The following is a 51,990-nucleotide window of genomic DNA, read 5'->3' as shown; positions in this document are numbered from 1 at the left end:
TTTGATAATCCACTTTATAGTCCAATGATAATTTTTCTAATTCATCCTTTGGAATATAATTTAAAACTTCTGAAACCTTCATAGTTTCTCCCTAAATTACATAATTTTAAGGTTTCGAACACTTATGGTTTGTAACTTGTGCCTTTGTCAAACATTATAAAAATACAAAAGCTATGATACTAATCATACCATAGCTTTGTTTTGTCTACTTTATCATATCTTAACTTGCCTGGCTTTGATGGCACCCGTCATAGACGAGCGCTAGCTGGGGAAGTCGGGAGACATTCACGCAGCGTTTCGTTTTTATTTAATCACTCTTCGGAGAGCAGGGGCAACTTGTGCTTGTGCCTCTGTCTCGTCCTAAAATAGCTTCCCATGTCTTGTCATTTATAATAATTCAATAACATTTTACTTATCATTAAATCGGGTGTTGAATTATTTACTTTTGTTAATTTAAATTTCTTATTATATACTGTATAGGTATAAAAATAGTGTTCTACTCCAGTAGCAAAAGTTGGTATATAAATTTCATTCTTCTTTATTTTTTTAGAGGTAAAAAGTTTTCTTTTTTTACTTTTTTTTATTGGTTCAATCCAATTATTTGTCTTATCCCCCCAAAAAACAATCATCCCGTCTTTATAAAAAGAGTAGCCAACAAAGTCATTGTTATAAGTATCTGTTAACGAGCTTAAGGGTAATATATTTATTTTAACCTCATTTTTATTCTGACAAACAACAGATATAATCATATTATTTAAACTATCACCTGAAATATGGTTTTTTACTTTAGCATCTTCTATAACGTCAAAAAGAATTTTTTCTTTAATAATATGGGTTGATTTCAATTGACTAATTCCTTTGGTAATAGAACAACTAAAGAGAGTTAAAGAAACCAACAAAAAAAACATATCAATTCTTCTTACTACTATGAAATACGCTATGAACTTTTTGATTATCATAAAGAATATATTTTTCATTTTCCACGTCATATACATGATATTTAGCATTAATACCATAAACAGTATTGAATGCATGTGCTTGTGCCCTATCACCTGGATTATTATTTGGATTAAAAGTCACGGGGTCAAATCCTGAAGGGTTTGCATTTTCAAAACCTAACCCTAAATCATGAGCTTTCCCCCAATTATTATCAGGGTGGCTATGATTACTTTCTCTCCAATCATTAAATTTATTAAAAGTGATATATGAATTGTTAACAATTTGTAAATTATGAAAAGTTCCTGAGTAATGATTTGAAGTTCCTATATAATGTGCTCCAGAATTAGTACTAATATGTGCCCATTCTACATAGGTATTATCGCTTACAAATTCAAAGAATGCCTTTGGATTATCCCAATTATCATATAGAAAATATCTAGTTCCAGTTTCTAAACCTTTTCGCTTACCAAATCTATCAAATTTAGGCCATAAAAATGACGAAGAATTATCTAAAATCCCTTTTCTCAGTTCAATACTAGATCCATTATGTTCTGAAATTAGTATATCATAATTGTCATCTGTTCTAAGCACTAGTTCAATACTTCCATCTTCACCTAAAGCGTAAATATCATCTGTACTACCTCCATCAGGATCAATAAGTCTTATTGGATTATTTCCCATTCCTAGATATGGAGAAGAGAACTCACCATAAGGATCAGTAGTCAACCACCGTCCAATCCTTGCATCCCACAATCTAAGTTCAAACGCTTCCTTTCCAGTTTCAGGATCTTTTTCTTGTCCCTGGTAGGCGTATCTGTACCCTTCGGCTCCGCTCAGGGTACGGTTGGGCATTGGCATCCCAAAAGGATAGTAATCGGTTGCACTATTCATTGCCATCGCTTGTCCTTGCGGATTTCTGCCTACTACTGCTCTTACATTACCCAAATGATCAGTTAATTGATACAGATGTGTGCCGTCTGGTTTTCTAACCCCTAATCGACTTGCTCCATAAATGGTATTTTCTATCACTTGTCCATCGCGGTAAATCGCCATGGCTGTACCTGCTGCATCTCTAACATAATGCTCGGTATAGCTTAGATTTCCATTGCTCGGATTATAGGATTCTTTACGTACCCTATGTCCCTTGTCATTGTAAAAGAACTTGACCAGTGGTTGGTTATCTTTTTGTACCTCGGTCACCAAACCACTCGCATTGTAAATATAGGTAATATTTTCAGAAGTATTCTGTACCAATTGGCCAATACTATTATACACATAGTTATCCCCATCCTGGTCTTTGATGTCATCTGCATTGGTGGCACTTGTTACTGCATCATCCACTCGTAATAACTGATTAGGCTTATCGGTTTTATAGGTATAGGACAATTGATCCATCACATTACTCCTGCCCTCTGTTTGCTTATTACGATTAAGGGACTGGATATTACCATTAGCATCATAAGTGATACCATCTACCTTATAATCACCATTGATATTTATTGCAATTTCACCTGCTTCGACAATTACTTCTGTACCATCAATTTTTGCAGAAAAGCTACTCCCAGCTTTTGCATGAAATCCTGGTTCTATTGTGATGGCTACATTAGCCAATAGGTTTTTTGTACTTCCAGCATTAACAATCTCTGTCGTGGTAATATTATCCTGGGCCGCAGTACCGCCACCCACATACTCCACACTACGCGTAGTATTATAATGACCATAATCAGCTCTTTTTAACCAATTGTTGCGATCATACTGATAACTATAGGTATGTTCTTTATCTGGGATAGGGTTATAATCAGAATTCCATCGGATTCCTTTGATATTTCCGTTGTATTGGTTCACCCCATAGTTTGGGCTCTTTATATGATCCAACGGGCGTTGATAATCCTGGTTATGATAATCGATGATCATCCCAAATAAATCATTACCATCTCCTCCCGGATCTTTTGTACCTGCTAAACTGGGGTGGTTGATACTTTTTAGCGCTCCTTGTAAATTATATACATAATCTATCCCTTGTAATCCCTGGGCAATATTTGTTCGTTTTAATCCTCCGGTTTCATAATATTCGTAAGATGCATGCTCGGTAAAACTTGTATCATTGGTAGACGTCTCTACTTTAGTTAAGCTATAATCGTCTGCATCGTAAGTATATTTATGGATAAATTGTTCTGCAGCTATTCCTTTTTGATAGTACACTTTGGTCACCTGGCTTGTAATGGGATCATATACATAGTCTATGGTTTTTACCCCGGATAGCCCATTAATTTGCTGTATGATCCATTGTACCCTTCCATAGATATCGTAGCTATACCAAGTGGTGGTCGTTTCAGGATTTAATGTATAAGTTTTAGCCACATTACCTGCTACAAAAGATTGTTGGGCATAATTACTTTGCCTCGTATCACTGCCAAAGGCTGCTGCTAATCCTGTATTATCATGGTGGTCATATTGTGTAACATGTTGTTCTTTAGTAGTTCCAGAAGGTAAATCACCATCTGGATCACTGGTTGCAAAATTAGTATTTACAAGCACTCCACTTTCTACAGGACGTCCTCGTTGGTCATAATTCGTATAGGAGAACTCTCCTGCTGCGAGCTGTTTGCTATTTTGCGAAAATCGAATTTGCCCATCCTGACGATATTTGAATTTGGCCTCTCCTTCATCTGGGCTGGTAGTGGTTTCTAATTGCCCTAAAGCGTTATATTGGTATTCGCTTTTTAGCTTATTTAAAGGTTGATAAGATGATAATAAACGTCCTGTCTTATCATATTCATTAAGGCTATAATCATAATAGTTTTCGTTATACGTCACAGAAACTGTATTAGGTGTATAACTAGTTATATCACGAATTGCGACACGATAAAAACCATTAGGTAAACTTGCTGATGCCGTACTTATAATTTGTTCTGTAATCAGGTTATAAACATCGATAGCAACTCCGGCGGTATTGTTTATTTGTATCCCTGTACTTCCTGTTGGGATATGTACATCTACAAATCCTTGTGTACTGATTTGCACAGTAGATGGTCTCAATGTTGTATTTCCGCTTTCATTATCACTACGCGCAGCGGCCAAAGTCCTTCCATCTGTATCGGTAAACACGACATTCTCTACCCCATGTACATCACGAGCAATCGTTTTGATCACTTTATACGTATCGTATTTAGAATCTCCAAAAGCTATGGCTTTTGACAATTCTTGGCCGGCGGGCATAGAAAAGACATATCCATTCTTCCACTCATTATCGATTTTATTACCGCCGATTGTTTTCAAAGCAGCTCCTGGATTAAGATCACTATAGATGGTACGAGAATATGGGCGATCTGTAATATCCTGATAGGGTTCTGTTGTATTATTAGTACTGTAATACCAACCTAAAGTATTGTCTTGAGTTCCTACGACAGTGGGATTCTCGGGATTGTTTTCAAAATCTGCTGTGGTTAGTGTATTACCATTCGATTTTTGGATAAAATTTTCTCTATAGAAAAAATCCAGCCCAATATTACTATTAGTTGGGGCACTTAGTGTTTGTAGTGCAGGTCTCCCTTGACTATCATACAGCGTTTGTGATGCCCAGGTTTTACCAGTTTTAACATCTTTACTTTGTGACTGTACTCCCTTGCCTAACGCATCAAAATATGATTTGCTCTTTGCTACTTCTTTTCCGTTGATATCATATGTTGTAACTTTTATGGTATTCCAGGGTTCATCGACATCGCTCTCTCCTGATGGACAACCATTTTCCATACCAAATACTCCAGGGCATGTGTCACCATTATTAGACACATAAGTATTACCATCAGTTGGAGGTTCACAATTAGGGCTCACTACAACACTACCTTCTCCATATCCATCGCCATCAGCATCTACATACCAATTCGAATTTTGCCAATTAGAAGCATCATTATCATTACAATCATCATTATTGAGCACATAATTCCCTGCAGGCTTATAGCAACTTTTCACTCCGTTGTTACCTCGTTTTCCTTTTCCATCATTATCCTCATCAATAAACCAGGTCCTTTCATTAAATATATTCACATTAGTATCATCACAATCTCCACTCCTTCTTATATATCCTGAAGGTTGGGTACAACTTGTTGTAGTAACCGTATAAGAACCATAGGTATCCCCGTCTTGATCACGGTACCAAGTGACAGGGGTTTGTATAGTTTCATCATTATCGTTACAATCTCCAGCTTGAGTTACAACACCGGGTCGTGCTACATAGGTACATATGATTTCGGTAAAAACTGTAGCAGGATCACCCTTACCATCCTTATCATTATCCAAATATAAGGTTACTTCGAAAGGATATTGACAATTTATCGGATCTTCTTGTCCATACATTTTGGAAAACAAAACGCTACCAAAAACAAAACAAAATATTATAAATTTTTTCATTATATCATTCATTTAAAATATAAATTAATAGCTTGATTAGTATTGGATTCCTGTATTACCATCTCCTCCTTCTCCACCACCCGTATTACAGTACCCTAAATAAAAAGTCTGTATCGATTTATTCTGATTGGTTACATTATCTCTCACTTCGGCAATAAAGTAGACTCGATTACATAGTTCATCAACTACATTTATTGTAGTGGAATTTCCCCAAGGACCAAACATCAAATTTGAATTTGATTCACCGGGATTACCCACTGCCCATCGATAGGAATAATTACCACTACCATTATAAGGCTGAGCAGTTATTGTAGCTGTTAATCCATTAATTTGTATTCCTAGACTTAAGTTAAGAGGCGGTTCTATTTCATTACCATCTGTTGTACAACCAATATTTTTATAATGATATTCTGTTTCCTGAGTTGGTTTTAGACCTCCTACTATTCCAGTAGCATCCACCGTTTCAGAAAGTGTTCTAATCAACCTTCCTGTATCATCATATTCATATTGTGTAGCTAGATTATTTGCTCCAAGGATATAACTTAGTTCATCCCATTCATTATATACATAACTAGTCATGTTAGACGAAACCGGATGCAATCTAAAATCATCCATATCAGTTGCACCAGAAGATTGTACGCTTACGATAGTCTGACTTGTAGGGATATCTATATATCCATTTAGTAAGGTCCAATTACCAGCAGTTACACTTTCATTAGTATTAAAAGGAGTATTTGTGCCTTGAACACGCATACTTACATTACTTTCTTGTCCTTTACGTACCCAAACTGACATTTTAAATTTTGATTTTTCACCTACTCGATCTGGATCTGCTGGTAAGGTTACTTCGAAACCTGCTCCTCCATTTACTCTTACTATATGTGTACCCGTATGAGCATCTGCAACTTCGATTGCGCTACCAGAAGTTTTTACTTCACCATCAAAATCAGTAGCACTTCCTGCAACAGTATATTCTGCTCCGCTATAGAACATCTCTGTATATTTTGCATTGGCTACTGCGATTACTTTGGTATCATCATCCCCCATTTTGGTAGCCACACTATTTCCATTAATATCTGATGATTCTAATGGCATCGAATAATGGTCATATAAATTTGTCGTTGATGTCTTCATCCATTTTGGATTAGTTTGCGTACCGTTCCATTGGAACCCATCAAATTCTCCAGTATACCCTACATAAGCACCATCGGCATCTATATCGCCTTTCCAAATATAACTCTCATGCTTACGCCAGATTTTTTCTGCATCACTTGTTGGTGTATGGGTGGTTCCATCCTGATTGTGGTAGGTCCAATCTTTATTCCAGGTCTCAATTCCTGCTCCTACAGTTTTCCATACAGACCCCACCTTAATTTGGGTAAGACTTCCAGTGGTCTGAGCAAGCATATTTTTGTTTGCAAGGTCATCAACTTTGCTTCCCATTTGGCTATACTGCTTATATGCAGGAATTACTACTGACTTTATTTCTGTTTGGTCACTTAATACTCTTGATGTCTCTATAACTTTCCCAGAAACAGGATCAAAATTATCATAACTTACTTCTTCTTTTATATTGTTAGTGACATTAACTTGTCTTTTTAGCGCTGGAGCATATGTGATTTTGGTACTTCCTCCTATTAACCAATTGAAATCATAATTAGTCCATATTCTATTATTACGTTCAAAATAATTATCAATATTAATAGTTTCTCTATACGATTGAAAAGATACTTGTTCTATACCTTGATTGTTAGGTCGATTATTTTTATCAAAATATTCACTTTGAGATATTGATATCAATTGATCAACTTCATTATAAATTTTCAATTCCTTTAATTGACCTATTGCACTCAAATTATCGTGTATCGTAGTCTCTCTCAAATTTGACAAGGCTAATATATTATATCCATACGCACCGTCTATAAATGCATTTTCCTGTTCTCTTTCCTCAACAACTATTTCATACAAATCACCAAAACGTATCGCATCTGCATCTTTCCCTTTCAGTACATTAAATGTATATTCTGATTTACCTATCTGCCTATTGTTATTGTCGGAATTTACCACACTAACCTTTTCATATGTTACTTTTGGGGCTGGTAATTCTGAAGCATAAGGAATAGGAACATTATTATCATTAGGAATAAAAGATACAATTCCTGAAGATCTATATGACGAATTCTCAGGGTCTTGATTATATCCTTCTTGATTATAAAAATATTGTGTTGCGTAATTAGTTAAACCATCTCCAACACTAAGCTTTTTAACTCTAATATCTCCTTCTTTTTGATCAAAAACATCTTTATTCCCAATTACCTTAAAAACTAAGGAATATGCATTACCATCTCCATCTGCTCTCCAAACCAACTCATATCTTGGTTTCTTTTCATTCTCGCCATAACCTCCATTTGCATTTATTGCTGAAACTGGATTTACTGCCGTTCGAAAATCTTCATTTCGATATGGACTAGAAGCTAGTACTTCTATAATCATATAATTACTTGCCGGATTCCATTCTACTATATCTGCATATTGTTCATTAATATCAATAGTGAATCTACTATATCCCTGCCCAGGATAATTTCTTACTCCAGAGAACCACATATCTACAAACATTTTTCTACTGGGGTCAAAATAATCAGATAACCTAAGCCCTTCTGCCATAGAATCGTTTGAATCTATTCCTACCTGTATTCGTATTTTTTCTTTAGGTGAATCTATAGGATTGTTTCCTGCTGATGGAACTGTTAAAAAACTAAAATTCAACTCTCTAGAAAATAATCTTCCTAATTGTAATGCAGGTTGATGAAAATCATCAGATTCGTATGTCACATCAATCGTCCCTCCTTCTGGAGTGGTAATACTTTTTAATGACCAATCCCAAGGAACAGTATCTACATATCCCCAATCATTTTTATTTTCTAAGTCAAATGTGGTTTGATTGTAATAATCAAATCTATATGGAGGAATACACCCTTTATTCCTTTTCCCTTTGAAGGATACATCATTTAATGTTAACCTTCCATTAAGCACTGTATTAGGTGTGCCCTGAACTAATGATGTCACTGAGTTTCTATAGTCTAAATCTATCACTTTAACCGCTTTGTCCAGTACCTCATTTGATATGTCGCTAGTGTTAAAAACATTACCCCATAAATTATAGCTATGGCTTTTCATAACACTATTAGGGCTAGGAAACATAGTAGAAACAACGGATCCTTCATTTTCATTACCTTTACTTAAGGTTATAGCATCTGCGTTTTTAAGCAATATTATACGATCTAATTTCAACAATTGTTGAGAAGGTATTTTAAACCGTTCTGTAAATGCACTTGCAGCATTATTCCAATCTACAGAATTGTATTTAAATTCATGCCCGACTGCATCATAGCGTAATGACTTACTAAAAACAGCTGTATGAGTTCTGGTTTTTATTTGATCCAGATAATAAACATCCTTATATCCTTCAATTCGTGTCTTTACACCTTCTTCATCATCAGACTCAATATAGTCTTTACCATAGGGCACTTTCCAGGCATAAGCCTCAGACCATTTACCATAATCAAATTCTACCCAATATCCATAATCTGAATTATCAACTTTGCCATTTGAATTCATATCAATATAATCTGGTCCCGTTACAGCAGTTAATAACCAATGCGTAGCATATGGCGTTTCCTGTAATTTTTCAAAATATGCATCTTTTTCCTCTTTATTTTTTACCGTTCCAGTTGTTCTAGTAGCTGTTACATAATTGTATACTGGTAATGAATAATGATATCTTTTACCGTCAGTACTTACAACAGTAAAAGCAGCAATAGCTTCATCTTGATGCTGAGAAATTTGATATTGATTTCTAGAGTACATATACCCCTTTTGAAGTGCTATATTTATGTTGTTTTTTAATTCCTCATTTGTATAATGAGTAACATAATTTCCTGTCATTCTTCTACCAAGTCCATTAGCTTCTGATGATTGGTGAAAAGATAGTAGATCAGTATTTGTAGTATTAAAATTAAAAGAAGCTTTAGGAGTTCCTAAATATGAAGCAAATTCATTTTTAAAATAAAAAGAAGGAGCGCTTTCAAATGTAAATCTAGTATCTCCACTTACCTGAGAAACACCATCTATAATATCATATCTCCTGTACAATGGATGGTCCTTTTCTAAACTAAACAAACTTCCATTTTCATAATAACGAAGATCTAAATTACCTGAAATTCCTTGTGCTTGTACATTATATCCATCGATATTAGGTAAAACAATATTATTTTTGTTCAAATCTGTATAATGATAATTATCTAATGGAAATTCATTAACATCCATAAAGTATTTTACTCCTTCCACAATTTCACATGAACATCTTTGATTTATCTCTGGATTATTCTTTCCTGCACAAAAATCTTGTTCAGCAAATAATAATAAATTCTGAGCTTCTTGTTGTGAAAATACAGGAGGATATTCTTTTATATCATAAGAAAGAGTACTATCAGAAAAACCACATCGCACTCTATAAACATTCTCTAAGGGCTTATGAAAATATAAAGGACCATTAACATAGTCTATTTCATTTTTATTAAGGTCCCATTTTATTTTTTGTTTACCAAAACCTACAGAAAAGACTCCAATAGGGCTTGCTATTCCAATATTAGCATTATTCCCAGATGTATAAACTGTGTAATCGTCTGAACTAATAGAGTTTTCAATCCCTACACTGGAGTTTGTTCCTGCATTTGTTGTCTTGCTATAACTACCGTTAGAGCCCACAATACCTACTCCACTATTACTAAGGTTAAAATTTAACCCTAAATTATTGTTTTTGGCGGATTCTGGAGAAAGTCCGACACCACTATTACTACCTATTGAAATACCTGTACTATTATCTGCTGCATAACTTGAATTAGTCCTAGCATTTCCCGAATTAGTTGCTGACAACCCAAAAGACATCCCTCCAGAAACATAACCCAAACCGACAGAAGTCCCTCTATTTCCTATGTTTAAGTTCCCTCCTAAACCTGCGACACCTAATCCCAAATTCACATTTCCTCCTAATGATTTATTCGTGCCCCATGAGAACCCCAACCCAACCGAAACGACTCCAATTGGCGAACTATAATTAATATTTAATGAAGATGTTGATTCAACACCTCCTCTATCATAAAAGAACTCTTCAATTCCCTCCATACGATAGTCATCGGGAAAACCATTAACTGTTCTATTTATAGCTCCTGGATTTAAATTCCACCCTAAACCAACCCAAGAAGCTTCCTGATCCATGGCAATACCAGCATGATATGATAATGCAATAGGATACCCTCCTTCTGGACTAGGTACATTAAGTAACGGCAATACATATGAAAAGTCACCCGTTAATAGATTTACCATATCGGTAGCATCTACAGGTTCGAAACTTGCCGCCTCTGGAGCATTAGGACCATTATTATTAGCCCATAACTGGTTGTACGGAATTAACGTCTGTAGAAAGGTTAATGTAAAGAATAGCGCAATTGCCCGGTGAGAGATTGAGGTCCGAGGTTGGGAGTCCGAGGTTTGATGTCCAGTATCGGATGATCGATGACCGATGACCGAAGTCTGAGGTCGGGAGTCTGAGGTTGGGAGTCCGGGGTCGGAAGACCGATGACCGAAGCCAGATACACTAAAACTAAAGCTGGAAGACCGAAGTCGGATGACCAAAGCTTTTAGTTTCTTTTGAAGGAATAGTATGCTTTTTTTCATTAGGTGAATGATTTTGATATTTCTAGTTTATTTTATGTCGGGTGACTGATGTCTGATGTCCGATGTTTTATTTTTATATCCGAAGCTGGTAGCAAGTCTAAAGACTATTGACCGAAGTCGGATGTATTTCTATATATGCACTTTCACAACACTTCGACAAGCTCAGTGTGACTACTTTTTGTCAGAAGTTGGAAGTTGGATGACCGAAGTCAGGTGTCCGAGGTTTTTGATGACGCTTCTCTTCCATCTTCAATCTTCAGACTTCGGTCTTCGGTCTTCAAGCATCCGTCTCAAAACTTCAGTTTTGGTTCATTATTCATAATTTTTGTTGGGATTTTAAATTTTACTTCTCCCGTATACAACCCTACATCTCCTACTGTAAATGTCATGAACTCTGCATTTGTTACTTTTTCTTCTCTAGGGTATACAAATAACATTGTGGTTGCTCCACTTGTTCCATACATTCTTGGATATATATAATCTGCCATTATGATCGTATCTTTTTTAGGAGTATACAGATGCACTTTTTCCTCCATCCCAAAAGCTAATTCATTAACCATGGCTCCAAATCGTTGCTTATCCTTTGCCACGTTGCTTAATAATTCCTGATTATTTTTGGACATTGATAAAGTGAAATACAAATACTTTTTATATTTATTTCGTAAACTATCAATTTCGCCCTCGCTAGGCTTTCCTGTAATTTCCTGATGTACTAGTATATCTGTCGGCTTATATAGCAATGAAAAATCAACTCCATTTACGGTTTTCGTATACACATATTCATTACCTGGTTCTTTGATATATACTAATAATGCCTCTGAAGAATCAAAGGTTTTGGTGGAGCAGGAGGTTAGAAGAACATATCCTGTTAAAATTATGATTAGTTTGTTCAAATTATCTGTTTTATTTTTTGTCCGAAGTCGGAAGTCCGAGGTCGGATGTTATTTATTTTGGAAGTTCTTTGGACTTATCTATCTTTTTGGCTTGCCTCTTCGGACTTCGGTCATCTGACTTACATCATTTAATTTTCTTTTTAAAAGCTATCATCATATTCATTAATTCGAAACTTTTACTATAATGTTTGTCAAATTCTTCATTAGAAATATATTCTCGTCTTTTGGCTTTGTGAAAACATGTTACTGCTTCTGCTAAAGAACGGATTGCATATCCCATAAATCTTTTAAACTCAGGATTTGTTTGTCCGATCGATCCTTCTGATATATTCAAAGCAATAGAATCAACTGCTCTTGAAGTTTGAGAAGTCAAATTATACATTTCTCTTTTTGGAAACTTTTTTGTTATCTTATATAATTCTTCTCCAAAATCCATTGCTTTTTGCCAAATGATCAACTTTTCGAATTTGAATTTCATATTGTTCTATTTTTGTCCGATGTTCGAAGTCGGGTGTCAGGGATCTTAACTTCCGACATCGGTCTTTAGGCTTCTGACTTTACTCTCCTTCAAATTCTGCATTGAGTTCCTTTAGAACTACCTCGGTTAAATCAGCAGATTCTTCTCCATACATGATAGTTCCGTTTCCTGTTGCTCCAAAGATTACTTTGTATCCATTTTTCTTGCCATATTCTTTTACAAAATCATTGATATCGTTAATCACAGTCTGTGTCACCTTCTTATCTTCTTCTACCAATTGTTTTTGTACGGCTTGCTGATAATTATTAATCTGCTGTTGTTTGTTTGCAAGCAACTCTTGTTTTAACTCCAGCTCTTTTTTACTCATATCGCTTCGCTCTTTCTCATAAGCTTTGAGTTCTGTTTGCCAACTCCCAATTAAGCTATCGACATTGGCTTTCATGGTTTTGGCTTTTTCATCAAATTCTGATTTTATAATTGCTGTTCTTTTATACCCTTCTAATAGTTTATTTACATCAACATATACTAATTCTGAAGAAGATTGTTGGTAAAAGAAAGACGCCACAGATGCTATAAGGGCAATTAAGGCAATAGGTAATGCTAGTTTATTCATTTTTTGTTTTTATGTCCGAAGTCAGATGATCGAAGTCCGAAGTTTTTATTAAGTTAAAAGCTAGATACGGGTGACCGAAGACAGATGCTGGAAGTCGGATGATCCATACCAGAAACTAATTCTTCTGTCATCCGACCTCGGACTTCTTTATTTATTATTCATTAATACGGTTTCTATTTTTGTCAATCGAGTTTCTAAATCTTTGTTTATTTTTTGCTGCTCCTGCAATTTTTTCTCTTGGTTAATGGTATACAGTGTAAGTTCCTCTATCTTTTCGAGTAGTTTCATATTCATTAGCCCTAGCTCAACACCATTAGTTTCCATTTCGGTAGCAGATGGTACGTTAGGTAAATGACCATTTTCTTTAATATGTTGCTGTACTTCTTCGATAGTTAATAATTTGTAGTCTTTGGTAAACACATAATCAGGAGCGGGAACACTCAAATCAACTTTTACTTCTTCTGCATGGATTTTACCTTTTACAGTAAGTTTGGAATCTGGAGTCTTGGTTCCTACACCTACATTACCATTAAATGATACTGTTTTAGGTCTAAAATTTAAAGGAACACTTTCATATACTCCATCTCCCCATGTACTTATTTCCATTGTATTTCGAGATTCATACCATCCCACAAGCATTCTCTTGGTTTCTGAAGCATTAGATAATTTCATTTGCCAAGTATCACCACCCGTTATATCCAATCCAAGATCGGGGGTAGTTGTTCCGATACCTACATTACCTTTCTGATCTATTATCATTGCAGTTTTAGAACCTAAAACATATGCATCTGTAGTAGCAAAGTACATTTTTGTCCCATAACTACCATCACTTCTAACATAAATACCGGCTTGAGCATTTTCTCCATTAGATGTATCAGAAGCTCCGAATGTTATTGCACTTCCAAAATGGTCACTTGAATTTTCTGGGTCTAAATGGATTGAACCTGTTGATAATCCTGGAATCGTTTGACCCCAATTATTTGACCCTCCAGAAACTTGTAATTTTGATGTTGGCGAGGTCGTTCCTATTCCCACATTACCACTGGCAGGAAATGTATTGGTTTGCGCTATACTTAGTACCGACATAAGTAATAGGATACTGAATAGAATGTTTTTCATTATCTTAATTATTTTTTGGTTATTAAGCCAGAAGACTGATGACCGGAGTCTGAAGTTTGGGATTTGTTTTACCCTCTGACTTCTGTCCTCATACTTCCGACTTTATTCATTTATCAATTCTGTTATTCTTAATAAAGATGGTTTAGTACGTCTTCTATTCTGGGGTCCTAAAAGAAGCCGCAAATGTATACATCTTATTATAAAACCATAGTGTATGTTTTAAATTATGGCTACAATCTTAATACTTCATAATTTCTGTTAACATCTGTCTTTTATAAAAGTTTGATTATCTTTATAACCGTTCTTTAAAAATCCTCCCAAACCCTAATTAAGGGAGGACTTAAGCATTGCAAAAAATCAGTCAGTCACTGAAATAATGAAGGGGATGGGTAACCCCCATCACTTATCCAATACTCATCCTAACCTATAGTCCTACCCTGATTAGGAATGAGTCATTGGGTAGTGTTTTTATATCTTCATTGTATTGTTTTATTTTGTTTCACATCGCAATATTAAAACATGCCAGTTTCATTTTTCGGGACTGGGAAAAAAATTTTTATTTTTTTTCGTTTTTAATTTTATCGATAGAAGTATATGCCTCAGCAACGTAAAATGTTACCAAATCATTGACATCTTTGTACTATATCATCAATGCAAAAAAGTATTAAAAGCAAATACCGATATTCAACGAAATAAGTTCGGCTTGCCTTTTTGAATGTTTTTTCCAATTTTCAAAATAGTGTCTCACTTAATTAGCATAGTTTTAACTTTTACCCTATTCTTTTAATATCTTGAATATGTATACCTTTACAGGGATCAATGAGTATTAATAACTTCATCTTTGATTTACACCATTTTCAACTTAAAATAGAAGAATGCAACATCAAAAACATCACTTTGATCTTTCTGAAGACATCACTTATCTTAATGGGGCATACATGGCTCCTCAATTAAAATCAGTAACAGAAGTTGGACTTTCTTCTGTTGTTAAGAAGTCAAAACCTAATGAAATTTTACCAGAAGATTTTTTCACTCAAAAAGAAATTCTAAAACAACGTTTTGCCACTTTGGTCGATGCGCCAGACTATAAAAACATGGCTATAATCCCTTCTGTTTCTTATGGTATTGCAAATGCAGCAAATAATGTTACTATTCAAAAAGGGAGTGAAATTATACTTGTAGATGAACAATTCCCCAGTAATGTATATATCTGGCGAGAGATTGCTCAAAAACACGATGCGTTTATCACGATTATCAAGCCTCCTTTAGATTTTAAAAATCGTGGTGCAATATGGAATCAAAATATCCTTAATGCGATTACAGAAAAGACAGCAGTTGTTGCCATGTGCAATGTGCATTGGGCAGATGGGACTTTATTTGATCTAAAAAACATAAGAGCAAAAACCAAAACCGTTGACGCTTCTTTAATTATTGATGGCACACAAAGTATTGGCGCTTTACCTTTTTCTGTTGCAGAAATCCAACCAGATGCATTAATATGTGGAGGTTATAAATGGATGTTAGGACCATACTCTATCGGAATGGCCTACTACAGTGATGCTTTTAATGACGGAACCCCTATCGAACATAATTGGATGAGTCGTTATAATAGCGAAGATTTCTCTAAATTGACTCAATATGAAGATCGTTATCAAGAAAAAGCTGCTCGATATTCGGTAGGCGAATCCAGCAATTTTGTATTAACCCCAATGTTGATTCGAGCTATCGAACAATTAATAGAATGGTCACCGGCTGCTATACAAGAATATTGCAAAACAATATCTGCATCTGCAATACAAAAGCTTAGAGATCTAGGATGCTTTATCGAAGATGATCTTCATAGGGCTCATCATCTCTTCGGAATTTATTTCCCTGAACATATGGATGTTGAAAAACTGAACGCAAAATTAAAGCAAGAAAATATTATTGTCTCATTCAGAGGTAATGCCATGCGTGTTTCTCCAAATGTATATAATGACACAGCAGATTTTGATCGGTTAATCCATCAATTCAATTAAGAAATTTATGATCTCTTTGTTAGACATTGATATAGCACTTATATTTGTTTCAAAATCTGCTACGTGAGTGCAACTTTAATCTCGCAAACTTTTTCACAGTCTCTGCAATTACAGAAACTAGGGAAAGCTATTGCCCAGTCTGAAACAAAAGTACATCTGCAAGGAAGTATTGGATCATCATTATCTTTTATCATTGAACATAGTTTTAAACAAGCCGAAAAGCCTTTTCTATGTATTTTTAACGATAAGGAAGAAGCTGCTTATTATCTAAATGATCTAGAGCAATTACTGGGCGATAAAAATGTGCTTTTCTACCCTGGTAGTTATCGTAGGCCCTATCAAATAGAAGAAACCGATAATGCAAATGTACTATTAAGAGCCGAAGTCCTTAATCGTATCAATTCTCGTAAGAAACCAGCATTAATCATTACATATCCAGATGCACTATTCGAAAAAGTAGTAACCCGAAAAGAACTAGAGAAAAACACCTTAAAGATTAGCATTAATGATACATTATCTCTGGATTTTGTAAATGAAGTACTGTTCGAATATCAATTTAAAAGAGTAGATTTTGTAACCGAACCTGGTGAGTTTTCTGTTCGTGGTGGGATTGTAGATGTATTTTCGTTTAGTAATGATGAACCTTACCGAATTGAGTTTTTTGGTGATGAAGTTGATAGTATCAGAACGTTTGATGTAGAAACACAATTGTCTACAGATCAGATTAACAAAATTACAATCATTCCTAATGTAGAGAATAAAGCGCTTCAGGAAACCCGTGAAAGTTTCTTAAAATATATTGCTTCTAAGACTGTGATTTTCACAAAAGACATTGATCTGTTTTCTGCCAGAATTGATAAAAACTTTGAAAAAGCAGAAGAAGCTTTCAAGACGCTTTCTAAGGAAATTAAACACGCTACTCCAGAGGAGCTTTTTACCAATTCTGAAACATTAAAAAAACAACTGCTTAATTTTACTTTGGTTGAGATCGGAAATCGACCATTAACCAAAGCCGATTATTCTATAAAGTTTGACATAAAACCTCAACCTTCATTCAATAAACAGTTTGATCTTCTTATCCAGAATTTAAATGAAAATCATGAAGCAGGGTTTAAGAATTATATTTTTTGTGTCAGCGAGCAACAGGCAAAACGTTTTCATGATATTTTTGACGATGCCGATCTTGATGTAAAGCAATATGAAACTATTGTTTTTTCGGCTTTTCAAGGGTTTATAGATCACAACAACAATATCGCATGTTATACCGATCATCAAATCTTTGAGCGATACCATAAATTCAACCTTAAAAATGGATATGCCAAAAAACAAGCGATTACCTTAAAAGAGCTTACTAATCTAGAAGTGGGCGATTATGTCACTCATATCGATCATGGGATTGGTAAATTTGGTGGATTACAAAAAATAGAAGTAGAAGGCAAAAAACAGGAAGCTATCAAATTGATTTATGGAGAAAGGGATGTATTATATTTAAGTATCCATTCTCTTCATAAGATTTCAAAATACAATGGTAAAGACGGAAAGCCTCCGCAGATTTACAAACTGGGCTCTAAAGCCTGGAAAACACTAAAACAAAAGACCAAAGCACGTGTAAAACATATTGCTTTTAATCTAATCCAGTTATACGCCAAACGAAAGTTACAAAAAGGATTTCAGTATAATCCAGATAGCTACTTACAACATGAGCTAGAAGCTTCTTTTATTTATGAAGACACTCCTGATCAAAGTACCGCTACAGCCGCAGTAAAAGAAGACATGGAAAGTGAGCGCCCAATGGATCGTTTGATCTGTGGTGATGTTGGTTTTGGTAAAACGGAAGTTGCTATACGTGCAGCTTTTAAAGCTGTTGATAACGGAAAACAAGTTGCTATCCTTGTACCTACTACTATTTTAGCTTTTCAACACGCTAAAACATTTCGTGAGCGATTAAAGGATTTTCCGGTAACGGTAGAATATATAAATCGTTTCCGTACAGCAAAACAAAAAAGAGAAACCCTTGAAGATCTCGCTGCCGGAAAAGTAGATATTATCATTGGAACACATCAGTTGGTTAATAAAGCGGTACAGTTTAAAGACCTGGGATTACTTGTCATCGATGAAGAACAAAAATTTGGAGTATCAGTAAAAGATAAACTCAAAACCATCAAAGAAAATGTAGATACATTAACATTAACCGCCACGCCAATTCCCAGAACATTACAATTTAGTTTGATGGCTGCTCGAGATCTATCTACCATCACTACTCCACCACCAAATCGATATCCAATTGAAACCAATGTCATACGATTTACCGAAGAAACTATTCGTGATGCGGTAAGCTATGAAATACAACGTGGAGGTCAGGTCTTCTTTATTCATAATAGAATCGAAAACATCAAAGAAGTAGTAGGAATGGTGCAACGATTAGTCCCCGATGCAAAAGTGGCTATCGGACATGGACAAATGGATGGTAAAAAGCTGGAGAACCTTATGCTTTCTTTTATGAATGGAGAATTTGATGTACTGGTCTCTACAACAATCATAGAAAGTGGATTGGATGTTCCTAATGCAAATACTATTTTTATCAATAATGCCAATAATTTTGGACTTTCTGATTTACACCAGATGCGAGGTCGTGTAGGCCGAAGTAATAAAAAAGCATTTTGTTATTTTATTACTCCGCCATATTCTGCGATGACAGAAGATGCCCGTAAACGAATAACTGCACTAGAGCAATTCTCTGAGCTAGGTAGTGGTTTTAATATTGCTATGAAAGATCTCGAAATCAGAGGAGCAGGAGATTTATTGGGTGGAGAACAAAGTGGCTTTATTAATGAAATTGGTTTTGAAACCTATCAAAAAATATTGAATGAAGCCATTGAAGAGTTAAAAGAAAATGAATTTAAAGAACTCTACCAGGATCAAGCCAAGGATAAGGTATTCTTAAAAGACACGCAAATCGATACCGATTTTGAATTACTATTTCCTGATGATTATATTAATAATATTACCGAACGATTAAATCTATATACCGAACTCAATTCGATTAAAAACGAAGAAGAATTACAGTTATATGAAAAACGATTAGTAGATCGTTTTGGTGAACTACCAGATCAAGCAGTGGATTTACTAAATTCTGTTCGAATTAAGTGGATTGCTACAGCCATCGGAATTGAAAAAATCATCATGAAACAAAATAAACTCATTGGTTATTTCATAAGCGATCAACAATCTGGATTTTATCAAAGTCCTGCATTTACCTTTGTATTACAATTTGTACAACAGAATCCCGGAGTGTGTAAGATGAAAGAAAAGAATACCAGAAACGGATTACGTTTATTATTAACTTTTGAAAATATTAATTCTGTTGATAAAGCATTAAAAGCACTACAACCCATCCAACCAGTAATCAGCGAAGTAAAACCTTAGGTAAAATCAGTATCCCATATATTAATCCAATGTTTTTTCGCAGAAAGACCTGTTTTCACTCCAGAATATTCAGGGTATAATTTTTGTTCTCATTTACAAAAAAAACCATTTATCGACAAAAAACAACACTTTAACGATAGTTTTAGCTTGTTTTGTCGACAAATACATTTTAACGAGGTATATATTTTTAATTTCACCCTAATTATAATAATAAACCAACATCGATTATGAGCGCAAGAGAAGAATTTAGTTTTTTAAAAGATCCCTGGAAACAGATACAAAAGATAAATAATCGAGTTGGTCAATTGATAGATGATTTTAACACGAATAAATTGTATGCAATAAATTATTCAAATCTAAAAAGGAGGTTTACCGAAGAAATAGAAAACTACAAAAACAATCCAGAATTAATAGATATAGAAGAGTTTTCTATGAATTATTCTTTTGGTTATCATTGCTATAACAACATTGATGATGTGTACAGTAAAGAAGCAATGTACATTGAAGTTAAAAGTTATTTAAGAACATTAGAAGTAAGAGTAGCTTAGTATTTCTTAAATATTCTATCTATATGCAAAATCAATTCATAATTTATACACCTCCAATAATCAATATACTTACCCAAAATATATAAGAATTACTACTTGCATAGCTACAACTATATTTAACCTTAAAAGAGTTAAACCCGATTCATGTATTAGAAAATCTATTACGGGTTAAAAAATACAAATACATGATCTACAAAAAGTAATTTCTAGAAAAAATCATAACACATTCAATAGAATAATTCATATATTTCGCATTCTAAAGATATTTTTAAAACCCTTGAAAAGGTTTGCTATATCTAGATTGGCGGGTGAATGTCGGGTGAAAGACAAGCCAAAATATTTGAGAACCTAATGTTATAATTTAATATTGCTGAAGAAAATGAAATCAAGTTCTAGTGATCACAAGAATGTAACTAAAAACTTAAAAATCATGAATCAACCAGCATTAGGTATAAAAATATCTGAACTAAGAAAATCAAAAGGACTCACACAAGAAGAACTCGTAGAACAATGTAATATTAGTGTTCGTACTATACAACGTATTGAGGCGGGAGAAGTAACACCAAGGAGCTATACTATAAAAACCATATTATCTGCTTTGGATTATGACTTAGAGAAAATCCAGACTGTAGATTCTAATGTTACCAAAGAATTTAAAAAATTATTTTTGCTTGAAGTTGACGATAGTAAAGAAGCTAGTTTTTTAACACGACAATTATCAATATCCTGGATAAGTGGTATTGTGTATTTTATTCTTGGTTTTGGAGAATTTGTAGTAGATTATCTAAGGTATTTTCAGGACAATATGATTCTCAACACTACGGCTTATAGCATTTTAAAACTTGTAGTCCTAACTTCAATCATTCTTTTTATGAGAGGTTTTGTCCTTTCTGGTAAAATTTTTAAAAATTATTTATTAAAAATTACCTCTTTCATATTCATCCTGATGGGGATTGTTTTTTACACCTACGATATTCTCTCCTTACATTTTGGTGAATTTGATTTTGTAATACTCTTGGGTGCACAAGGAGTTACATATGGTATTATTGGAGTCTTGTTAGGAATATCGGTAATTCGCCTTCAAAATGCCTTAGGAACATCGGCCAAGGTTACCGGGATTTTTGAGATTATTACATATGGATGTATGGCTACTGTTGTGCTAGGTTTTTTGGGATATATTATGTTGACCCCTACTATTATTCTAGAAGTCATTTTACTCTACAAAATTTCTCAAATGCTTAAAGCAAAGCAAATGGAAACCCAACTCGATTAAACACATAACCTTTTTTAATACCTCTCAAAATCATTGAATATTTTTTCAATGACAGTACATCTTATATCCAATTTTAAATTTAATAAAATGAAAAAGACACTTATAATTTCAGCTTTGGTTATACTACTTCCTCTAAGTTTTTACCTGTTTCAACCAATAGCAGTTTATACTACGGGATGGTCTCAACTGCCTAATACGAATACTCTAGAACCACTTAAAGTCCATCAGGATTCAATTTCAAAAAAAGCTGATAGTCTTTTCAGAGATATATTCAACAATCTTAAAACACCTGCTTTTTCTGTGGCAGTAGGTAAAAACAACAAACTTATTTGGTCCAATGTTATGGGGTACCAGGATATAGAAAATAATACAAAAGCAAGTTTGGATACAAAATTTAGAATTGGAAGCACCTCCAAAGCAGTCACTTCCATCGGATTAGGAGTTTTACTTCAAAATGGCAAGCTTGATTTTGACTCTAAAGTCAATCAATTTGTACCTTATGCTAACACTGATCTTTCTGAGGTAACAATGAAACAACTTGCTTCTCATACTTCGGGAATACGTAATTATGGAACTTGTTTTTGTTTCCCCATATGGGAATATTATAATAATGAAGAATATGCTACTGTAGAAGAAAGTGTGAGCATTTTTAATGATGATGAACTCTTATTTCCATCAGGGACAGATTTTAGCTATAGTACATACAACTATACCTTATTGAGTGCAATGATTGAAGGTGCAGCACAAAAGGAGTTTCGGGATTTTATGCAAGTATCTGTATTTGATCCATTGGGAGTAAATATTGAAGCAGAAAAGGAAATGAATCCATCAAAGCATCTATCAAAATTTTATGATATTGAAAACAAAAAATACAAAGAGGTTTATAAAGTAAACAATAGTAATAAATGGGCCGGCGGAGGATTCTTAGCATCCCCAACAGATTTGGTTACAGTAGGAAATGCATTTCTAAACCATACATTACTTAGAAAAGAGACCATGCATGCTCTTATACAACCTACTGCTCTAAAAAATGGGCAAATCAATAAACAAAATTATGCAATTGGATGGCGTAATGATATCATAGAAAGCAAGATAGAAGGATTATCAGGAACACAAATCATTCATCATGGAGGAACGGCGTTAGGATCTACATCTTTATTAATTTTATTCCCAGAATATAATATGAGTATTTCTTTACTTATGAACCGAAGTGGTTCTTCATCAGACTTATTTAAATATGCTTATGATATCGCAAAACCCTTTATATCTAAATCCTAATGTTATGAAAAGTATACTCTTATTATTAATTACACTAATCATCGCGCTTCTAAAAGTCATTGTATAGGCATAAAATTATATACAAAATGAAACAAAAAACAGGGAAATTTCATCCCTGTTTTTTTTAGAATATTAAATACTGACTGTTAGAAGTGGTCTAAACTTCTTATTTAAAATTGAATTAACCTCTACCCTTTTTAATCAAACTGCCCCTCCAATTGGTCTGCAATAACAACCTGCACACACCAAACCAAAATCACAATCATCCCCAGAATGACAAGGAGAATTTCTTCCTCCTTTTCCTTTAACTGATTTTTGTTGATGCTTACATAATACATGTACTCCTTTTTGATTTAAAATTAATTGTAACATAACACTATGGTTTTAAGATGAATAATTAATATTATAACAGATTGGTCTACCCATTACAATTCTTATAGTTAATCACAAATCTAAGTAGTGTTATTGATTAATTCGACCGAATGTATACAGGAAAACCCCTTGATATCAAATTAATAGAGTTTAATTTTTCTCACTCCACCGGTTCCTCCGAATTCTGAAATATAAATTGCTTTATTATAAGGATCAGAAGAAATACCGTTTGGCCCATTAAACGAAGCTTCTTCTAGTAACCCATCAGTTTGTGCAGGGTCTCCTGTACCCGCAAATTCTTCTGTCGTCCCATCCATAGAAACTTTGAATATTTTATTTACTCCAATCCCGGTAGCAAAAACAGAATTTCCAACTACAGTGATATATCCAATTCCAAAGCCATTAACCACTACATCAGGAATAGTAGTGATAAGAGAAACATTTCCTTCCTGATCTATTGATATAATATCGGCTGTAGCAAAATTTCCAACAATTAGATTTCCTTTACGGTCAAAATCCACACCTACTCCACCTGCTAATTTTGGATCAGATGCATATACAGTTACTTCGCCTTCTGGAGTAATTTTATGGACTGTTGGAGTTGCAAAATTTGATACATACAAATTATTATCATGATCCAAAGTGAGTCCTGATGGGAAACCCTCAATAATAGCTACCGTAGTTTGTGTACCATCCGGAGTAATTTTTAGAATATCCCCTGCTCCATCTCCACTCCCGTTAACGACATATAGATTACCTTGTGCATCAACTGCATTTCCTAATGGCCCCGTTAAGTCTGAAGCTAGCTCTGTAACATCTCCATTTTTGGATATTTTAAAAAGCCTGGTTCCATTACCGTTTGACCCGACAAATTGACCAAACTCAGAGACATAAATGTTACCATGCTTATCAACACTAACTGCATCGTTACCAGAAAAAGGAGAAACTACAGTTTCTACTTCGAGATCAGGATCAAATCCATCTCCGTGGCAAGAAATTAAGGATACTAATATTGTGGATACCATAAAAAGCATCAATGCTTTTACTCTAATGTTTTTAATACATGTTTTCATAATGAATGATTTTAAGTTTTGCTCTAAAGTATCTAGACCCTTTCTAAAAATCGACGGTTTGGATGTATTCGCACCTATTTTAAGCCACTTTTAATCCTTTAATATAATTTCTTGGTGTATCATTAACCTCGAATTTAAAGGCCTTATTAAAAGTAGATTTTGAATTGAAGCCTACCTCCATAGCAATGGCAAGTATGGTATGATGAAGGTGTTCATCATTATCAATTTTTGATAAAAATTCTTTTATTCTAAAATGATTGATGTAGTCATAAAAATTACTTTTTGATACATGATTAAGGTACCACGAAATATTATGAGTAGAAGTATTTAATTGTATGGAAAGATCGCGAAGCGTTAAATTCGGTTTTAAAAATATCTTTTCTTTTTGGATGAGGTAATTTAGCTCTTTTCCTATAGAAATAATCTGATCTTGTGGTAACCGTTGTTGTGATTTTGTCTTTTCTTTTTGAAAAGGTATTCTAAACAACTCCGGTTCTTTAAGGCTATAATATCCAATTACAAATATGAATACAGAAATCGTACCCCAAACTGAATTATAATTAATGAATTTTATAGAATAACTAAAAAATTGCATAGAAGTAAAGCTAATCATCCAAACCGTAATAACGATAAAGATTATGATTTGAAAAAACTTTAAAAATGACACCAGACTTTGAGTATAGGAAACATGGTTTTTCTCTTTATGAATATATGATTTTAAAATCTTCATATTAAGAATCCAATAGTATACATTAGAAACAATCCCTGCGCCTTCGATAAGTAAAAAAGATATGCTAAAATATCCAGACAATAACTTATCTGAAAAATCATCGACTTGAAAAGAAAAAATATACAGTGAGAATAAAAGATGAAGAGTAATGGGGCCATAATGAAGCCATGAAAGCTTAAATGTATCGTTTTTAGAAAATATCAATCGTCTAAAATACATATAACATAATGGTCCAAAAATAAAAATTACCGAATCAATAAGAATAGCCCATTGAAATAATCTAGCCGTCAAAAATTTAAAAAAAATCATTCTGCCTAATAGCATAAAAACTGCAAGCATCAACATTATCGACAGTATTCTGTTTGCAGCCTTGTTCTTATTCTTTATAATCTGAATAGTAGCTGCTAAAAAAACACCCTGGCTTATTCCAAAAAAAAGTATAAGGTCAATGAATTCAAAAGTTGGCATCAAAAAATGATTATGATTTACTACAAAGCTATCATATTATCTTATATTTTTCGACCGAATGGATCAAATCACACTTCCAGAAATGTAAATTATGTATTTTTCTTTTTTAGCAGCTATTACATTAAATTACCAAACAAATTATCAAAAAGACTTAATTTGGTTACAGTTTTATTTTACGCACACCTCCACTTCCTGTATATTCTGAGATATATAATGTTTTAGTGTATTTGTTAGCAGCTATGCCATTTGGATTATGAAAAGATGCGTCTAACAAAGGGCCGTCGACTTGTCCAACTTCACCAGTACCTGCCAGAATTTCTATTTCACCATTCATTGAAACTTTATAAATATAATTTACAGCAATTCCTGTAGCATAAATAGTATCATTTATTACAGTAATATAACCAATACCAAAATTCTGAATTACAATATCTGGTATATTAGCAATCAAAGAAATCTCACCTTTTTTATCAATAGAGTAAATATCTGCCGTATAAAAATTAGCAACAATTACATTTCCTTTACTATCCAAATCAATCCCCACACCTCCTAATAATCTTGGATCGTTTGCATATACTGTCATTTCGCCGCTAGAAGAAATTTTATGAACCGTAGGAGCCGTATAATTAGAAATATACAAATTGTCATAAGAATCTATAGTCATGCTACTAGGCCATCCATCTATAGTTGCAATAATTTCACGATCTCCATTAGGTTTTATCTGTAACACTTGACCATTTACTGTATTATTAGCATTATTAACATACAAATTATCTTTAGAATCTTTTGCAGTTCCCATAGGTCCTGACAGGCCAAGTATTGTATCCAAAATTTTTCCTTTTGGAGATAGTTTAAAAATTCGAGTACCACTACCTCCTGTATCTACAAACCGTCCGTATTCTGAAACATATACATTTCCAATTCTATCAACAGATACTGCACCATTCCCTGCAAAATCACTAATTAATGTTTTTACTTCGGGATCAGGATTAATCCCATCTCCACTACAAGATAGATGTAATAGCAAAATACTAAATAAGAGAGCTAACGAAGTTGTTACATACGCGACCTTTTTTAAAAGTGTTCTCATTTCTTTGTTTTTTAAAGTTTCAATAAAAGTATTTTCAAAAAACAAAAAAATCGACCACTTGGGTACATCTAAACCCTTTTACATCTATAAAGAATCTATTTTTTTCACATAGCTACTTGGGGTATCTTTAACTATCATTTTGAATGCCTTATTAAAAGTAGATTTAGAATTAAAACCAGAATCCATTGATAATGCCAGTAGTGTATGTTGATGATGCTCGCCACTCTTAATCTTTTCTACAAATGCTCCCACTCTATACGTATTAATATACTCATAAAAAGTTGTTTTATGAATATTATTAAGAAGCCATGAAACATTATTAGTAGAGGTTTCTAAATTTTTAGCCAGATCAACTAGGGTTAGTTTATGATCCAGATATATTTTCTCTTCAATCATAAGTTTTTCTAATCCTGCTTTTAATTCTTGTAAGATCTGCCCTTCTAATCTTTCTCTATTTTTAGCTTGTTCCTTTCGCAATAGTGGCATTCTAAAAATATCAGGTTGTTTGAGACTATAAAAACCTATTACATAAATAAAAACAGAAACTACTATCCATATTGCATTATAACTTAAGAAAGATGAATAAATATTAAAAAAATATGCCAATATATAACTTGCAATCCAAAGCAATAAAAACAAAGCGCTTATAACTAAAATTGTTTTGAGATATGTGGCTAAATGTTGAGAATATGATACGTTATTTTTTTCTTCTCTTTGATACATTTTCAATAATTGAAAACAACGATAACCAAAATAAAAATTAAAAATGATTCCAACGGTTTCTACAATTAAAAAAGGTCCCGTAAGGCTTCCGTTCTGAAACATCAAAAAAAATTCATCATAAGAATACTGATATGTCCATAAATGATATATTACCATCCCTAATGCCGGAATAAAATAAGTGTACTTTAAGACATATTTTGTTTTTTCATTAAATATCAATCTTCGATAATAAAGGTAGAATAGGGGTCCAAATATAAAAACTAGTATATCCACAAAAAGAGCAAGTCTAAAAAAGAATATATTGGGAAACCCCACAGTGAAGAAAAATCGACCTGTCAGCATTATAGAAGCGATAATTAAAATCATTGACAATACTCTATTGGCTAACCTGTTTTTATTTTGTAATACCTGAAGTACTATTGCCAAAAATATTCCTTGACTAATTCCCAAAAAGACCACAAAATCAATAACATCCATAGTTTGTATTAAAAAGAAATTAAAACTTACGTAAAATTATTTGATTAAAAATAATTCTCGACCTAGGGTATACATTAGCACGATTTTATTCTTCTAAAAATGATAAAATGCACTCTCAAGATGCTCAATATTGGTTCCTTGTTTATTTTTTATAATCGCTACGATATCAAAACGTACTTCTACATTCAAATCATGTTCTGTAATATAATGATCCATAACCCTAACCAACGATTGCATTTGCTTAGGCTTTACAAAGTCTTGTGGATTTCCAAACTCTGGTGTACTTCGTGTTTTTACTTCTACTGCTATTACTATATCTTCATTTCTGGCAATGATATCTACTTCGGATTTTAAATATCTATAATTTCTCTCCAAAATATTATATCCTTTATTGATAAGAAAGTTAACTGCTAATTCTTCTCCTTTTTTACCTAGAGCATTATGTTCTGCCATAATTATATATATTCTAATACTACTTCATCATGTTTTACTGTAAGAGAGGCTTCTGCACCAAAAACCAGAGCTCTATTGTCCTCAATATGCCCAAATGGAAATTTAAATGCAACCGGGAAATCGTATTCTGAAACTATATCCAAAATGATCCTTTTTGCCTTTTTACCAAATGGGATATTATTATCATGCATGTTGGTCATCCCTCCCACAATTAATCCTGATAGATTATCAAAATAACCGTTTCGTTTAAGGTTATATAACATTCGATCAATATGATATAAATATTCGTCTAAATCCTCGATACATAAAATTTTACCCGAAGTATCTAAGGAAGATGCTGAACCGCATAAAGAATATAGAATAGATAAATTTCCTCCTATCAATTGACCTGTACAGGCTCCAGCAATATTCTTTTTTGAAGAAGGGATAGTATATTTTATTTTTTTTCCAAAAATAGTATCCTTCAAAGAAATTTGCGCTGTTTTGGTCCCTTTATGAATATCAATTGGCATAGGAGCATGTAATGACCGTATTCCCAAAGTATGAATATGAGAATGTAATACTGTAATATCAGAATATCCAATAATCCATTTTGGGGATTTGCAAAAATTAGAAAAATCTATCTGATCAATAATTCTTACTGTACCATAACCTCCTCGTGCACACCAAATTGCTTTAATTTCTTTGTCATCAAGCATTCTTTGAAAATCCTCTATTCTGTCTTGATCTGTCCCGGCAAACTGGTTGTTTGCTATTCCTATTGTTGAACCCAGTATAGGGTCTAGTTCCCAGCTTTTTAGCAGTGCTATTGCTTCACGCACTTCTTTCATATTAATTTTTCTAGCCGTAGAAACAATAGCTATTTTATCTCCAACTTTAACAGAATCAGGGGTAAACATTTCTTAAATTTTCAATTTTACGATACTAATTAACAAAGACTTTCGTTATAATCTATTATATTGTACACAATTTTGTCCCTAAATTCTATTAATAAACCTGTTGTCTATGATGTCAGATACTACATGTAATCTAGCTTCTTTAGCCGAATATGTCCCTTCTCCAGCTAATCCCTGGAACGTAAACAAAATTCATCATTTGTATCGTAGGATTGCTTTTGGAGCATCAAAAGCCGAAGTTACGGCTGCCTTAACGCAGACTCCTTCTGCGTTAATAGATCAATTAATTGGTGACGCTCTTGCTTTAATTCCTACAGCTCAACCTTTATGGTGGAATTGGAATAGAGACCAGTTTGAAGCGGCCGAAAACGCTAATGAAGAAAACACTGTTGGATTCTACCGCCGCCAATGGAAAAACCAAATGGTTGGTGATTTGATACAAAACAAAGTTAGAGATCGATTAACGCTATTTTGGAGCAATCATTTTGTTACAGAAGACGATGTTTATAGAAGTCCTGCTTATCAATACCAATATTATAATCTTCTCCAGATGCACTCATTGGGGAATTTTAGAGATTTTGTATCAGATATAGGAATTACCAATGCTATGTTGGTATATCTTAATGGTGATGAAAATATACGAGATCGTCCTAACGAGAATTATGCTCGAGAATTATACGAGCTATTCACTCTTGGTGTCGATAATGCATATACTGAAGATGATATTCAGGAAACGTCAAAAGCACTTACCGGGTATGTAAATACCAATGATATACCATGGGGTGATATTTTATTTAATCCAGCACAATTTAGTAACGAATCTAAAACTATTTTCGGGCAAACCGGAAACTGGACATATGATGATGTCATCAATATTTTATTTACACAGAGAGAAACACAGGTAGCCACTTTTATTTGCACCAAATTATATGCATATTTTGTGAGCCCTACGTGTAATGAAGCTATAGTTGATCAAATGGCTCAGACTTTTATCACCAATGGTTTTCAAATTGCACCGGTACTTAGTCAGCTGTTTAAAAGTGAACACTTTTTTGATCAAAATGCAATAGGATCAATTATCAAAAGTCCTTGTGATTTGATGATTTGCTTTTTTAATGAATTAGGGTTTACATTATCTGATACAGACGTTAATGATTATGTACGAGGTACTGTTCGCATTTTGGGACAGGACGTGTTAAATCCTGTAGATGTAGAAGGTTGGCAAGGTGATGAAGATTGGATTAGTCCTGACCTTTTAATAGGTCGTTGGGAAAGTGCAAGATTTATTGTCAATAGAGCATGGGCTCAGGATCAGCAACAATTTAGAGATTTTGTTGTAGGTTTACCCATAGGAGAATTATCTGAAGGAAATCTTGTCAATACGCTAAGTGGTTCAGAAGTGGACATTGTAGTTCGAGCATTAGTAAATTACTTCTTCCCTCGAGGTATAGCTGACCCTGTTATTTTTAATGAAATTTCTGGTGTCTTTAGAGATGTTCCAGCCTTTCCTCCCAGTTATTATGACGTAGGAGCTACTGACCCTGCGATATGGAGACTAGACCGACCCGAGGTATCAGAACAATTTCTTGCGTTCTTAGACTACATTGTAGACATCCCTGAATTTCAACTTAAATAAAATTGCCATGTGTGAAACTAATCACAATCAAAATATAAAATTAGACAAAGACGGTAACTGTAATACCGACGATCATAAAAAATGGAACCGACGATCATTTCTACAAGCCTTAGGGCTAGCAGGTGGAGGATCGATGATGCTTGCTAATACACCGCTTTCGGTTTCAAGACCTTCTCCATTATCTATAGCGCTAAGTCAAGCTCAAAACGATAATATTTGTGTTTTTGTACGTTTAAGTGGAGGTAATGATGGGTTTAATACCATAATCCCAGTTTATGATTATGATGTATATGCCAATGCAAGACCTTTAATACGAATACCACCCAGTGAATTTATTACTCTTGATGATGATTTTGCTATGCCAAAACCCATGAATAAGCTTGAAAGTGTATGGGGTGACGGAAAAATGAAAGTAGTTCATGGTGTTGGATATGAAGATTCATCGTTATCACATTTTAAAGGATCAGATATTTATGCAAACACTAATCTACGAGAAGATGATCGTACCGGGTTTATGGGTAGATATTTTGGCGAAATTTATCCTGATTACTTTTTTAATCCACCCCCAAGTCCTCCTTCTATTCAGATAGGAAGTATTGGAAATTTAATTTTTAAAGGTCCTGAAAGTGATTATTCTTTTGCGATTTCTAATCCGGATAGATTACTTCAAATTATAGAAAATGAAACTTTTTACGATTTAGAAGGACTTGATGAGTGTACTTATGGTGATAGATTAAGATTCCTAAGAGAAGCAACAAATACGACCTTCAATTATGCCGAAGTGATTAGTGCTGCTTACAATAGATCTTCTGATTTTGGCGGATACCTGGATGACAGTTTAGGACGACAATTCAGTATCATATCAAGATTAATTAAAGGAAACCTAGGTACCAAAGTATTCTTGATTACTTTAGGTGGGTTTGACACTCATAATAATCAACCGCTAAGACACCAGGAGTTATTGAATTCATTCTCTGAATCTGTAAATAATTTTTATGCAGATTTAACCGCTGCCGGATGGGATGATAAAGTACTTACTATGACCATGTCAGAATTTGGTAGACGATTTAGAGAAAATGGTTCTCTGGGAACAGATCATGGTACTGCGGCACCAACCATGTTCTTTGGAACTGCGCTTAACGGAAATGGTTTTGTAGGGGATCATCCTGACTTAAATAGTTTGACACGAGGAGGAAATGTAACCAATACCATGGACTTTAGAAGAGTGTATGCCTCGGTTATGAAAGATTGGCTATGTATTGATGAAGGAATGGTAGGAAGAGCACTATTAGATACCGATGGTGGTCCTTTTGAATCTTTAGATTTAGGATTTAACTGTTCTGGCACCACTTCTAACATTCCAAATGATGGAGAAAATCTAACCCATATTGTTTCGTACAGTGATAATCAAACGTATATTAATATTGTAAGTCCGATGACAATGCATGTCGAAGTATCGCTATACAATGTAATTGGACAACAAGTTGCCATATTGAGTAATGAAATGCTTATGGAAGGAGATGATTTGGTAATTGACGTAAAACAAGCGGCAAGTACGAGATTAAGTACAGGACCATATGTATATCAAATTCAGACCAATATCGGCAATTTTAGCAGGTCGATTGTAATCTCATAAATCAACATACAAGACCACAGTAAGTGTCCAAAATAATTGGACGTTGCTGTGGTCATATTTTGCAAGTGTTTTTATTACCTTTGTGCCTTATTTTTTTAGCATTATGAGCACAAACGGAAGATACACGATTACAGCAGCTTTACCATACACCAATGGCCCAATTCACATAGGTCATCTTGCGGGTGTCTATGTCCCTGCAGATATTTATTCACGTTACTTAAGAATTACAGGCAAAGATGTTGCTTTTATCTGTGGTAGTGATGAGCATGGTGCTGCAATCCCAATGCGAGCTAAAAAAGAAGGAGTTTCTCCTCAAGTTATTATTGATAAATATCACGCTATTATAAAAAAATCCTTTGAGGAGTTCGGGATTTCATTTGATAATTACTCGAGAACCTCTGCTCCTATCCATCATGAAACTGCTTCAGAATTCTTCAAAAAACTCTATAAAGATGGTAAGTTTATAGAAGAAACTTCAGAACAGCTCTATGATCCTGAAGCTGATCAATTTCTTGCAGATCGATTTGTAACAGGTACATGTCCAAAATGCGGTAATGAAGAAGCATATGGAGATCAATGTGAAAACTGTGGTAGTTCTCTTAATGCCACAGATTTAATTAATCCAAAATCTACTATCTCCGGAGCAGAACCAATAACCAAACAAACAAAGCATTGGTTTTTGCCATTGGATCAATACGAAAGTTTTCTAAGAGAATGGGTTTTAGAAGGTCATAAAAAAGATTGGAAAACTAATGTGTATGGGCAAATCAAATCCTGGGTAGATGACGGACTTCGTCCTCGAGCAGTAACTCGTGATTTAGATTGGGGTATTCCTGTGCCGGTAGAAGGAGCCGAAGGAAAAGTGTTATATGTATGGTTTGATGCTCCTATTGGATATATATCTTCTACTAAAGAATGGGCAGAAAGAGAAGGAAAAGACTGGGAACCTTATTGGAAAGATTCAAATACCAAATTAGTTCATTTTATAGGAAAAGATAATATCGTGTTTCACTGTATTATTTTCCCGAGTATGCTCAAAGCAGAAGGAAGTTACATATTACCCGAAAATGTCCCAGCCAATGAGTTTTTAAATCTTGAAGGAAATAAATTATCTACCTCAAAAAACTGGGCGGTATGGCTACACGAATATCTTGAGGAATTTCCTGATAAACAGGATGTTTTAAGATATGCGCTTACAGCAAATGCTCCTGAAACCAAAGACAATGATTTTACCTGGAAAGATTTTCAGGCGCGTAATAATAATGAGTTAGTAGCCATATTTGGTAACTTTATTAATAGAGTGGTTGTATTAACCAATAAATATTATGATGGTATCATACCGGCGCCAAGCACATTATCTGAAATTGATAAACAAACCCTAGCAGAGCTTAAAGCCTATCCCGCTGTGATCTCGAGTTCTATAGAACGATATCGATTTAGAGAAGCTAGTCAGGAATTATTAAATGTAGCCCGGTTAGGAAATAAATATCTAGCAGATGAAGAGCCATGGAAGACCATTAAAACTGATGAAGAACGTACTAAAACTGTTATGTATGTAGCACTACAAATTGCTTCGGCACTTGCCACATTATCAGAACCGTTTCTACCATTCACAAGTAGCAAACTAAAATCGATTCTTGATCATTCTGGGTTAAACTGGGAAGAAATTGCAACAAAAGATGTACTACTCCCTGAAGGACATCAAATTGGAAAAGGAGAACTATTATTTTCAAAAATAGAAGATGCAGAAATACAACGCCAATTAGATAAATTAGAAGCTACTAAAAAGGCAAACGCTGCAGAAAAAAAAGCCATAGAGCCACAGAAAGAAACTGCTACTTTCGAAGATTTCACCAAATTAGATATTAGGGTAGGAACCATCGTAGAAGCAGAAAAAATGCCTAAAGCAAAGAAACTTCTGGTCCTTAAAGTGGATACAGGAATTAACACAAGAACGATAGTTTCTGGAATTGCTGAGCATTTTACTCCTGAAGAAATCGTGGGTAAAAAAGTAACCGTACTGGTCAATCTCGTCCCAAGAAAACTACGTGGTGTAGAAAGCGAAGGCATGATCCTTATGACAGAAAATCCTGAAGGTAAAATCGTATTTCTAAATCCGGACGAAGACAACGTAAATCCAGGCGCGATCGTTAGTTAGTTTTTTAAAAAAAGTTGCAAAATTGGTAACAAATCTGATTCTTATGACATTCATAAGAAGATAATGTTATTTTATGAAAAGAAATATTCTTACCCTAATATCGATTTTTTCCTTTGTCTTATTTTCTTTCTCACAAGAATTAATTTCTAAAGATGAGCTGCGCTTAAAATCAAATCTAAGCGAAAGAAGAGAATCTATCCCGATTGTTAACTCGTTAAGCAACGAATTATCACTATTCATTGCAGACAGGAAAGATATTTATTTTAATAAGTACAATTCAGGTTTTGAGATCATAGATCAACAAAAATTTGAAAGACCAAAGTCAAAGGCTAAAAATATTTTAGAAAAAGTAAATTCAGGTGAAAACAAATATCTGTTTTTACTGTCAGATGATTCTAAAAAGAAAATGGAGCTTATTAAAATAAATACCAAAAAAGCAAAAATTGAGCTTATTACCACTACTATATTATCAGAAAAAGAACGTTTTCTAAAAGCTTTTACTTATAAAAATCAAATTTTCATTCTAGCTATACCTAAAAAGACTTCAATACTAAATATCAACAAGATAAAACCAATTGGGGAAAAAGAGACTTTAACATATGATCTCACTAATGAAGAATTCTTTGATAAATATGACAAAATAACGTCACTATATAAATCCTTTCTAATATCTCAAGGAGGGATTAGCAAAGCAATATTTGATACTGAATATATAGAGGAGGGCATTCCTAATTCCTTGGAAGTAACTTCAAAACCTATTAAACTTTATAGGCGTGACAACTCTATTATAGTGACACTAGACGTAGGAAATAAGTATACACAAGTATTAACTCTTAATCTAGATACTGTTAATTACAAAATATCCAATATAAAAAAACCTGTATTGCAAGACATTAATAAAACCAATAAAGCATTCATTAAATCGAACTCTTTTCTATCAAGAAACAGATTATATCAAATTATTGGTATTAGAGGTCAAATGAAGTTTAAAGCTACCGACTTGACATCCAATGAAATTATTAAAGAAATTGCTTTAGGGAGAAAAGATACTATTACATTTAAGAACACACCTATTATACAGGAAGGAGCAATGTATAATGGGTATAGAGAAATGGAAAAAACACAAAAGTTTTTGAGAAAAATTGCATCGGGAAAAATCGGAGTTTCTGCTCACTATATAAAAGATACAATACAACTTACCTTAGGAGGAGTAAAAGAAATAAGAGGAGGAGGTGCTCCTATGGTTGGATTTGGGTTTGGTGCTGTTGGAGGTGCTGCTTTTGGAGTAGCGAATGCTTTTGCGACCCCAACATATTATGCTTATGCTAGCTATGCATCAACAATATCTACTCGTATCCATTGTCTATTTGATGAACAAATGTCTCATCTAGAAGGTGAAGTGCCAACCAATGCTTTTGATAAAATCAAGGATTTTTCTGAAGATATATATAACGAAAAAGCTGAAACCGTATTCAAATTTAATGGGTATTATGTTTATGGATATTATGATTCTTTATTACATAAATACTTTCTTAGAAAGTTCGAAGATTAAAACCATGTAATATTAACCATGCTTAAAACAATACATAATCCAATAGTATAACTATTAAATTAACACACTTACTCCCAGTAAAAAACATATATCATATAAAATTAATCATATGTATAGATTATACCTCCTCTGATTTGTAATTTTCCAACAAAATTAAGTCAATCATGAGAAAAAACATTTTAATATTCACGCTGCTGAGTCTTAACCTTGCAAGTGCACAATTGAATTTAGATTTTGAAGCTATATTAACGCAAAATATCACTTCCAATACACCAAAACTTGTTGCATATATAGATGATAATCCTGTTACTGATGGAATCAATCCATCAAAAAATGCCATAAAAGTGATCGAATTTGCAGAATGTCAATATTGGGGTTCTACTATTGTAAATAAATTTGGTCAAACAATTAGCTTTGACGAAGGACGATTTTTTAGTATAGACTTTTTTTCGCCAAGGCCAAAGGGAATGATTACATTAAAATTTCAAAAAGGTGTTGAAAAGGATTTTATCTATTCAGGAAAAGCAAATACATGGCGCACAGCTATTTTTAATTTTTCGGACACTCCAAAATCTACTACTTCAGTTAAAATTGATATCTTTTTTGATGTTAGAGATCACACGAAACCCTCAAAAAACTATTCCGACAATTTATCCGAAGAAGTTTATTGGTTCGATAATGTAGTTCAAAGTAAACGTAGAATACGTCGAAAGAGATAAAGAGTTATATTCTGTGATTTTCTCTCTAAAAACACAATACAAACACTATTCAATATCTTTATAATCTACACTTTTGTATAAGTGTTCATTAAAAATCTGGCATTATCATCTTATGATATATTGGTGCCATCTCGGTTGTGATTTTTTTGGGTTACATTTGGCAGCTAGTTTTAAATTTAAAAAAACCATAGATATTAACTTAAAAGCTGTGGTCAATTAACAGTTTTTTTATGCTCAAAATAGCCTACCATCCTATTTATACACACCCTCTCCCAGAGAAGCATCGTTTTCCGATGATTAAATACGAGCTATTACCAGAGCAATTGCTTCATGAAGGAACCTGTAGCAAGGAAAATTTTTTTAAACCCGAAATCCCAAATCCCAAATACATTTTGGCTGTGCATACTGCTGCTTATTATGACAGTCTTGTTTCATTGTCTTTATCACCCAAAGCCGTTCGTAAAACTGGTTTTCCACTATCTAAAGCCTTAGTCAATCGTGAAGTAATCATTGCTGATGGCACTATAAAAGCCTCAGAATATGCTCTCAAACATGGTGTCGCTATGAATATAGCTGGCGGTACTCATCATGCATATACTGATCGAGGAGAAGCATTCTGTTTACTCAACGATCAAGCAATAGGATCGAAATATCTTCTACAGCAAGGTTTAGCAAAAAAAATACTGATTGTAGATCTCGATGTACATCAAGGTAATGGAACAGCAGAGATATTTGATAATAACCCTTCTGTGTTTACTTTTTCGATGCATGGAGCCAATAATTATCCTTTCAAAAAAGAAAAGTCAGACCTGGATATTGACCTTCCTGATAAAACCGATGATCAAGCCTATCTTAAGATTCTAAAAGAAAGGTTACCCAAACTTATAAAAGATCAACAACCTGATTTCATCTATTATCTCTCTGGTGTAGATATATTAGCTACAGATAAGTTAGGAAAGCTGGGGTGTACTATTGATGGCTGTGCAGAACGAGATCGATTTGTACTGCAAACCTGCAAAGATCTTAGCATTCCCGTAATGTGTTCTATGGGAGGTGGATATTCTCCAGACATTAAAATCATTATTGAAGCACATGCTAATACCTTTAGATTAGCTCAAGATATTTTCTTTTAAAACATATTAGTCATTTGTAAACGGATATTTATCGTATATTCGATTCTCAATTTTCTTTTCTATGCAAAAAGAATGTCCTGTCTGTGGTGATAAAATCGTAGGTCGTGCAGATAAAAAATTCTGTAGCGATTACTGTCGTAATGCTTATAACAACCAGTTAAATAAGGATAGTAAAAATCTAGTACGTAATATTAATAATCTATTGCGTAAAAATTATCGCATTCTGGGAGAACTTAACCCTAAAGACAAAACAAAAACAACCAAAACAAAACTTATTGCAAAGGGTTTTGATTTTCAACACTTCACAAGCATTTATGTTACCAAAACTGGTAACACCTATTATTTTGTATATGATCAAGGCTATCTTCCTTTAGAAAATGAATTCTATGCTTTAGTAAAACGAAATAGTTAATATGCATCCTCTTATTTACACTGTACGAACATCAGAAGACGCTATGTTCTATATTATTTTATTTGTCCTCATAGTTATAGCAATAGTAGCCGTTACATTCTATTTCAGTAAACGAAATAAAATACTTAGAAGCATGAAAAAAATACCTTCTAAGCAGATACAATTAGCAAAAGAAAACGAGTACCTTAAGATTATAGGAAAAGCCCATTGCATTGACACGCCATTAATTTCTCCTATAAGTAAAAGAAAATGTGTTTATTACCAAATCAAAGTAGAAGAAAGAAGTGGAGGAAAAAATAAATCCTGGCATACTATTATTAATGAAGAAAAAGCCGTTGATTTTAGTATTGAATCTTCTGGTGAAAAAGCTATCGTTCAGGCTTATTCTTCTTCAAATTATAAAATGGTCCATCTTGTAAAAGATGTTAAACGTGAATCGGGTATATTGAATGATCCTCCAAAATTTTTAGAAAACTATCTCGCTTCTCATGGTAAAGATAGCACTGGTTTTTTTGGTTTTAATAAAACCATGCATTTTCAAGAAGGAATTATAGAAATAGGCGAAGAAATTTCTGTTTTGGGTACAGCAAATTGGAAAGTATCTGACCACATGTTTGACAAATACTCTACTCAAAATCTATTTATATCTGGTAATAAAACAAACAAGCTATTAATTACAGATGACCCAAAAGCAAAAGTGTAAAGATTACACTACTTCTCCCACCAATTTTGACTATTCAATTTTAGTGCTGCTTTCATAACATCTTTCTGACTAATCTGGCCAACTAGCTTACCGTCTTCAAGAATCGGGAAACGTCTTCTCTTTGTTTCGATAAATTTATTTGCTGCGTCAAAAATATTAACATTTCCATCTATGGTCTCGACATCTTTAACCATAAATTTTTCTACTGTTGCATCATCAATAGGCATATTGTAGTATCGACTTTCATTAAGCTGTTTTATACAATCTCCTTCAGAAATTATACCTAACAATCGATTACTGTCATCTACAACAGGCCCTCCTGATATTTTATACTTTACCAAAGTCTCGATGACCTCCATTACAGACTGATTAGGACTAAATGTAATCAGATCTCTTGACATATAATCCGAGACTTTTATCGGACTCTCATCTTGCTTCTTCGTTTTGGAACGGGCTCCTTGAAAACTGATTATCCCCATAATATTTAGTGATTTAGTGAATCTTAAATATAGTGATTCTCAATAACTTATTCAAGTACTATTTTAAGTTTTACGTTCTTAACTCCCTATTTTTAATGCATTCATAATTATTTCATTCTAATTATTAAATCCCTTGATACATTAAAAGTTAATATTCATTTCATTTAGCATTAGTTTAATAATTGTGGCTTATTTCTTACCTTTAGCATAAATCAATACACACACATGAGAAAGTTTTCCTCTTTACTTACGTTTCTCCTTATCATTATCTCATTAATCTACACCTTTTACAGCAGCAAACCACAACGAATAACCGATCTTGACACACCAAAACAAGAGTTCTCGACACTCCGAGCTTTAGAACATGTAAAAAACATCGCTAAAGAATGTCATTATTTGGGCAGTACAGGTCATGAAGAAACTAAAACGTATATCATAAATGAGTTAAAAAAGATGGGGTTACAGCCAGAAGTCCAAAAAGGAACCTCTGTTTCTAAAACTGGTAGAATAAGTAACCCTCAAAATATTATTGCCAAAATTAAAGGTAGTGATAATACCAAATCCTTAGTCTTAATGTCTCATTATGATAGCTCACCACACTCCTCATATGGCGCTAGTGATGCTGGTAGTGGCGTTGCCACAATTTTGGAAGGAATACGAGCATATTTGGCAACAAACAAAGTCCCAAGAAATGATATTATTATCTGTATAACTGATGGAGAAGAACTAGGGCTTAATGGCGCCGATCTCTTTATTAAAAAACACCCATTAGCTAAAAATGTAGGACTTGCCCTTAATTTTGAAGCCAGAGGAAGTGGAGGAAATTCTTATATGCTTATCGAGACAAATGGTAAGAATGGAAAAATGATCAGTGAATTTTCTAAAGCCGGAGCATCATATCCCGTAACCAATTCTCTGGCATACAGCATTTATAAAATGCTACCCAATGATACTGATCTTACAGTATTTAGAGAGCAAGGAGATATTGAAGGGTTTAATTTTGCTTTTATTGATGATCACTTTGATTACCATACTGCTAATGATACTTGGCAAAACCTTGATCAAAATACATTACAACACCAAGGAAGCTACTTAATGCCACTACTCTCCTATTTCTCTGAAGTAGATTTAACCAATCTAAAATCGGATCGTGATTATATTTATTTTAATGCACCTGTTTTTAATCTTATCAAATATCCTTTTAGTTGGATATTTGTACTCCTTGGCATTGCTATCTTTCTATTTATAGGATTAATTTTCTATGGTAAAATCACCTATCGAATTGATTTTCCTACTGTTTTTAAAGGTTTTGGTTTGTTTCTTTTGGTATTGAGTATTACGGGACTCTTATCTTTTGGTATGTGGCAATTAATTAAACTTGTTTATCCTCAATATAAAGAAATTCAGCATGGGTTTACCTACAATGGATATGTTTATATTTCTGCTTTTATCTTATTTGCGGTAGCCGTTTGTTTTAAGGTATATGCCAAATTTAAAACTCCTGTAAAAACACCGAGTTTAATGATTGCACCTTTATTTATATGGCTTGTGGTTTCTACCATGTCTGCAGTATACCTTAAAGGAGCTAGTTATTTTATAATTATAGTATTCTTTGGGCTAATTTCATTATTCGTTCTCATTCGACAAAAAAGGCCAAATCCATTTTTAATGGTAGTTTTGGCTGTGCCATCTATTTTTATTTTATCGCCATTCATCGCTACTTTTCCTGTAGCCTTAGGTCTTAAGATTATCTTTATTTCTTCAATTTTATCAGTGTTATTATTTGGTGCGTTACTCCCCGTATTTTCATTTTATAAAAGAAAAAACTTGTTAGGAAATCTTGCTTTATTATTCACATTGGTTTTTCTGATTATTGCGCATTTTAAATCCGATTTTACAGAAGAACGTCAAAAACCAAACAGTTTGGTTTATGTTTTGGATATAGATCAAAATAAGGCAGTATGGGCTTCTTATGATAATATTCTTGATTCCTGGACAGAGAATTATATTAACCCCGAAGAAAATATTGCAGAAGCTTATAATGCAAATACGTTACAAAGTAAATACGGAAGAGCTTTTACCTATGCTAATCAAGCACCACTAAAAAAAGTACCACAACCAAGGTTGGATATCAGTAAAGATACCATTATAGGTGACCAGAGACATCTGGATTTGTGTATTGCTCCTCAAAGGGATATCCAAAGAATCGATCTATATACCAAAACACTGTTTAATTTTGATGCATTACATATTGATGATGAAACTGCTCTGGATTTTAATTATTCTGACAACAATACCTATAATGCATTTACAAAAAGATGGAGTCAAAATCTACTCACTTATTTTGTCAGCAAAAATAAACCACTGGAACTTCGAATGAGATTTCATAAAGATTCATTACCCGAGTTTATTTTATACGAATCTTCATATGATCTACTTAAAAATGAACATTTCTCTATTCCTACAAGAGAAAAAGATATGATGCCTAAACCTTTTATTTTAAATGATGCTGTGGTCATTAAAAAAAGTTTTGCCATAGAAAAATATAAAGAAATAAAAGTGGATAATGTAGTTATCGATTCCGTTTCTCCTGTTCAGACTACTACTAATGAATAATTCTATTCTAAGGCAAGTAACTGATATCCAAGTGCAAGCTGATCGGTTAATAAAAGAAAAAGTCAGTCTTGAGCAAATTTCACAATTTGCTCAATATTCAGATGAAATAAAATCTTTTCTATTGAGTATAATTAAAGATGATTTTGTATTAAATTATATTAATGAAATACCTGATCTAAATCTGGAAGAAGAAATAAAACCTTCAGGAGTTATAGGTATCTTAGCTCTAATTTTTGGAGGTATAGGAGGCTCTTATTATAATGAAAAACGAAAAATAGATAATGCCAAAAATAACATTAGAGAAATTAGAAATAAGTATGCCTCTGCCGAATTTATGCTTAAAAATTACTTCAATTAGAAATGAATAAACAGATTAGCATTCTAGGTACAGGGTGGTTAGGATTACCTCTCGCAGAAACTTTAATAAAGGAAAAGTATATAATAAAAGGCTCTACTACTTCTGAAAACAAATTACTGTACTTAAAGAATAAAGAGATAGATGCATATTGTATTTCCCTCTATGAATCAGGACCAGCGGGTGATATTATTTCTTTTTTAAAAGGAAGCACAACATTAATCATCAACATTCCTCCCGGTTTAAGGAGAAACCCAGAAGTTAATTTTGTAGCAAAAATCCAAAAACTTATTCCATTTATAGAAGAGAGTGATATTCAAAATGTTCTTTTCGTGAGCTCTACGTCCGTTTTTGCGGATTTAGATGGATTTCCTTTAGTTTCTGAAGAAACTACACCAAACGCAACTTCTAACGCTGGAAAACAGCTGTTTCAGGTTGAAAAACTACTGCAAAACAATCAAAGTTTCAAAACTACCATAATACGGTTTTCAGGTTTACTGGGGCCAGATCGACATCCTGCCCATATGCTATCTCGCAAAACAAGTATTAAAAACCCAAAAGCACCAGTAAACCTTATTCATCTTAATGATTGTATTGGTATTATCAAAAAGATCATCGAAACCCATAGTTGGAATACCGTATTTAATGCATCGTACCCTGATCATCCAGAAAAAGCAATCTATTATGAAAAAGTATGTGCTCAAATGGGATTACCCAAACCAGATTATGATTTCGAAACCCCTTCAAAAGGAAAATTAATTGATTCTAAAAAACTGATTTCACAACTCTCTTATCAATTCACTAAAAATATATAACATTTGTATACTATACATTTTTAGCTTAAACTTGAAGTACAATTGATCAAATCAAGTAAAATCACAGAACTAAAATTCAAAATTATGAAAAGACAAGTAAAGAATACTGCAATTGATAATTTTACTAATTATGAAGTAAACAATTTATCAAGCATTTTTGGGGGGAACAGCACTATTGGTGGTGATCTTGATATGAACACGAGTATAGAACAAGGTGGAGTTATAAATGCTGCAATAGGAAAAGGAAACACAGCTGAGACTAGTATAGGATGAATGAAATAAGTCATTTTGACGATATGTAAAAAGCCCTCTGAAGATTCTCTTCAGAGGGCTTTTTAATATAATTAGTTCAACGAACCAATCACAACTATCTAAAAAAAGAAATTATTCTTCCGAAGGGAGTTTCTTTTCCTTTGTAATTGTAATTTCTGAAAGAGATGGCCTAGTCTCTGTTCCTCCAACTACTGACCGTAGAGATTTTTTAGAGATAATACCAATTTCTTCTTTTTTAATAGTATTAATTAATAATTGATTCATATTCTTTTTAATTTATTGTAATTACCTACTCTCTTAAAGGCTTTTCGGTTTACGCCTAATACATTGTTTTGATTGATCGATCAAAACTTACCTAATCTTGTTAAAAAATTCTTGACAATGCTCTGACAATTATAGTCTTTTAAAAAAATTGGAGTTCTGCATATTTAGAAAGTTGAAGATCTAGAACTCATTTTTGGAACTACAATAATTACGTGTATAAAAAAATCCAAACCCCTTATAAAGGTTTGGATCTTAATTTATTTAGAAAAGTTGTTTTTATTATCCTTTCAAACTTGCTGATAAGTATTCACGATTCATACGTGCAATATTTTCTAACGAAATTCCCTTTGGACATTCGATTTCGCAGGCTCCAGTATTGGTACAGTTACCAAAACCTTCTTCATCCATTTGATTTACCATTGCTAATACACGATCTGTAGCTTCTACTTGTCCTTGAGGCAACAATGCAAACTGAGAAACTTTGGCAGATGTAAACAACATTGCTGAAGCATTTTTACATGCTGCTACACAAGCACCGCAACCAATACAGGTTGCAGCTTCGAATGATTCATCGGCATCATCTTTATTTACAGGGATTGCATTTGCATCAATCGTATTACCAGAAGTATTTACAGAAATGTATCCTCCAGCATGCTGAATTCTATCAAATGCACTTCTATCAATCATTAAATCCTTTACTACCGGAAATGCTTTTGCTCTAAATGGTTCGATATAAATGGTATCTCCATCATTAAACTTACGCATATGTAATTGACAAGTAGTTACCAAACGATCAGGTCCATGCGGTTCTCCATTAATTTGTAATGAACAAGCACCACAGATACCTTCTCGACAATCATGATCAAATACTACCGGCTCTTCTCCTTTAGTAATGAGTTGTTCATTTAACACGTCTAACATTTCTAAAAAAGACATGTCTCCTTCAATTCCTTTCACTTGATAGTCTACTATCGCTCCTTTTGAGGTAGCGTCTTTTTGACGCCATATTTTTAGTGTAAGATTCATAGCTTTTTTATTTATAAGAACGTGTTTTTAATTCAATATTTTCGAAGACCAAATCTTCTTTATGCAACTTAGCATCTTTAGGCTCTCCTTTGTATTCCCATGCAGACACATATTTAAAGTTTTTGTCGTCTCGCAGAGCTTCACCTTTTTGCTCTCCATCCTGCTCTACCGACTCTTCTCTAAAGTGTCCTCCACAAGATTCATTACGATCCAAAGCATCTTTTGCAAACAACTCTCCTAATTCTAAGAAATCTGCAACTCTTCCTGCTTTTTCTAATTCTGGATTCATGCTATTTGCTTCTCCAGGAACTTTTACATTTTTCCAGAAATCTTCACGTAATGCTGCAATTTCTCCAATCGCTTCTTTTAGTCCTTTTTCATTACGAGACATTCCGCATTTGTTCCACATGATCTTACCTAATTTCTTATGGTAATAATCTACAGAATGTTCTCCAGATCCGCTCATTAATTTTTCGATACGATCTTTAACATCTTTCTCTGCCTGATCAAATTCTGGTGTATCTGTTGGGATTTTTCCGGTACGGATATCATGAGATAAATAATCTCCGATTGTATATGGTAATACAAAATATCCATCTGCCAATCCTTGCATCAATGCTGATGCTCCTAGTCTGTTTGCACCATGATCAGAAAAATTCGCTTCTCCAGCTGCATAACACCCAGGCACAGTAGTTTGTAAGTTATAATCAACCCATAATCCCCCCATTGTATAATGTACTGCGGGGTAAATCATCATTGGAGTTTTATATGGATTCTCATCAACGATTTTTTCATACATCTGGAATAAGTTACCATACTTATCTTCAATAACTTTTTCTCCTAATTCCCGAATCTGATCTGCTGTTGGATTATGCATTCCAGAAGTCAATGCTTTTTCTTTTCCGTATCGTTGGATAGCTGCTGCAAAATCAAGATACACAGCCTCTCCCGTTTTATTTACACCAAAACCAGCATCACAACGCTCTTTGGCTGCTCTAGATGCCACATCACGTGGTACCAGGTTACCAAATGCAGGATAACGACGTTCTAGGTAATAATCTCTCTCTTCTTCTGATAGTTGTGTTGGTTTTAATTTACCAGCTCGTATTGCTTCTGCATCTTCTACTCTTTTTGGCACCCAAATACGTCCATCATTACGTAATGATTCTGACATTAACGTTAGTTTAGACTGATGATCTCCCGAAACCGGAATACACGTTGGGTGAATCTGCGTATAGCAAGGATTTGCAAAGAATGCTCCTCTACGGTGTGCTCTCCAAGCTGCCATTACATTACTTCCCATTGCATTAGTACTCAAAAAGAATACATTTCCGTACCCACCAGTAGCCAAAACAACCGCATGAGCAGAATGTCTTTCTATTTCTCCGGTAACCAAATCACGTGCTATAATCCCTCTTGCTTTGCCATCGATTTTTACCAAATCCAGCATTTCGTGACGGTTAAATGCCTGTATCTTTCCTCTATTAATCTGGCGATTCATTGCAGAATACGCTCCTAAAAGTAATTGCTGACCTGTTTGTCCCTTGGCATAAAATGTTCTGGACACCAAAACTCCTCCAAAAGAACGATTATCAAGTAATCCACCATATTCACGAGCAAAAGGAACTCCTTGTGCAACACATTGATCGATGATATTTCCAGAAACTTCAGCTAATCGATATACGTTTGCCTCACGAGATCTATAATCTCCTCCTTTTACTGTATCATAAAACAAACGATAGTTAGAATCACCATCTCCCTGATAATTCTTAGCGGCATTAATTCCTCCTTGAGCAGCAATCGAGTGTGCACGACGAGGGGAATCCTGATAACAAAATGTTTTTACATTATAACCAAGTTCAGCTAGAGTTGCTGCCGCACTTCCTCCTGCTAATCCTGTACCAACAACAATAACATCAATGTTACGCTTGTTAGCAGGATTAACCAGGTTAATTGTGTTTTTATGTTTTGTCCACTTATCTGCCAGTGGACCTTCAGGTATTTTAGAATCTAAAATTGACATACTGTGGTATTTTTAATGAGTAAAATGTAACGCTATAGCTACAATAATAAATCCTAAAGGGATTACAATTGAAAAAGCTTTGGCAAACTTAGTTGCTCCTACTGAATATTTATTGTTAAATCCAACAGATTGAAACGAAGAGGCAAACCCATGCCATAAATGAAGCGCTAAAAACACAAATGAAAGTATATATACCCCAGTACGCACCGGGCTTTCGAATCTATGCAACAATTCTGTATAATATCGTGTTGGGTCCTCTGGCGCAAAATCTACATATTTATGAACCATCTCTGGAACCCAGAAGTCATAGAAATGTAATCCTAAAAATGCAAGAACTACTAATCCAGAATAAATCATATTTCTAGACATCCACGAAGCATTTGCTCCTCCATTATACTTAGCATACTTTACCGCTCTGGCATTTCTGTTTTTAATTTCTAAAATAAAACCCATTACAAAATGAAAAACTACTCCAAAAATCAATACCGGTTGCAATACAAATTGAACTAACGGATTTGTACCCATAAAATGAGATAATTCGTTAAAGGTATCTTCGCTGAAAATTGAAGTGAAATTGATAGTAAAGTGTTGTAATAAGAAAAAAACTAAGAAAAGTCCCGAAAGTGCCATGGCAACTTTTCTAGCTATTGAAGATTTTATCAATCCACCCATTATTTAAAATGTTTAATTAGTTGTTCAACAAAAATAGGGCTCAGTGCCATTTTAGCCAAGTTTTAGCTTGTGTTTATTTCACTATTTATAATGAATATAAAAAAGAAAAAACTTTGTTTACTATTCTTCACTAAAACGTTTGAAATCTATAATTAACTTTAAACAAAAAACAATACTTTTTTTTACAATAATGTTAATTTTACCCTATGAAAAATATCAATTCTAAGCTTCCTGAGGTTTCTACCACCATATTTACTGTAATGAGCACTTTAGCCAATACATATGGGGCAATAAATCTATCTCAAGGGTTTCCAAATTTTGAAACCGATAAAGGCCTTATTGACCTTGTGACTCTTGCAATGAAAAAAGGCCACAATCAATATGCTCCAATGCCAGGATTATTATCTCTTAGAGAAATAATTGCTCAAAAAACGAACACGCTATATCAAAGCAATTATAACCCCAACACAGAGGTTACTATAACCTCTGGCGCTACACAAGCTATTTTTACTATCATTTCGGCATTTATACGTCCTAATGATGAAGTAATTATTTTTAAACCAGCTTATGATTCTTATGAACCTTCTATTGAGTTATTTGGAGGAACGATCGTTCCCATACAACTATCAATGCCTGATTTTACTATAGATTGGCAAGAGGTAGCTACAAAAATCACTTCTAAAACCAAAATGGTGATTATTAATTCACCGCATAACCCCAGTGGAAGTATTTTATCTAAAGAAGACATGCTGCAATTAGAAAAACTATTAGAAGGCACTGATATTATTTTATTGAGTGATGAAGTCTATGAGCACATTATTTTTGATGGCCTAGCGCATCAAAGCGCTGCTAAATTTCCAGGATTAGCCGAGCGTTCTTTTATCACAGCTTCTTTTGGAAAAACATTTCATACCACAGGGTGGAAAATGGGTTATTGTCTAGCTCCCAGGGAATTGATGGCAGAATTTAGAAAGGTTCACCAGTTTAATGTCTTTTGTAGTAGTCATCCTATGCAATATGCTTTGGCTGAGTATTTAAAAAATGCTGACACCTACCTTTCTCTCCCAAATTTTTATCAAGAAAAAAGAGATTTGTTTTTATCTCTTGTTAAAGATTCAAGATTCTCTTTTACTCCAGCATCAGGAACCTATTTTCAGTTATTAAAATATTCAGCAATCACAGATGAAGGAGATGTGGCTTTTGCTGAAAGACTAACCAAAGAACATAATATCGCTTCAATACCAGTTTCAATCTTTAATTTAAACCAACAAGATGATAAGGTTTTGCGATTTTGCTTTGCAAAAACTGAAGATACTTTAAAACGTGCTGCGGAGGTTTTGTGTAAAATTTGAATCTAAAAATCAAACCGTAACTGTATAATCTCTACTTCTTCTTTTTCCTTTTCTTTTCTTTTTTCTTTACCTGTATTGAGATTAGACAGTGAAATCCCGAGTAAACGTACAGAATCTCTCATTTTCTCCTGATATAATAGCTCTCTTGCTGTTTCTAACAAAATATCAGCATCACTAACAAAATAAGGTAAAGTTTTACTTCGTGTTTGAAGGCTAAAATCACTATACCTGATCTTTAATGTAACCGTTCTGCCAGAAACTTTGTTATTCTTTAAACGTTTTTGTAATTCTTCGGCAATGTTTTCTAACCGCTCAAGCATATAGATTTCTGAAGCAATATTTTCGCTAAACGTACGCTCCGCTGCAAGAGACTTACGTTCTCGATTAGGTTTTACTTCGCTCAAATGAATTCCTCGTACAATTCTGTAATAATGCCCTCCCGATTTACCAAAGTGCTGGGTAAGAAATTCTTCAGATTTAGATTTTAAATCTTTGCCTGTATAGATTCCCATTTGATACATTTTGGCTTGAGTTACTTTACCCACACCGTAGAACTTTTTAACATCTAACACTTCCAAAAACTCAATTACATCTTCGGGGTTTACTGTTTTTTGTCCATTGGGTTTATTATAATCACTAGCAACTTTTGCAATAAATTTATTTATGGATATCCCAGCAGAGGCTGTTAAGCCCACCTCATCAAAAATCTGCTTCCGTATTTGTTGGGCAATTAATGTCGCACTCGGATTTCCTTTTTTATTCTCTGTAACATCCAGATAAGCCTCATCCAGTGATAACGGTTCTACTAAATCTGTATACTCAAAGAATATTTTACGAACCTGAGACGAAATCTCCTTATATCTATCAAATCGTGGCCGAACAAAAATGAGATCAGGGCACAATTTTCTTGCTTTAAATCCTGGCATGGCAGACCGCACACCAAATACGCGAGCTTCGTAACTGGCTGCACTTATTACTCCGCGCTTGCCTGCTCCTCCTACTGCCAAAGGTTTTCCTCTAAGTTTGGGGTCATCCATTTGCTCAACAGAAGCATAAAATGCATCCATATCTACATGAATAATTTTTCTATGTGCCCTTACTTCTTCCACAATACAAAAATAATAGATATTGGTGATTCAAATTATAATATCTTTATCGTATGTTTAATTTGTCTATGATGCATTAATTTCTCGTTTTTAAAGAACCTAAAATCTAACCCTTTTTATGAAAACAGCTATCATACTGGGCGCAACCGGACTTACGGGAGGAGTTTTATTACAAAAACTTCTTCATGACAATAGGTATGACAAGATCAAGCTTTTTTCAAGAAAGAGTGTTAATATATCCCATCCAAAAATAGAAGAATATTTGATTGATATGTTTAAATTAAACGATCATTCCAAAAATTTTACTGCAGATGAAGTCTTTTGTTGCATTGGGACTACAAATGCCAAAACCCCAAATAAGGAGTTATATCATAAAATTGATTTCGGAATTCCAGTAGATACAGCTCAACTTTGTTTGAAAAATAACATTAGTACTTTACTGATAATCTCGGCATTAGGTGCCAATCCAAAAAGTCGAGTCTTTTATAATCGTACCAAAGGTGAAATGGAAGAAAGAGTTCTTGCTTTAGAAATTCCAAAAACCCACATTTTGCAACCTTCGCTTATTGGAGGAAAAAGAAATGAAAAAAGACCAGGAGAGTATTTTTTTAAGCAAATCATGAAGGTTTTTAATCCACTACTCATAGGTGCAATGAAAAAATATCGTACTATTGATCCTGAAACGATCGTTTCATCTATGATTTGGTTGGCAAATCATAAGTTTGATCAAAAAAGAATTGTCTCTGATGAAATATATACAATCGCCAAAACTAAATAACTCATGATCGAAATAGAACGTAAGTTTCTGGTCACATCCGAGAATTTTAAAAATGAAGCTCAAAAAAGTACTCGAATCGTCCAAGGATTCCTTAATACACATCCAGAACGTACTGTTAGAGTTAGAATAAAAGCAGAACAGGCTTTTATCACCGTCAAAGGAATTGGTAATGCATCTGGCACTTCTCGGTTTGAATGGGAAAAAGAGATTTCTGTCAAAGAAGCAGAACAACTTTTACCCTTATGTGAAAAAGGAATAATTGAAAAAATTCGATACGAAATACCTTCTGGACATCACACTATAGAAGTAGATGTCTTTTCTGCAGAAAACAATGGTTTAATTCTTGCAGAAATCGAACTAAGTGATGAAAATGAATCTTTTCTTAAACCTAATTGGATTGGAAATGAGGTCACGGGTGATTCTCGATATTATAATTCTCAATTAAGTAAAAAACCATATACATTATGGTAAAAAAGTAAGCGTTTTAAGTCTTTCACATTGATTAACAAGGTATTAAAAAACCTTAACAAAAGTGTAACATAAATTGCTCGTAAGGCATAGTTTTTTAGTACGTCTAAGCGGACTTATTATTAACCAAAAATTACAATTATGTTACACAAATCAAAAAAATCCCTTCTGGGGATAGTACTATTTCTCTGCCCTTTTTTAACCATTCTTGCCCAAATTCCTGTTAATGGATTTTATCCCGAAAAAAACACATTTACCATTGCTCCTAGTTATGGATACAAGAGCTATGATCAATTTTATCGAGGTTCTACATTATCTGAAGGAAACCCAGCAGGTTTAGGAGAGATTTCTTCATCTATTTTCTCTTTTTATGGGCAATATGCCATATTAGACTGGTTATCGACTACGGTTACCTTACCATATATTAGTGTTGAAAGTGAGGATGGAGAACTTGATCCAATTCAAAACGTTGATCAGGTTGATGGTGTACAGGATTTAGGTATTTTTCTAAAAGCAAGAATTCTGGAAAAAAAATTCGACAATTCTTCAAAAATAAGCTTGGGAGGTGCTTCGGGAATGACATTTCCCGTTGGCAATTATGAAGGAGCGGGAGTACTTTCTCTTGGTAATGAAGCAACTACTGTTAATGGATCTGCTATTTTTCAATATTCTACTCCGATTAAAATTTTTAGCGAAATCCAATTAGGATATAGTCTTAGAAATAGTGACAACTTCGATATCCCCAATGCTATGTTATATAGTGCAAAAATTGGATATCATAATCAGTTTCTGTATCTGCAC

At 33.8% G+C, this 51,990-nt stretch carries 41 protein-coding genes (1 of these 41 cut by a window edge); 21 read left to right on the top strand and 20 right to left on the bottom strand.

All coding sequences use genetic code 11. The features are described from left to right. Positions 1-383: 383 nt before the first annotated feature. The 7 genes from DK442_RS21395 to DK442_RS21365 all read right to left on the bottom strand — a co-directional run bounded on the left by DK442_RS21395 (position 384) and on the right by DK442_RS21365 (position 14,188). On the bottom strand, positions 384-959 hold the full coding sequence (locus DK442_RS21395; protein ID WP_160114288.1) for a hypothetical protein: 576 nt from the start codon (positions 957-959) through the stop codon (positions 384-386). Then, a complete protein-coding gene (locus DK442_RS21390; RefSeq protein WP_160114287.1) occupies positions 910-5,349 on the bottom strand; it encodes an RHS repeat domain-containing protein in 4,440 nt (1,479 codons plus the stop codon). Before DK442_RS21390 ends, DK442_RS21395 begins: the two co-directional genes overlap by 50 nt. A 36-nt stretch (positions 5,350-5,385) precedes the next feature. After that, positions 5,386-11,085 carry a hypothetical protein gene (locus tag DK442_RS21385; protein WP_160114286.1) on the bottom strand — a complete coding sequence of 1,900 codons (5,700 nt, stop codon included), beginning with the start codon at positions 11,083-11,085 and terminating at the stop codon, positions 5,386-5,388. A 290-nt stretch (positions 11,086-11,375) separates the two neighbouring features. Next, positions 11,376-11,978: a hypothetical protein gene (locus DK442_RS21380; RefSeq protein WP_109437955.1), complete on the bottom strand. Its 603-nt coding sequence runs from the start codon at positions 11,976-11,978 to the stop codon at positions 11,376-11,378. 124 nt (positions 11,979-12,102) lie between these two features. Next, the gene (locus tag DK442_RS21375; RefSeq protein ID WP_109437954.1) at positions 12,103-12,456 is read right to left on the bottom strand and encodes a four helix bundle protein; all 354 of its coding nucleotides are present in this window, start codon (positions 12,454-12,456) and stop codon (positions 12,103-12,105) included. Between the two features lie 79 nt (positions 12,457-12,535). Beyond that, complete coding sequence (locus DK442_RS21370; RefSeq protein WP_109437953.1) at positions 12,536-13,069, bottom strand: OmpH family outer membrane protein; 534 nt, start codon at positions 13,067-13,069, stop codon at positions 12,536-12,538. A gap of 147 nt (positions 13,070-13,216) precedes the next feature. Beyond that, on the bottom strand, positions 13,217-14,188 hold the full coding sequence (locus tag DK442_RS21365) for a tail fiber protein (protein WP_109437952.1): 972 nt from the start codon (positions 14,186-14,188) through the stop codon (positions 13,217-13,219). Between the two features lie 875 nt (positions 14,189-15,063). Between DK442_RS21365 and DK442_RS21360 the strand changes: the two genes are divergently transcribed. From DK442_RS21360 to DK442_RS21340, 5 genes are all read left to right on the top strand, one after another. Continuing rightward, on the top strand, positions 15,064-16,206 hold the full coding sequence (locus DK442_RS21360; RefSeq protein ID WP_109437951.1) for an aminotransferase class V-fold PLP-dependent enzyme: 1,143 nt from the start codon (positions 15,064-15,066) through the stop codon (positions 16,204-16,206). Positions 16,207-16,269: 63 nt separating this feature from the next. Beyond that, complete coding sequence (gene mfd / locus DK442_RS21355) at positions 16,270-19,632, top strand: transcription-repair coupling factor (protein WP_109437950.1); 3,363 nt, start codon at positions 16,270-16,272, stop codon at positions 19,630-19,632. A 227-nt stretch (positions 19,633-19,859) separates the two neighbouring features. After that, positions 19,860-20,180: a hypothetical protein gene (locus DK442_RS21350; RefSeq protein WP_109437949.1), complete on the top strand. Its 321-nt coding sequence runs from the start codon at positions 19,860-19,862 to the stop codon at positions 20,178-20,180. 430 nt (positions 20,181-20,610) lie between these two features. Further along, positions 20,611-21,453 (top strand): helix-turn-helix domain-containing protein, encoded by an 843-nt coding sequence (locus DK442_RS21345; protein WP_109437963.1) that lies wholly within the window; start codon positions 20,611-20,613, stop codon positions 21,451-21,453. Between the two features lie 87 nt (positions 21,454-21,540). Continuing rightward, entirely contained in the window at positions 21,541-22,731 is a 1,191-nt protein-coding gene (locus tag DK442_RS21340; RefSeq protein ID WP_160114285.1) for a serine hydrolase, read from the top strand. Positions 22,732-22,932: 201 nt separating this feature from the next. Here the strand turns inward: DK442_RS21340 and DK442_RS28335 are convergent, their stop codons facing one another. The 7 genes from DK442_RS28335 to DK442_RS21310 form a co-directional block, all read right to left on the bottom strand. Further along, the gene (locus DK442_RS28335) at positions 22,933-23,103 is read right to left on the bottom strand and encodes a hypothetical protein (RefSeq protein ID WP_160114284.1); all 171 of its coding nucleotides are present in this window, start codon (positions 23,101-23,103) and stop codon (positions 22,933-22,935) included. 140 nt (positions 23,104-23,243) lie between these two features. Further along, a complete protein-coding gene (locus tag DK442_RS21335) occupies positions 23,244-24,176 on the bottom strand; it encodes an SMP-30/gluconolactonase/LRE family protein (protein ID WP_109437947.1) in 933 nt (310 codons plus the stop codon). A gap of 79 nt (positions 24,177-24,255) precedes the next feature. Beyond that, positions 24,256-25,374: an AraC family transcriptional regulator gene (locus DK442_RS21330; protein ID WP_109437946.1), complete on the bottom strand. Its 1,119-nt coding sequence runs from the start codon at positions 25,372-25,374 to the stop codon at positions 24,256-24,258. 160 nt (positions 25,375-25,534) lie between these two features. Then, a complete protein-coding gene (locus DK442_RS21325; RefSeq protein ID WP_160114283.1) occupies positions 25,535-26,464 on the bottom strand; it encodes a hypothetical protein in 930 nt (309 codons plus the stop codon). A gap of 84 nt (positions 26,465-26,548) precedes the next feature. Continuing rightward, on the bottom strand, positions 26,549-27,664 hold the full coding sequence (locus DK442_RS21320) for an AraC family transcriptional regulator (protein ID WP_109437944.1): 1,116 nt from the start codon (positions 27,662-27,664) through the stop codon (positions 26,549-26,551). 93 nt (positions 27,665-27,757) lie between these two features. Then, a complete protein-coding gene (locus DK442_RS21315) occupies positions 27,758-28,117 on the bottom strand; it encodes a YraN family protein (RefSeq protein WP_109437943.1) in 360 nt (119 codons plus the stop codon). A gap of 2 nt (positions 28,118-28,119) precedes the next feature. Next, positions 28,120-29,016: an LD-carboxypeptidase gene (locus DK442_RS21310; RefSeq protein WP_109437942.1), complete on the bottom strand. Its 897-nt coding sequence runs from the start codon at positions 29,014-29,016 to the stop codon at positions 28,120-28,122. A gap of 106 nt (positions 29,017-29,122) precedes the next feature. On the opposite strand from DK442_RS21310, the gene DK442_RS21305 reads away from it, so the two are divergent. The 8 genes from DK442_RS21305 (at position 29,123) to DK442_RS21270 (ending at position 38,962) form a co-directional block, all read left to right on the top strand. Next, on the top strand, positions 29,123-30,649 hold the full coding sequence (locus tag DK442_RS21305; RefSeq protein ID WP_109437941.1) for a DUF1800 family protein: 1,527 nt from the start codon (positions 29,123-29,125) through the stop codon (positions 30,647-30,649). Between the two features lie 7 nt (positions 30,650-30,656). Next, on the top strand, positions 30,657-32,285 hold the full coding sequence (locus DK442_RS21300; RefSeq protein ID WP_109437940.1) for a DUF1501 domain-containing protein: 1,629 nt from the start codon (positions 30,657-30,659) through the stop codon (positions 32,283-32,285). A gap of 103 nt (positions 32,286-32,388) precedes the next feature. Beyond that, a complete protein-coding gene (metG, locus tag DK442_RS21295) occupies positions 32,389-34,443 on the top strand; it encodes a methionine--tRNA ligase (protein WP_109437939.1) in 2,055 nt (684 codons plus the stop codon). A 73-nt stretch (positions 34,444-34,516) separates the two neighbouring features. Next, complete coding sequence (locus tag DK442_RS21290) at positions 34,517-35,995, top strand: hypothetical protein (RefSeq protein WP_109437938.1); 1,479 nt, start codon at positions 34,517-34,519, stop codon at positions 35,993-35,995. Positions 35,996-36,159: 164 nt separating this feature from the next. Beyond that, on the top strand, positions 36,160-36,714 hold the full coding sequence (locus DK442_RS21285; RefSeq protein WP_109437937.1) for a hypothetical protein: 555 nt from the start codon (positions 36,160-36,162) through the stop codon (positions 36,712-36,714). A 230-nt stretch (positions 36,715-36,944) separates the two neighbouring features. Further along, the gene (locus DK442_RS21280) at positions 36,945-37,847 is read left to right on the top strand and encodes a histone deacetylase (RefSeq protein WP_109437936.1); all 903 of its coding nucleotides are present in this window, start codon (positions 36,945-36,947) and stop codon (positions 37,845-37,847) included. 61 nt (positions 37,848-37,908) lie between these two features. Continuing rightward, entirely contained in the window at positions 37,909-38,259 is a 351-nt protein-coding gene (locus DK442_RS21275) for a DUF2116 family Zn-ribbon domain-containing protein (RefSeq protein ID WP_109437935.1), read from the top strand. Between the two features lie 133 nt (positions 38,260-38,392). Further along, positions 38,393-38,962, top strand: coding sequence for a hypothetical protein (locus DK442_RS21270; protein ID WP_143917356.1), 570 nt, complete (start codon positions 38,393-38,395; stop codon positions 38,960-38,962). A gap of 8 nt (positions 38,963-38,970) precedes the next feature. Here DK442_RS21270 and DK442_RS21265 read toward each other — a convergent pair whose 3' ends face one another. Further along, positions 38,971-39,441, bottom strand: a complete 471-nt coding sequence (locus tag DK442_RS21265; RefSeq protein ID WP_109437933.1) for a CBS domain-containing protein — start codon at positions 39,439-39,441, stop codon at positions 38,971-38,973. Positions 39,442-39,666: 225 nt separating this feature from the next. Here DK442_RS21265 and DK442_RS21260 point away from each other — a divergent pair, with 225 nt between their 5' ends. From DK442_RS21260 to DK442_RS21245, 4 genes are all read left to right on the top strand, one after another. Next, on the top strand, positions 39,667-42,057 hold the full coding sequence (locus tag DK442_RS21260; protein WP_109437932.1) for a M28 family peptidase: 2,391 nt from the start codon (positions 39,667-39,669) through the stop codon (positions 42,055-42,057). Continuing rightward, complete coding sequence (locus DK442_RS21255; protein ID WP_109437931.1) at positions 42,050-42,415, top strand: hypothetical protein; 366 nt, start codon at positions 42,050-42,052, stop codon at positions 42,413-42,415. Before DK442_RS21260 ends, DK442_RS21255 begins: the two co-directional genes overlap by 8 nt. 2 nt (positions 42,416-42,417) lie before the next feature. Further along, positions 42,418-43,227 (top strand): hypothetical protein, encoded by an 810-nt coding sequence (locus DK442_RS21250; protein WP_109437930.1) that lies wholly within the window; start codon positions 42,418-42,420, stop codon positions 43,225-43,227. Between the two features lie 84 nt (positions 43,228-43,311). After that, positions 43,312-43,500 (top strand): hypothetical protein, encoded by a 189-nt coding sequence (locus tag DK442_RS21245; protein ID WP_143917353.1) that lies wholly within the window; start codon positions 43,312-43,314, stop codon positions 43,498-43,500. Positions 43,501-43,611: 111 nt separating this feature from the next. On the opposite strand, the gene DK442_RS28330 is transcribed toward DK442_RS21245, so the two are convergent. The 4 genes from DK442_RS28330 to DK442_RS21230 form a co-directional block, all read right to left on the bottom strand. Further along, the gene (locus tag DK442_RS28330) at positions 43,612-43,764 is read right to left on the bottom strand and encodes a hypothetical protein (RefSeq protein ID WP_160114282.1); all 153 of its coding nucleotides are present in this window, start codon (positions 43,762-43,764) and stop codon (positions 43,612-43,614) included. A gap of 279 nt (positions 43,765-44,043) precedes the next feature. Continuing rightward, entirely contained in the window at positions 44,044-44,790 is a 747-nt protein-coding gene (locus DK442_RS21240; RefSeq protein ID WP_109437928.1) for a succinate dehydrogenase/fumarate reductase iron-sulfur subunit, read from the bottom strand. 7 nt (positions 44,791-44,797) lie between these two features. After that, on the bottom strand, positions 44,798-46,813 hold the full coding sequence (locus tag DK442_RS21235) for a fumarate reductase/succinate dehydrogenase flavoprotein subunit (protein ID WP_109437927.1): 2,016 nt from the start codon (positions 46,811-46,813) through the stop codon (positions 44,798-44,800). A 12-nt stretch (positions 46,814-46,825) separates the two neighbouring features. Further along, positions 46,826-47,485, bottom strand: a complete 660-nt coding sequence (locus DK442_RS21230; RefSeq protein WP_109437926.1) for a succinate dehydrogenase cytochrome b subunit — start codon at positions 47,483-47,485, stop codon at positions 46,826-46,828. A gap of 206 nt (positions 47,486-47,691) precedes the next feature. Here DK442_RS21230 and DK442_RS21225 point away from each other — a divergent pair, with 206 nt between their 5' ends. Further along, positions 47,692-48,837: a methionine aminotransferase gene (locus DK442_RS21225; protein WP_109437925.1), complete on the top strand. Its 1,146-nt coding sequence runs from the start codon at positions 47,692-47,694 to the stop codon at positions 48,835-48,837. A gap of 2 nt (positions 48,838-48,839) precedes the next feature. On the opposite strand, the gene dinB is transcribed toward DK442_RS21225, so the two are convergent. Next, positions 48,840-49,946, bottom strand: coding sequence for a DNA polymerase IV (gene dinB, locus DK442_RS21220; protein ID WP_255412248.1), 1,107 nt, complete (start codon positions 49,944-49,946; stop codon positions 48,840-48,842). A 115-nt stretch (positions 49,947-50,061) separates the two neighbouring features. Between dinB and DK442_RS21215 the strand changes: the two genes are divergently transcribed. The 3 genes from DK442_RS21215 to DK442_RS21205 form a co-directional block, all read left to right on the top strand. Continuing rightward, positions 50,062-50,721 carry a nucleoside-diphosphate sugar epimerase gene (locus tag DK442_RS21215; protein ID WP_109437924.1) on the top strand — a complete coding sequence of 220 codons (660 nt, stop codon included), beginning with the start codon at positions 50,062-50,064 and terminating at the stop codon, positions 50,719-50,721. A gap of 3 nt (positions 50,722-50,724) precedes the next feature. Continuing rightward, the gene (locus DK442_RS21210; RefSeq protein WP_109437923.1) at positions 50,725-51,192 is read left to right on the top strand and encodes a CYTH domain-containing protein; all 468 of its coding nucleotides are present in this window, start codon (positions 50,725-50,727) and stop codon (positions 51,190-51,192) included. A gap of 138 nt (positions 51,193-51,330) precedes the next feature. After that, on the top strand, positions 51,331-51,990 hold the 5' portion of the coding sequence (locus DK442_RS21205; protein ID WP_109437922.1) for a hypothetical protein. It continues 246 nt past the right edge of the window; 660 of the gene's 906 nt are visible here — the first part of the coding sequence; its start codon is at positions 51,331-51,333; the stop codon falls past the right edge of the window.

The organism is Aquimarina sp. AU119 (assembly GCF_900312735.1).
In the GTDB taxonomy this organism is placed as follows: domain Bacteria; phylum Bacteroidota; class Bacteroidia; order Flavobacteriales; family Flavobacteriaceae; genus Aquimarina; species Aquimarina algiphila.
The sequence above is the reverse complement of the archived record's forward strand: the minus strand, read 5'-3'. Positions and strand labels throughout refer to the sequence as shown.

Coding starts and splice junctions, on each gene's coding strand:
- DK442_RS21395 (WP_160114288.1), bottom strand. CDS start 959: ATGATAATCAAAAAGTTCATAGCGTATTTCATAGTAGTAAGAAGAATT.
- DK442_RS21390 (WP_160114287.1), bottom strand. CDS start 5,349: ATGAAAAAATTTATAATATTTTGTTTTGTTTTTGGTAGCGTTTTGTTT.
- DK442_RS21385 (WP_160114286.1), bottom strand. CDS start 11,085: ATGAAAAAAAGCATACTATTCCTTCAAAAGAAACTAAAAGCTTTGGTC.
- DK442_RS21375 (WP_109437954.1), bottom strand. CDS start 12,456: ATGAAATTCAAATTCGAAAAGTTGATCATTTGGCAAAAAGCAATGGAT.
- DK442_RS21370 (WP_109437953.1), bottom strand. CDS start 13,069: ATGAATAAACTAGCATTACCTATTGCCTTAATTGCCCTTATAGCATCT.
- DK442_RS21365 (WP_109437952.1), bottom strand. CDS start 14,188: ATGAAAAACATTCTATTCAGTATCCTATTACTTATGTCGGTACTAAGT.
- DK442_RS21360 (WP_109437951.1), top strand. CDS start 15,064: ATGCAACATCAAAAACATCACTTTGATCTTTCTGAAGACATCACTTAT.
- DK442_RS21350 (WP_109437949.1), top strand. CDS start 19,860: ATGAGCGCAAGAGAAGAATTTAGTTTTTTAAAAGATCCCTGGAAACAG.
- DK442_RS21345 (WP_109437963.1), top strand. CDS start 20,611: ATGAATCAACCAGCATTAGGTATAAAAATATCTGAACTAAGAAAATCA.
- DK442_RS21340 (WP_160114285.1), top strand. CDS start 21,541: ATGAAAAAGACACTTATAATTTCAGCTTTGGTTATACTACTTCCTCTA.
- DK442_RS28335 (WP_160114284.1), bottom strand. CDS start 23,103: ATGTTACAATTAATTTTAAATCAAAAAGGAGTACATGTATTATGTAAG.
- DK442_RS21335 (WP_109437947.1), bottom strand. CDS start 24,176: ATGAAAACATGTATTAAAAACATTAGAGTAAAAGCATTGATGCTTTTT.
- DK442_RS21330 (WP_109437946.1), bottom strand. CDS start 25,374: ATGCCAACTTTTGAATTCATTGACCTTATACTTTTTTTTGGAATAAGC.
- DK442_RS21325 (WP_160114283.1), bottom strand. CDS start 26,464: ATGAGAACACTTTTAAAAAAGGTCGCGTATGTAACAACTTCGTTAGCT.
- DK442_RS21320 (WP_109437944.1), bottom strand. CDS start 27,664: ATGGATGTTATTGATTTTGTGGTCTTTTTGGGAATTAGTCAAGGAATA.
- DK442_RS21315 (WP_109437943.1), bottom strand. CDS start 28,117: ATGGCAGAACATAATGCTCTAGGTAAAAAAGGAGAAGAATTAGCAGTT.
- DK442_RS21310 (WP_109437942.1), bottom strand. CDS start 29,016: ATGTTTACCCCTGATTCTGTTAAAGTTGGAGATAAAATAGCTATTGTT.
- DK442_RS21305 (WP_109437941.1), top strand. CDS start 29,123: ATGATGTCAGATACTACATGTAATCTAGCTTCTTTAGCCGAATATGTC.
- DK442_RS21300 (WP_109437940.1), top strand. CDS start 30,657: ATGTGTGAAACTAATCACAATCAAAATATAAAATTAGACAAAGACGGT.
- metG (WP_109437939.1), top strand. CDS start 32,389: ATGAGCACAAACGGAAGATACACGATTACAGCAGCTTTACCATACACC.
- DK442_RS21290 (WP_109437938.1), top strand. CDS start 34,517: ATGAAAAGAAATATTCTTACCCTAATATCGATTTTTTCCTTTGTCTTA.
- DK442_RS21285 (WP_109437937.1), top strand. CDS start 36,160: ATGAGAAAAAACATTTTAATATTCACGCTGCTGAGTCTTAACCTTGCA.
- DK442_RS21280 (WP_109437936.1), top strand. CDS start 36,945: ATGCTCAAAATAGCCTACCATCCTATTTATACACACCCTCTCCCAGAG.
- DK442_RS21275 (WP_109437935.1), top strand. CDS start 37,909: ATGCAAAAAGAATGTCCTGTCTGTGGTGATAAAATCGTAGGTCGTGCA.
- DK442_RS21270 (WP_143917356.1), top strand. CDS start 38,393: ATGAAAAAAATACCTTCTAAGCAGATACAATTAGCAAAAGAAAACGAG.
- DK442_RS21265 (WP_109437933.1), bottom strand. CDS start 39,441: ATGGGGATAATCAGTTTTCAAGGAGCCCGTTCCAAAACGAAGAAGCAA.
- DK442_RS21260 (WP_109437932.1), top strand. CDS start 39,667: ATGAGAAAGTTTTCCTCTTTACTTACGTTTCTCCTTATCATTATCTCA.
- DK442_RS21255 (WP_109437931.1), top strand. CDS start 42,050: ATGAATAATTCTATTCTAAGGCAAGTAACTGATATCCAAGTGCAAGCT.
- DK442_RS21250 (WP_109437930.1), top strand. CDS start 42,418: ATGAATAAACAGATTAGCATTCTAGGTACAGGGTGGTTAGGATTACCT.
- DK442_RS21245 (WP_143917353.1), top strand. CDS start 43,312: ATGAAAAGACAAGTAAAGAATACTGCAATTGATAATTTTACTAATTAT.
- DK442_RS28330 (WP_160114282.1), bottom strand. CDS start 43,764: ATGAATCAATTATTAATTAATACTATTAAAAAAGAAGAAATTGGTATT.
- DK442_RS21240 (WP_109437928.1), bottom strand. CDS start 44,790: ATGAATCTTACACTAAAAATATGGCGTCAAAAAGACGCTACCTCAAAA.
- DK442_RS21235 (WP_109437927.1), bottom strand. CDS start 46,813: ATGTCAATTTTAGATTCTAAAATACCTGAAGGTCCACTGGCAGATAAG.
- DK442_RS21230 (WP_109437926.1), bottom strand. CDS start 47,485: ATGGGTGGATTGATAAAATCTTCAATAGCTAGAAAAGTTGCCATGGCA.
- DK442_RS21225 (WP_109437925.1), top strand. CDS start 47,692: ATGAAAAATATCAATTCTAAGCTTCCTGAGGTTTCTACCACCATATTT.
- DK442_RS21215 (WP_109437924.1), top strand. CDS start 50,062: ATGAAAACAGCTATCATACTGGGCGCAACCGGACTTACGGGAGGAGTT.
- DK442_RS21210 (WP_109437923.1), top strand. CDS start 50,725: ATGATCGAAATAGAACGTAAGTTTCTGGTCACATCCGAGAATTTTAAA.